The organism is Lysinibacillus sp. NPDC092081 (assembly GCF_044755845.1).
Classification (GTDB): domain Bacteria; phylum Bacillota; class Bacilli; order Bacillales_A; family Planococcaceae; genus Lysinibacillus.
This window is the reverse complement of sequence record NZ_JBIVRU010000021.1, coordinates 1-57671: the sequence shown is the minus strand read 5'-3', so window position 1 is coordinate 57671 and position 57671 is coordinate 1. Positions and strand designations below refer to the sequence as shown.

Annotated in this window: 54 protein-coding genes and 1 riboswitch (1 of these 55 running past the window's edge); of the genes, 45 read left to right on the top strand and 9 right to left on the bottom strand. The window is 37.5% G+C overall.

The features are described 5' to 3' along the window. The 3 genes from pcrA to ACIQLB_RS21140 all read left to right on the top strand — a co-directional run. Nucleotides 1-873 carry the 3' end of a DNA helicase PcrA gene (gene pcrA, locus ACIQLB_RS21150; protein WP_400730417.1) on the top strand. It extends 1380 nt beyond the left edge of the window, so the window shows 873 of its 2253 coding nt (coding positions 1381-2253); its start codon lies beyond the left edge, outside the window; its stop codon occupies nt 871-873. Nucleotides 874-887: 14 nt separating this feature from the next. Continuing rightward, nucleotides 888-2894, top strand: a complete 2007-nt coding sequence (gene ligA / locus ACIQLB_RS21145; RefSeq protein ID WP_400730415.1) for an NAD-dependent DNA ligase LigA — start codon at nt 888-890, stop codon at nt 2892-2894. Nucleotides 2895-3042: 148 nt separating this feature from the next. After that, nucleotides 3043-4176 (top strand): CamS family sex pheromone protein, encoded by a 1134-nt coding sequence (locus ACIQLB_RS21140; protein WP_400730413.1) that lies wholly within the window; start codon nt 3043-3045, stop codon nt 4174-4176. A gap of 72 nt (nt 4177-4248) precedes the next feature. On the opposite strand, the gene ACIQLB_RS21135 is transcribed toward ACIQLB_RS21140, so the two are convergent. Further along, nucleotides 4249-4458 (bottom strand): hypothetical protein, encoded by a 210-nt coding sequence (locus tag ACIQLB_RS21135; RefSeq protein ID WP_400730411.1) that lies wholly within the window; start codon nt 4456-4458, stop codon nt 4249-4251. A 214-nt stretch (nt 4459-4672) separates the two neighbouring features. Here ACIQLB_RS21135 and gatC point away from each other — a divergent pair, with 214 nt between their 5' ends. The 15 genes from gatC (at nt 4673) to ACIQLB_RS21060 (ending at nt 20848) form a co-directional block, all read left to right on the top strand. Continuing rightward, on the top strand, nt 4673-4960 hold the full coding sequence (gatC, locus tag ACIQLB_RS21130) for an Asp-tRNA(Asn)/Glu-tRNA(Gln) amidotransferase subunit GatC (RefSeq protein ID WP_010857153.1): 288 nt from the start codon (nt 4673-4675) through the stop codon (nt 4958-4960). 24 nt (nt 4961-4984) lie between these two features. Further along, nucleotides 4985-6448, top strand: a complete 1464-nt coding sequence (gene gatA / locus ACIQLB_RS21125) for an Asp-tRNA(Asn)/Glu-tRNA(Gln) amidotransferase subunit GatA (RefSeq protein WP_400730409.1) — start codon at nt 4985-4987, stop codon at nt 6446-6448. A 1-nt stretch (nt 6449) separates the two neighbouring features. After that, a complete protein-coding gene (gatB, locus tag ACIQLB_RS21120) occupies nt 6450-7877 on the top strand; it encodes an Asp-tRNA(Asn)/Glu-tRNA(Gln) amidotransferase subunit GatB (RefSeq protein ID WP_400730408.1) in 1428 nt (475 codons plus the stop codon). Between the two features lie 252 nt (nt 7878-8129). After that, nucleotides 8130-8690, top strand: coding sequence for a thioredoxin family protein (locus ACIQLB_RS21115; protein WP_400730406.1), 561 nt, complete (start codon nt 8130-8132; stop codon nt 8688-8690). Between the two features lie 130 nt (nt 8691-8820). Then, complete coding sequence (locus tag ACIQLB_RS21110) at nt 8821-9735, top strand: diacylglycerol kinase (RefSeq protein ID WP_400730404.1); 915 nt, start codon at nt 8821-8823, stop codon at nt 9733-9735. Between the two features lie 392 nt (nt 9736-10127). Next, nucleotides 10128-11474: a cytochrome ubiquinol oxidase subunit I gene (locus ACIQLB_RS21105; RefSeq protein WP_400730402.1), complete on the top strand. Its 1347-nt coding sequence runs from the start codon at nt 10128-10130 to the stop codon at nt 11472-11474. Further along, a complete protein-coding gene (locus ACIQLB_RS21100; protein WP_400730400.1) occupies nt 11471-12496 on the top strand; it encodes a cytochrome d ubiquinol oxidase subunit II in 1026 nt (341 codons plus the stop codon). Before ACIQLB_RS21105 ends, ACIQLB_RS21100 begins: the two co-directional genes overlap by 4 nt. A gap of 13 nt (nt 12497-12509) precedes the next feature. Further along, entirely contained in the window at nt 12510-12632 is a 123-nt protein-coding gene (cydS, locus tag ACIQLB_RS21095) for a cytochrome bd oxidase small subunit CydS family protein (protein WP_400730398.1), read from the top strand. 215 nt (nt 12633-12847) lie between these two features. Continuing rightward, nucleotides 12848-14221 (top strand): 23S rRNA (uracil(1939)-C(5))-methyltransferase RlmD, encoded by a 1374-nt coding sequence (gene rlmD / locus ACIQLB_RS21090; RefSeq protein WP_400730396.1) that lies wholly within the window; start codon nt 12848-12850, stop codon nt 14219-14221. Beyond that, nucleotides 14221-14409 (top strand): hypothetical protein, encoded by a 189-nt coding sequence (locus ACIQLB_RS21085; protein WP_132363450.1) that lies wholly within the window; start codon nt 14221-14223, stop codon nt 14407-14409. Before rlmD ends, ACIQLB_RS21085 begins: the two co-directional genes overlap by 1 nt. A gap of 492 nt (nt 14410-14901) precedes the next feature. Continuing rightward, entirely contained in the window at nt 14902-15891 is a 990-nt protein-coding gene (locus tag ACIQLB_RS21080; protein ID WP_400730394.1) for a tRNA dihydrouridine synthase, read from the top strand. 189 nt (nt 15892-16080) lie between these two features. Further along, entirely contained in the window at nt 16081-16698 is a 618-nt protein-coding gene (locus ACIQLB_RS21075; RefSeq protein ID WP_400730454.1) for a TetR/AcrR family transcriptional regulator, read from the top strand. Between the two features lie 12 nt (nt 16699-16710). Then, entirely contained in the window at nt 16711-17628 is a 918-nt protein-coding gene (locus ACIQLB_RS21070; protein WP_400730392.1) for an ABC transporter ATP-binding protein, read from the top strand. Beyond that, nucleotides 17628-19229 carry an ABC transporter permease gene (locus ACIQLB_RS21065; RefSeq protein WP_400730390.1) on the top strand — a complete coding sequence of 534 codons (1602 nt, stop codon included), beginning with the start codon at nt 17628-17630 and terminating at the stop codon, nt 19227-19229. The genes ACIQLB_RS21070 and ACIQLB_RS21065 overlap by 1 nt, the downstream gene beginning before the upstream one ends. 404 nt (nt 19230-19633) lie before the next feature. Next, entirely contained in the window at nt 19634-20848 is a 1215-nt protein-coding gene (locus tag ACIQLB_RS21060) for an MFS transporter (protein ID WP_400730388.1), read from the top strand. Nucleotides 20849-21001: 153 nt separating this feature from the next. Here ACIQLB_RS21060 and ACIQLB_RS21055 read toward each other — a convergent pair whose 3' ends face one another. Continuing rightward, the gene (locus ACIQLB_RS21055) at nt 21002-21199 is read right to left on the bottom strand and encodes an alpha/beta-type small acid-soluble spore protein (RefSeq protein ID WP_370046452.1); all 198 of its coding nucleotides are present in this window, start codon (nt 21197-21199) and stop codon (nt 21002-21004) included. A 207-nt stretch (nt 21200-21406) separates the two neighbouring features. Here ACIQLB_RS21055 and ACIQLB_RS21050 point away from each other — a divergent pair, with 207 nt between their 5' ends. From ACIQLB_RS21050 to ACIQLB_RS21020, 7 genes are all read left to right on the top strand, one after another. Beyond that, nucleotides 21407-21901, top strand: a complete 495-nt coding sequence (locus ACIQLB_RS21050) for a YehS family protein (protein WP_400730386.1) — start codon at nt 21407-21409, stop codon at nt 21899-21901. A 331-nt stretch (nt 21902-22232) separates the two neighbouring features. Next, nucleotides 22233-22430, top strand: coding sequence for a hypothetical protein (locus ACIQLB_RS21045; RefSeq protein ID WP_053483025.1), 198 nt, complete (start codon nt 22233-22235; stop codon nt 22428-22430). A gap of 228 nt (nt 22431-22658) precedes the next feature. Then, nucleotides 22659-22744: riboswitch (cyclic di-GMP riboswitch) on the top strand. Nucleotides 22745-22852: 108 nt separating this feature from the next. Further along, entirely contained in the window at nt 22853-24595 is a 1743-nt protein-coding gene (locus tag ACIQLB_RS21040) for a methyl-accepting chemotaxis protein (protein WP_400730384.1), read from the top strand. Next, nucleotides 24592-25347, top strand: coding sequence for an SDR family NAD(P)-dependent oxidoreductase (locus ACIQLB_RS21035; protein WP_400730381.1), 756 nt, complete (start codon nt 24592-24594; stop codon nt 25345-25347). The genes ACIQLB_RS21040 and ACIQLB_RS21035 overlap by 4 nt, the downstream gene beginning before the upstream one ends. 24 nt (nt 25348-25371) lie before the next feature. Beyond that, the gene (locus tag ACIQLB_RS21030) at nt 25372-26868 is read left to right on the top strand and encodes a sodium:solute symporter family protein (protein WP_400730379.1); all 1497 of its coding nucleotides are present in this window, start codon (nt 25372-25374) and stop codon (nt 26866-26868) included. Nucleotides 26869-27109: 241 nt separating this feature from the next. Next, on the top strand, nt 27110-28855 hold the full coding sequence (locus tag ACIQLB_RS21025) for a methyl-accepting chemotaxis protein (RefSeq protein ID WP_400730376.1): 1746 nt from the start codon (nt 27110-27112) through the stop codon (nt 28853-28855). An 86-nt stretch (nt 28856-28941) separates the two neighbouring features. Then, nucleotides 28942-29628, top strand: coding sequence for a hypothetical protein (locus tag ACIQLB_RS21020; RefSeq protein WP_400730373.1), 687 nt, complete (start codon nt 28942-28944; stop codon nt 29626-29628). Nucleotides 29629-29827: 199 nt separating this feature from the next. Here ACIQLB_RS21020 and ACIQLB_RS21015 read toward each other — a convergent pair whose 3' ends face one another. Both ACIQLB_RS21015 and ACIQLB_RS21010 read right to left on the bottom strand, forming a co-directional pair. Beyond that, on the bottom strand, nt 29828-31522 hold the full coding sequence (locus ACIQLB_RS21015) for a methyl-accepting chemotaxis protein (RefSeq protein ID WP_400730370.1): 1695 nt from the start codon (nt 31520-31522) through the stop codon (nt 29828-29830). Nucleotides 31523-31845: 323 nt separating this feature from the next. Next, on the bottom strand, nt 31846-32841 hold the full coding sequence (locus ACIQLB_RS21010; protein ID WP_400730369.1) for a M23 family metallopeptidase: 996 nt from the start codon (nt 32839-32841) through the stop codon (nt 31846-31848). A 623-nt stretch (nt 32842-33464) separates the two neighbouring features. Between ACIQLB_RS21010 and ACIQLB_RS21005 the strand changes: the two genes are divergently transcribed. From ACIQLB_RS21005 to ACIQLB_RS20995, 3 genes are all read left to right on the top strand, one after another. After that, a complete protein-coding gene (locus ACIQLB_RS21005) occupies nt 33465-35360 on the top strand; it encodes a PrkA family serine protein kinase (protein WP_400730452.1) in 1896 nt (631 codons plus the stop codon). 213 nt (nt 35361-35573) lie between these two features. Beyond that, entirely contained in the window at nt 35574-36731 is a 1158-nt protein-coding gene (yhbH, locus tag ACIQLB_RS21000; RefSeq protein WP_400730367.1) for a sporulation protein YhbH, read from the top strand. A gap of 28 nt (nt 36732-36759) precedes the next feature. Beyond that, nucleotides 36760-38160 carry a SpoVR family protein gene (locus ACIQLB_RS20995; RefSeq protein WP_400730364.1) on the top strand — a complete coding sequence of 467 codons (1401 nt, stop codon included), beginning with the start codon at nt 36760-36762 and terminating at the stop codon, nt 38158-38160. Between the two features lie 157 nt (nt 38161-38317). Here the strand turns inward: ACIQLB_RS20995 and ACIQLB_RS20990 are convergent, their stop codons facing one another. Next, on the bottom strand, nt 38318-38677 hold the full coding sequence (locus ACIQLB_RS20990) for a hypothetical protein (protein WP_400730361.1): 360 nt from the start codon (nt 38675-38677) through the stop codon (nt 38318-38320). Nucleotides 38678-38864: 187 nt separating this feature from the next. Here ACIQLB_RS20990 and ACIQLB_RS20985 point away from each other — a divergent pair, with 187 nt between their 5' ends. Then, on the top strand, nt 38865-39743 hold the full coding sequence (locus ACIQLB_RS20985) for a radical SAM/SPASM domain-containing protein (RefSeq protein WP_400730450.1): 879 nt from the start codon (nt 38865-38867) through the stop codon (nt 39741-39743). A 322-nt stretch (nt 39744-40065) separates the two neighbouring features. Then, nucleotides 40066-40854, top strand: a complete 789-nt coding sequence (locus tag ACIQLB_RS20980; RefSeq protein ID WP_400730448.1) for a DUF7225 domain-containing protein — start codon at nt 40066-40068, stop codon at nt 40852-40854. Between the two features lie 24 nt (nt 40855-40878). Here ACIQLB_RS20980 and ACIQLB_RS20975 read toward each other — a convergent pair whose 3' ends face one another. Then, nucleotides 40879-41268 carry a helix-turn-helix domain-containing protein gene (locus ACIQLB_RS20975; protein ID WP_400730359.1) on the bottom strand — a complete coding sequence of 130 codons (390 nt, stop codon included), beginning with the start codon at nt 41266-41268 and terminating at the stop codon, nt 40879-40881. Nucleotides 41269-41481: 213 nt separating this feature from the next. On the opposite strand from ACIQLB_RS20975, the gene ACIQLB_RS20970 reads away from it, so the two are divergent. Continuing rightward, nucleotides 41482-42117 (top strand): restriction endonuclease subunit S, encoded by a 636-nt coding sequence (locus ACIQLB_RS20970; protein ID WP_400730356.1) that lies wholly within the window; start codon nt 41482-41484, stop codon nt 42115-42117. A 217-nt stretch (nt 42118-42334) separates the two neighbouring features. On the opposite strand, the gene ACIQLB_RS20965 is transcribed toward ACIQLB_RS20970, so the two are convergent. Further along, nucleotides 42335-44008 carry a ribonuclease J gene (locus ACIQLB_RS20965; protein ID WP_400730354.1) on the bottom strand — a complete coding sequence of 558 codons (1674 nt, stop codon included), beginning with the start codon at nt 44006-44008 and terminating at the stop codon, nt 42335-42337. A gap of 172 nt (nt 44009-44180) precedes the next feature. Between ACIQLB_RS20965 and ACIQLB_RS20960 the strand changes: the two genes are divergently transcribed. Beyond that, nucleotides 44181-44945, top strand: coding sequence for a DUF2935 domain-containing protein (locus ACIQLB_RS20960; RefSeq protein ID WP_400730351.1), 765 nt, complete (start codon nt 44181-44183; stop codon nt 44943-44945). A gap of 284 nt (nt 44946-45229) precedes the next feature. Here the strand turns inward: ACIQLB_RS20960 and ACIQLB_RS20955 are convergent, their stop codons facing one another. Then, a complete protein-coding gene (locus ACIQLB_RS20955) occupies nt 45230-45724 on the bottom strand; it encodes a L,D-transpeptidase family protein (protein ID WP_400730348.1) in 495 nt (164 codons plus the stop codon). A 119-nt stretch (nt 45725-45843) separates the two neighbouring features. Here ACIQLB_RS20955 and ACIQLB_RS20950 point away from each other — a divergent pair, with 119 nt between their 5' ends. From ACIQLB_RS20950 to ACIQLB_RS20925, 6 genes are all read left to right on the top strand, one after another. Continuing rightward, nucleotides 45844-46050: a hypothetical protein gene (locus ACIQLB_RS20950; protein ID WP_400730345.1), complete on the top strand. Its 207-nt coding sequence runs from the start codon at nt 45844-45846 to the stop codon at nt 46048-46050. A 251-nt stretch (nt 46051-46301) separates the two neighbouring features. Further along, nucleotides 46302-46535: a hypothetical protein gene (locus ACIQLB_RS20945; protein ID WP_400730343.1), complete on the top strand. Its 234-nt coding sequence runs from the start codon at nt 46302-46304 to the stop codon at nt 46533-46535. A gap of 41 nt (nt 46536-46576) precedes the next feature. Then, nucleotides 46577-46789, top strand: coding sequence for a hypothetical protein (locus tag ACIQLB_RS20940; RefSeq protein ID WP_400730340.1), 213 nt, complete (start codon nt 46577-46579; stop codon nt 46787-46789). A 15-nt stretch (nt 46790-46804) separates the two neighbouring features. Continuing rightward, entirely contained in the window at nt 46805-47002 is a 198-nt protein-coding gene (locus ACIQLB_RS20935) for a gamma-type small acid-soluble spore protein (protein WP_400730337.1), read from the top strand. A gap of 133 nt (nt 47003-47135) precedes the next feature. Beyond that, nucleotides 47136-47306 carry a cysteine-rich CWC family protein gene (locus ACIQLB_RS20930; RefSeq protein ID WP_400730334.1) on the top strand — a complete coding sequence of 57 codons (171 nt, stop codon included), beginning with the start codon at nt 47136-47138 and terminating at the stop codon, nt 47304-47306. A gap of 117 nt (nt 47307-47423) precedes the next feature. Continuing rightward, complete coding sequence (locus ACIQLB_RS20925; RefSeq protein ID WP_400730331.1) at nt 47424-48005, top strand: DUF305 domain-containing protein; 582 nt, start codon at nt 47424-47426, stop codon at nt 48003-48005. A gap of 99 nt (nt 48006-48104) precedes the next feature. Here ACIQLB_RS20925 and ACIQLB_RS20920 read toward each other — a convergent pair whose 3' ends face one another. Next, nucleotides 48105-48701 (bottom strand): metallophosphoesterase family protein, encoded by a 597-nt coding sequence (locus ACIQLB_RS20920; protein WP_400730328.1) that lies wholly within the window; start codon nt 48699-48701, stop codon nt 48105-48107. Nucleotides 48702-48986: 285 nt separating this feature from the next. Here ACIQLB_RS20920 and ACIQLB_RS20915 point away from each other — a divergent pair, with 285 nt between their 5' ends. The 7 genes from ACIQLB_RS20915 (at nt 48987) to ACIQLB_RS20885 (ending at nt 57518) form a co-directional block, all read left to right on the top strand. Then, nucleotides 48987-50483 (top strand): class I adenylate-forming enzyme family protein, encoded by a 1497-nt coding sequence (locus tag ACIQLB_RS20915; RefSeq protein ID WP_400730326.1) that lies wholly within the window; start codon nt 48987-48989, stop codon nt 50481-50483. A 216-nt stretch (nt 50484-50699) separates the two neighbouring features. Then, nucleotides 50700-51686, top strand: coding sequence for a C39 family peptidase (locus tag ACIQLB_RS20910; protein ID WP_400730323.1), 987 nt, complete (start codon nt 50700-50702; stop codon nt 51684-51686). 120 nt (nt 51687-51806) lie between these two features. After that, nucleotides 51807-53036 carry a carboxylate--amine ligase gene (locus tag ACIQLB_RS20905; protein WP_400730321.1) on the top strand — a complete coding sequence of 410 codons (1230 nt, stop codon included), beginning with the start codon at nt 51807-51809 and terminating at the stop codon, nt 53034-53036. Beyond that, nucleotides 53036-53737 (top strand): cysteate racemase, encoded by a 702-nt coding sequence (gene cuyB / locus ACIQLB_RS20900; protein ID WP_400730318.1) that lies wholly within the window; start codon nt 53036-53038, stop codon nt 53735-53737. The genes ACIQLB_RS20905 and cuyB overlap by 1 nt, the downstream gene beginning before the upstream one ends. Before the next feature lie 461 nt (nt 53738-54198). Further along, entirely contained in the window at nt 54199-55347 is a 1149-nt protein-coding gene (locus ACIQLB_RS20895; RefSeq protein WP_400730315.1) for a DEAD/DEAH box helicase, read from the top strand. A 1-nt stretch (nt 55348) separates the two neighbouring features. Continuing rightward, nucleotides 55349-56578 (top strand): aminopeptidase, encoded by a 1230-nt coding sequence (locus ACIQLB_RS20890; RefSeq protein ID WP_400730312.1) that lies wholly within the window; start codon nt 55349-55351, stop codon nt 56576-56578. A gap of 25 nt (nt 56579-56603) precedes the next feature. Further along, nucleotides 56604-57518 carry an SGNH/GDSL hydrolase family protein gene (locus ACIQLB_RS20885; RefSeq protein ID WP_400730310.1) on the top strand — a complete coding sequence of 305 codons (915 nt, stop codon included), beginning with the start codon at nt 56604-56606 and terminating at the stop codon, nt 57516-57518. Nucleotides 57519-57671 lie beyond the last annotated feature (153 nt).

The window sequence follows — 57671 nt, the reverse complement described above, 5'->3', positions numbered from 1 at the left end:
GCTAATTCAGCTGAGCAATTTTATGCAATGATTAAAGGCTTTACAGAGATGCAAGAGTATTTATCGGTGACAGAAATTGTAGAGCAGGTCATTGACAAATCTGGTTATCGTGCAATGCTTCAAAACGAAAAGACGATTGAAGCGGAAAGCCGATTAGAAAACATTGAAGAGTTTTTATCAGTAACAAAGGCTTTTGAAGAGCGCAGTGATGATAAGAGCTTAATTGCCTTTTTAACAGATTTAGCTCTAATTGCAGATATTGATGCACTTGATAAAGATGATACATCAAAGGGCAACATTATTTTAATGACGATGCATGCCGCAAAGGGCTTAGAATTCCCTGTCGTCTTTATCATTGGAATGGAGGAAAATATCTTCCCGCATTCTCGTTCACTTGATGATATGGATGAAATGGAAGAAGAAAGACGATTGATGTATGTCGGCGTGACGCGTGCAGAGGAACGTTTATATTTAACTAGTGCACAAAGTCGCACGATTTTTGGTCGTTTTAGTTATAACAATGTGTCACGTTTCTTAGGTGAAATTTCAGAGGATATTACAGAATCGATATCCAAAGGTGGTACGAAACCTGAGGTTCCGTTTGCCTCTAGTAATCGTTCAGCAGGCGGCTATCAAAAACGTTCACTTGGAGCGGTTCAGAAAACACAGCCTGCAACAGCTCGTTTACAAACAACTGGTGGAGACCAATTTGGCTGGAAGGCTGGAGACAAAGCGATCCATAAAAAATGGGGAACAGGTATGGTTGTTAGTGTAAAAGGTGAGGGTGATAGTACAGAGCTAGATATTGCCTTTCCACAACCTGTTGGTATTAAGCGATTACTAGCACAATTTGCACCTATTGAAAAAGGGTAAGCGGGGGAACTTAAATGAACGAAATTGAACAGCGCGTTGTGGAGTTAAATAAATTATTACACGAATACGGTCATGCCTATTACGTGTTGGATAAACCTGTCGTAGCAGATAGTGTTTATGACCAATTATTACATGAGCTTATTGCATTAGAGGGAACGAATCCGTCACTTATTTACCCAGATTCACCTACGCAGCGTGTTGGCGGAGCAGTGGTAGAAGGCTTTAAGAAGGTGACTCATGATTACCCGATGCTAAGTCTATCAAACGCTTTTAATGAAGAAGACTTACGTGAATTTGACCGTAAAGTGCGCCAAGCAATCGGTGATAACTTTTCCTATGTTTGCGAATTGAAAATTGATGGTCTTGCCATTTCATTAAAATACGAAAATGGCGTTTTTGTACAAGGAGCAACGCGAGGAGACGGTGTTGTAGGGGAAGATATTACAGCAAATTTAAAAACGATTCGAGCAATTCCTCTTCGATTGAAGGAACCACTTACAATTGAAGTACGTGGTGAGGCGTATATGCCTAAAAAATCATTTGAAAAATTAAATACCCTACGTGCTGAAAATGGAGAGGAATTATTCGCTAATCCACGAAATGCAGCTGCCGGTTCTTTACGCCAGTTAGATCCTAAAATAGCAGCGAGTCGTCAACTATCAACCTTTATTTATGCAATTGGGGGAGATGGTGAGGCATATGGTATTGACGGCCACGCAGAGATGCTCGATTATTTAGAAGGACTAGGCTTCCCATCAAATAAAGAGCGTCAACGCTGTTCAATGATTGAAGATGTACTAGCTTTTATCGAAAAATGGACTGAAAACCGTCCGAATTTAGCCTACGAAATTGACGGTATTGTTATTAAGGTGGATCGCTATGCACAGCAGGATGAACTTGGTTATACGGCAAAGAGTCCACGTTGGGCAATTGCTTATAAATTCCCTGCTGAGGAAGTAGTGACAACATTACTTGATATTGATTTAACGGTTGGGCGTACAGGTGTTGTTACACCAACTGCTATTTTATCGCCTGTTCAAGTGGCAGGTACGACGGTTCAACGTGCATCATTACACAATGAGGATTTAATTCGAGATAAAGATATCCGACTAGGAGATACAGTCATTATCCGAAAAGCCGGAGACATTATTCCTCAAGTTGTAGGTGTAATACTGGAGCAGCGCCCTGAAGACTCAGTGCCATATGTGATGCCTGAAAATTGTCCTGTTTGTGAGAGCGAACTTATTCGTATTGAAGGAGAAGTGGCATTACGCTGTGTAAATCCTGCATGCTTTGCACAAATTGCGGAGAGCATTAAATATTTTGTATCGCGTAATGCTATGAATATTGACGGTCTCGGTGATAAGGTCGTTGAGCAATTATTACGTGCAGATTTAATCCGTGATATCTCTGATTTGTATCACTTAACTGTAGAACAGCTTGTCGAGCTTGAGCGTATGGGCGAAAAATCAGCGACGAATTTAATCAATGCTATTCAGGCTTCCAAAGAAAACTCGATGGAGCGCTTACTAATTGGATTAGGTATACGACATGTTGGTGAAAAGGCAGCAAAAATCGTTTCAGAGGAGTTTGGAACGATGGAAGCGGTGATGGCAGCAACAGAGGAGCAACTAGTGGCGATTCATGAAATCGGCGATAAAATGGCTTCATCGCTTGTCGAGTATTTTTCGAATGAGGATGCACGTGCAGTCATTGGGCGCCTTGCTGAAGTAGGCGTCAATATGACGTATAAAGGTAAAAAAGTAGAGGTAACTGTAGGGGATAATCCTTTTGCAGGTAAAACAATCGTATTAACTGGTAAACTTGAGCAATTGACACGTAACGAAGCAAAGGCGAAAATAGAAGAGTTAGGTGGTATTGTTACAGGCAGTGTCAGCAAAAAAACTGACCTTGTCATAGCGGGAGCAGATGCTGGTTCTAAACTAACAAAAGCCGAGCAGTTAGGTATTGAAGTTTGGAATGAAGACAGCCTGGTCGAACAACTTAACCTCGTCCAATAATGGAAAATAGTGAAGATAAGTATGATGAATTGTCCTAGCCACTTGGTGGAACGTAGAGGCATTTTATAAATGTCTCTACGTTCCACAGCTAGGGTATGAACAATTCGTCGAGCAGAAATTTGATTTTCAGTAAAGGAGTACAAAAATAATGAAGTCATTTCGACTCATTCCAGCAATTGTCGCTGCTGCAATGCTAGTCGGCTGTGTGCCTTCTGATAAGAAGGGAACAGAGCTTACACAGGATACGCAACAGGAAAAAGCGGAAACAACGATTATTCCAAGCATACAGATTGATGATTCATACTATAGAACGCTTACACCTTATAAACCAAGTGCTAGCAGAGGATTAGTAGTTTCGAATATCTTTACGAAATATGATATGAAGGAAGTAGAAACAGGTTTAATGCGTCTTTCTCAAAATGAGTTTGACACAGAAAACTACTTCTTCCAAGAGGGGCAATATTTAGCGGAAAGCACAGTGATAGATTGGCTTGCACGTAGTTCACAAACGAAGGAGGGGTTAAATCCTCCAACGACGGACTCAATGTCGGCAGAAGAACGTGCAACAAAGGCTCCAATCTATTTATCACATATTGTTGAGCAAAATTATTTAACAAAAACTAGTGATAACAAAGTGAAATTAGGCGGTATATCGATAGGACTTGCCTTAAACTCTATTTATTACTATCAAAAAGAAAAGTATGGGGATTACTTTGAGCAACCAATTCCGGAGGCAAAACTTGTTGAGCAAGGAAAGAAGATGGCCGCTGAAATTGTGTCTCGCCTAAGAACTCGTGATGAATTGAAAGATATACCGATTGTAGTAGGCTTGTTTAAACAAAAAGCGCGCAATGATATTATTCCAGGAACGTATTTTAGCTATGGCGTAGCAAAAGCAGGACAAAACGACGTAGCTGATTGGAAAGCTAATGATGAAGAATATGTAATGTTCCCAACGAGTGAAACACAGGATGTATACCGAGATGTTAGCAATAACTTTAAGCATTTTAAACAAGATGTAGATAAATACTTTTCTAACTATACTAGTGTAATAGGAACAGGCTTCTATCAAAATAAAAAAATTCAAAAGCTAACAATTGAAGTACCAATCCAATTCTTCGGCAAGCTCGAAATTATAGGCTTTACTCAATATTTAACAGGTGTTCTTATCAATCAATTTGATAACATCAATGTTGAAGTAAATATTACTTCAATTAACGGTCCTGAGGCGTTAATTGTAAAAAATGCCAACGAAAAGGAACCATACGTCCATATCTATTAATTTATAGTCAGCCTCGTGCTGACTATATTTTTTTTGAAGAAAAAAGAGATTTGAAAATATTCGTTGGAAGAATTAATTAAAATGATGGATAGACTCTTTAGAGTGACGGTTAGAAAAAGGGCGACGGATAGCCCCGTCGAAGTGACGGATAGAAGAGCAAAAGCGACGGAAAGATTCCCCTGAGCGACGGATAAAGTCTTCGAATCGACGGAAAGAGCGATCGAAACGACGGATAGCCTCACCGACTCGATAGATAGAAGAAAGCACAGCAACACAAACCATGCCCTACTCCCGAAAAGCGAAGTCTATAAGAAGGACTCTTAAGACAGTCCCTAAAGACGACACTTCGTTATAGTAGTGAAAGTTTCTTTATTTTTGGTGAAAGTTGTGATTTTTAATATGAAAAATGTTATGATTATTTGCATGGTTAACTTTATTCAACCCTATTGTTATCGACAAAAACAATGAATAGAATGAGTATTCGGAGGTGTGAAAAATGGCAAAATTAACAAAAGAAGAAGTTAAGCACGTTGCAAATTTAGCACGTCTTGCAATTACGGAAGAGGAAGCAGAGAAATTTGCTGAACAGCTTGGTAAAATTACGGACTTCGCAGAGCAATTAAACGAGTTAGATACAACGAATGTTGAACCAACAACTCATGTTTTACCACTAGTAAACGTAATGCGTGAAGATGTGGCAACAAAAGGCTTAGACCGTGAAGTAATGATGTTAAACGTAAAAGAACAAGAAGATGGTCAAGTAAAAGTACCAGCTATCATGTAATACTAAAACATAGGAGGATTCCTCATGACGTTATTTGAACGTTCAGCAAAGGAGCTACAAGCTGACATTAAAGCGGGTAACCTAACAATCGCTGATTTAACAAAAGAAGCATACGAACGTGTGGCGAAGCTTGACGGCGATGTACAAGCTTTCCTTGCTTCAAACGAAGAAAAAGCAACTGCACAAGCAGTAGAAATGGACAAAGTGCCATTTGAAGAGCGTGGACCACTTTTCGGTCTTCCTATCGGTGTTAAAGACAACATCGTTACAGAAGGTTTAGAAACAACTTGTGCTTCTAAAATTCTAGAAGGCTTTATGCCAATTTACGATGCAACAGTAGTTAAAAAGCTACGTGAAGCTGGTATGGTCACTATCGGTAAATTAAACATGGACGAGTTTGCAATGGGTTCTTCAAATGAAAACTCATACTATAAAACAACAAAAAATCCATGGAACTTAAACCATGTACCGGGTGGATCTTCAGGTGCGTCTGCAGCAGCAGTTGCAGCAGGTGAAGTTCCATTTTCACTTGGTTCTGATACAGGTGGTTCAATCCGTCAACCAGCTGCTTATTGCGGTGTTGTAGGAATGAAGCCTACATATGGTCGTGTATCTCGCTTTGGTCTAGTTGCTTTTGCATCTTCTTTAGATCAAATCGGTCCAATTACTCGTAATGTAGAAGACAATGCTCTTTTACTTGAAGCAATTGCAGGATTAGATGCAAACGATTCAACTTCTGCAGACGTAGAAGTACCAAACTACGCAGCAGCCCTTACAGGTGACGTAAAAGGCTTACGTATCGCTGTACCAAAAGAATTCCTTGGTGAAGGTGTTGGCGAAGCGGCACGTCAATCAGTGCTTGATGCATTAGAAGTATTAAAAGGCTTAGGTGCTACAGTAGAAGAAGTATCGCTTCCTCATTCGAAATATGCACTTGCAGCATACTATATTCTTTCTTCTTCAGAAGCGTCTTCTAACCTTTCTCGTTTTGACGGTATCCGTTATGGTTTCCGCGCAGAAAATGTTAATAATTTGATGGACCTTTATAAAGAAACACGTGCACAAGGCTTTGGCGATGAAGTAAAACGTCGTATCATGCTTGGTACTTACTCACTAAGCGCAGGTACGTATGATGCTTACTACAAAAAAGCTCAACAAGCACGTACACTTATCAAAGCAGACTATGACAAAGTATTTGAAGACTTTGACGTAATCATTGGACCAACTTCTCCAACACCAGCATTTAAAATTGGTGAAAACGTCGATGATCCAATGACGATGTATGCAAATGATATTTTAACGATTCCTATGAACTTAGCTGGTGTGCCAGCCATCTCAATCCCATGTGGTATTGAAAATGGTCTACCACTAGGCTTACAAATTATCGGTAAATACTTCGATGAAGCAACAATTTACCGTGTAGCTCATGCTTTCGAACAAGCAACGGAGTTCCATAAACAAGTTCCTCAAATTTGGGAGGGAAAATAACATGAACTTTGAAACAGTCATTGGTTTAGAAGTACACGTTGAGTTAAAAACAAACTCAAAAATCTTCTCACCAGCACCAGCTCACTTCGGTGCTGAACCAAATACAAATACAACAGTTATCGACCTAGGCTATCCTGGTGTTCTACCTGTACTTAATAAAAATGTTGTAGATTTCGCAATGCGTGCAGCACTTGCACTAAACATGGAAATCGAACAAGAAACAAAATTTGACCGTAAAAACTACTTTTATCCAGATAATCCGAAAGCTTATCAAATTTCTCAATTTGATAAGCCAATCGGTAAAAACGGCTGGGTTGATATCGAAGTAGATGGTTACACAAAACGTATCGGTATTACACGTCTTCATATGGAAGAAGATGCAGGGAAACTTTCTCACGCTGGTGACCACTCTTTAGTTGACTTTAACCGTCAAGGTACACCACTTGTAGAAATCGTTTCTGAGCCAGATATTCGCACACCAAACGAAGCGTATGCGTATCTTGAAAAAGTAAAATCAATCATCCAATATGCAGATGTTTCAGACTGTAAAATGGAAGAGGGATCTTTACGTTGTGATGCTAACATCTCAATCCGCCCATACGGTCAAGAAGAATTCGGTACGAAAACAGAGCTTAAAAACCTTAATTCTTTCAACTACGTTCGCCGTGGTTTAGAGCACGAGGAATTACGCCAAGCTGATGTTCTTCTTTCAGGTGGGGTAATTGATCAAGAAACTCGTCGTTTCGATGAAAAAACAGGTAAAACAATTCTTATGCGTGTGAAAGAAGGAACAGACGATTATCGCTACTTCCCAGAGCCAGACTTAGTCCGTCTATCAATCGATGATGAATGGTTAGAGCGAGTGAAATCAGAAATTCCAGAGCTTCCAGATGCTCGTAAAAAACGCTATGTTGAGGAATTAGGCTTAACTTCATATGATGCAGGAGTTCTTGTTATTTCAAAAGAAATCTCAGACTTCTTCGAGGCTATGGTAGTTAAAGGTGCTGATGCAAAGCTTTCAGCAAACTGGCTTATGGGTGATGTTTCTGCATACCTAAATGCAGAACAAAAAGACCTTAAAGATACTGCATTAACGCCAGAAAACCTTGCAGAAATGGTGAAATTAATCACTGACGGTACAATTTCTTCTAAAATCGGTAAAAAAGTATTTGCTGAATTAGTAGAAAAAGGCGGTTCTGCAGCAGAAATCGTTAAAGCAAAAGGTTTAGTTCAAATTTCTGATGAAGGTGCATTACTTGCTATCGTTACAGAAGTTCTAGACAACAATGCACAATCAATCGAAGACTTCAAAAACGGTAAGGATCGCGCTATCGGCTTCTTAGTTGGCCAAATTATGAAAGCCACTAAAGGTCAAGCGAACCCACCAATGGTCAATAAATTATTACAACAAGAAATTGCAAAACGTTAATTGCAATTGCAATAGAAGGCCAAGAGAGCAAATTCGTTTTCTTGGCTTTTTATTTTAAAAATGAATACATACAAAAGACTCTTTGGGGTATCTATACAAGATAAATACCTTGAATAGCAAAAGGGTGTCTTACTACTATATTTGCTGTAAATAATACTAAAAAATACCAAATTAACACTTTATAGTTGTCTTCAAAGAGTATTCATAGCAAAATATAGAATAGAACATAATAAAAATTTAGGAGGTCAATCAATGAAAACTGAACAACAATATTTCAATGATGCGATTTCGATTCAACAATATATGGATAATATGACGACATTAAAAGAGGAAAGCTTCCGTATTTATGATGGCTTCGAAGTGCCACTAAACGATGGCTTTATCGAACTACTGAAGGACAAGCAACCAAAAATTTTAACAATTACTGAGGATTGGTGCGGGGACGCAATGTTAAATAATCCAGTTATTCGCCGAGTTGCAGAGGCAGCAGGATTAGATATGCGCGCAGTACTACGGGATGCTGATACAGATTTAATCGATCGCTATTTAACAAACGGTGGCCGTGCAATTCCGGTTTATATTTTATTAGATGATGCTGGTCAGGTTGTTGGAAAATGGGGTCCACGTGCACCAGAATTACAGGAACTAGTAGTGAGTAAACGAGCTACTTTACCTGATAAAGAAGATCCTACATTTGAAGATGCACAAAAAGCACTATATGCTGAAATTCGTGAAGAAAATATTACGAACAGATCATATTGGACATTTGTTTATGAGGATTTTAAAAAGCAAGTAACAGCTGCATTGCAATAATTGTAAATCATAAGGCCGCATGTCAGAGCTTGAGGACAAGCCTTTTTGTTGATTATTGGAAGCTTAATGCAACATTTAAATGAATAATTCGTTGAAAGAAATAGAATCTTATGAAGCAGGAAGGTATGTTATGAAACGAGCAAGAATCATTTATAATCCTACATCTGGGCGTGAAGCGTTTAAAAAGCATTTACCAGAAGTACTGGCAAAATTAGAGGTAACAGGCTATGAGACATCTTGTCACGCAACGACCTGTGAAGGCGATGCAACCATTGCAGCAAAAGATGCAGTTGAACGTGGCTTTGATATAATCATTGCAGTTGGTGGAGATGGCACATTAAATGAAGTTGTTTCAGGTGTGAGTTCATTTGAGAATCGCCCGAAAGTAGGTTTAATTCCGATGGGCACAACGAATGACTTTGCCCGTGCCGTGCATATTCCCCGAAATATTGAAGCTGCCGTTGACATCATTATTAAAGGTGAAACGTTGCCGGTAGATGTTGGTTTATTAAATGGGGAACGCTATTTCATCAATATTGCCGCTGGCGGACGTATTACAGAGTTAACTTATGAAGTGCCAAGTAAAATGAAAACAATGCTAGGACAGCTAGCTTATTACGTAAAAGCAGTAGAAATGATCCCATCGATCAAAGCTTCCCATATGCGTATCGAATATGATGGGGAAGTGTTTGATGGGGATGCCATGATGTTTTTATGCGGCTTAACAAATTCAGTGGGTGGTTTTGAAAAGCTTGCACCTGACGCAAGTATTAATGATGGCTACTTTACTTTATTAGTATTGAAAAAAGTAAGCCTGCCTGAATTTATTCAGCTTGCCGCAATGGCATTAAGAGGCGAGCATTTGAATGATGATCGTGTGATTTATAAAAAGGCAAGTGTCGTAAAAGTATCTACTGAAGATGAAATACATTTAAACTTAGATGGTGAGTATGGTGGAGATGCACCTGCTACATTTGAAAACTTAAAGCGCCATATTGAGATTTTTGTTCCACTAGCAGATATTCGTGAAGAAGACCGCATGTAATGAATTTAAAACAGGGCTCTACTCAATTTAGGAGGGAGCCTTGTTTAATTTAGGCGAAAGTTTATTCATGGTTTAAATTGGTAAAAAATCCGTATATAGATATTAAAATTTCTAATAATTGGTATTGTGAATGAATTAAGAAAAATGTTTGGCAAATGTGCGTATATTACTTGAACAAAATTTGAAACCTTTATAATAGGCCGAAATTTCGGTCCGTTATAAAGGTTTTTTTCGTTGGAATAGTGGAAAATGGGGGTATGGATAAGGGAAAGGAAGTGTTGCCTTTGTATAAGTCACAGGAAAGAAAGCTCATTTGGCTAAGCTTTGGTGTTGCAATTATCATGCTACTTTCCATACTTGGAAGAATATTTGGAGGTTAGGGGGGCAATGAAATGGTGAATGAATCAGCAGTCTTTTGGAGTAGAGCATTAACGGAGCTAACCTTATCGTTCCATATTATTTATGCAACGATTGGTGTGGGTGTCCCATTAATGATTATGATTGCACAATGGACTGGGTATAAAAAGAATGATGAGCACTATATTTTAATGGCAAGACGTTGGGCACGAGGTTTTGTTATTACGGTTGCAGTCGGCGTTGTAACAGGGACAGCTATTGGCTTACAGTTGTCTTTACTATGGCCGAATTTTATGCAACTTGCCGGCCAAACAATTGCATTACCACTTTTTATGGAAACGTTTGCATTTTTCTTCGAAGCCATCTTTCTAGGCATCTACCTATATACTTGGGATCGCTTCGATAGTCAGAAAAAGCATATGCTACTGTTAATTCCAGTAGCTATCGGTGCATCGATGTCAGCTGTGTTTATAACAATTGTCAATGCGTTTATGAATGCGCCACAAGGATTTGACATTGTGGACGGACAGCTTGTGAATATTCAACCTTTTTTAGCCATGTTTAATCCAGCAATGCCGACAAAGGTTGCGCATGTTCTCGTTACAGCCTATATGACGTCCGCATTTGTGTTAGCATCCATTGCAGGATACCGTCTGCTTAGAGGTTCTAAGCATGTATATCATAAAAAATCTTTATTACTACTTATGAAGATAGGCCTGATTTTCTCCATTGCATCAGCGATTATTGGAGACTTTTCAGGAAAATATTTAGCAGAATATCAGCCAGAAAAACTAGCTGCAGCTGAGTGGCATTTTGAAACGGGGGATAAAGCTTCCCTTATACTATTAGGTGTATTAAATGGTGAAGAAGTAAAATATGCTATTAAAGTACCTTATGCTTTGAGCGTTTTAGCACATAATAATCCAAATGCAGAGGTAATTGGCTTAGATCAATTTGCTAAAGAAGATCGACCACCACTGTATATTCATTACCTCTTTGATCTCATGGTGTTTATTGGCATGTTTATGGCATTCGTTTCACTGCTTTATGTAACCGGGAAAGCACGTGATTGGCAGTTTATTCATAGACGTTGGTTTAGATGGATTGTTGTTGCAGGTGGACCACTTTCCATTATTGCGATTGAAGCAGGATGGTGGCTTGCTGAAGTTGGACGACAGCCTTGGATTTTATATGGATTAATGCGAACACCAGAAGGGGCCACAACGAGTGACCATGTCGATTTAATGATGCTATTGTTTACAGGTGTGTATGCCGTATTAGCAGTAGGAAGTATGGTGGTTTTAATTCGTATGTTCAAAAAGAATCCAATTGAGCGAGAAATAGAAGATCGCCATGCTGATAAAGGCGGTGACATCTTATGACATTAGAGATTTTAGGTATTTCAGTTTTATGGATCTTCCTATTTGGCTATGTCATTGTAGCTTCAATCGATTTTGGCGCAGGCTTTTTTAATGCCTACAGCCTACTCATCGGAAAAAATCACATTTTAACGAATATTATTAAGCGTTATTTATCACCTGTTTGGGAAGTAACCAATGTCTTTTTAGTATTCTTCTTTGTAGGGATTGTTGGATTTTTCCCACAAACAGCTTTCTATTATGGAACGATATTACTTGTTCCGGTTAGTATTTCGCTAGTGCTTCTTGCAATACGAGGCTCCTACTATGCGTTTGAATCATATGGCGCACGAGGACATATCGGTTACACACTTACCTATGGAGTAGCAGGCTTACTCATTCCAGCCTCACTCTCTGTTGTATTCGCGATTGCTGCTGGTGGCTATGTTGATATTGTTGATGGGCAACCTGTCTTGAACTATTGGACATTGTATACGAGCCCATTTGCTTGGAGTATTGTCGTGTTGAGCATTGCAGCCGTACTTTATATTTCAGCCGTGTTTTTAACTTGGTATGCTCATAAAGCAAAGGATAGAGAAGCCACGAATTTAATGAGAAGATACGCACTTGCTTGGGCGATACCATTGATGGTCAGTGCGCTCGGCATTATGTACGAAATGAAATTTATCAACATTGAAAGTTACAATCATATGGTTAATTTATGGTGGATGTTCGCCATGTCAGCTGTGTTATTTATTATTACGATAGTGTTAATATGGATGCGAAAAAATTATGGTCTTGCGGTTGGATTGTTGATTGCCCAATTTGCAGTGGCGTTCTTCGCATATGGAATTGCGCAATATCCATATTTACTGTATCCGTATTTAACAATTTACGATAGCTTTACAAGTACACAAATGGCGATTGCGCTCGTCATTGCGTTTATTTTAGGATTATGTCTGCTTATTCCATCACTGTTCTTGTTGTTGAAATTATTCCTCTTCAACAAAAAATACGTGACCGGAAAAGAAGACAATCACGCATAGGAGGGATAAAACTATGGCAAGTTTTTTAATGTTTTATGCGCCATTTATAGTCGTCATCCTCGGGGTAGTTGCTGCTTTCTGGTGGGCACCTAGAGATTACCACACCGTGAGGAAAGAGGGAAAGAGTCGCGAATAGCGGCTCTTTTTTCTACTCGTATAAAGGGGAAGATGTATCCGCTCGGGTGCTCGGGTAGACAGGGCAGATCACATCACATTTTTGGCTTACCCGAGCAGTTTGGGAACAGAGCTGATCACATTCTCGGCCTACACGAGCAGTTAATATTAGGCCTTGTTCTTTTTTCATCCGCCACAACATGCTACAATAAAGAGATTGAAATGGAGGATGTACGAATGTCAGCACCCGTGAAAAAGAATGACCGACTAACAGTTTATATAGAAGATTTAACACATGATGGCAATGGCGTCGCAAAGGTCGATGGCTATCCATTATTTATCCAAGGTGCACTTCCTAGTGAAACGGCGGAAGTACATGTTGTGAAAACGTTAAAAAACTACGGCTTTGCGAAGGTCGTAGAAATTCTCGAGCCATCACCAGATCGTGTAGATGCACCTTGTGAATATTTTAAACAATGTGGCGGCTGCCAATTACAGCACCTGTCTTATGAAGGACAGTTAAAATGGAAAGAAAACATGGTGCGTAATGTCATGCAGCGCATTGGTAAAATTGATGCGCCTGTTCTACCGGTGAAGGGCATGGAAGAGCCTTGGCATTACCGTAATAAAGCGCAAATACCTTTCTCCTCAAATGAAGCAGGACAAGCAATTGCTGGTTTCTACAAAACGAAGTCTCATAGCATTGTGGATATGGAGCGATGCTTAATTCAGACTGGGGAAGCGGACGCTATTCTTACCGGCTTGAAAAAGGAATTAGCGGCAATCGGTATTCGACCATACAACGAGCTATCACATGAGGGAATGCTCCGCCACGTAGTTATTCGTAAGGCACGAGCAACTGGTGAAGCTATGGTGGTTCTCGTAACGAAAAAGAAAAAATTCCCGCAAAAAGAAGCTGCTGTTGCGACAATCCAGAAGCTTGTCCCGAATGTCACATCCATTATGCAAAACGTTAACAGCGACAAAACAAACGTTATTTTTGGTGATGAAACTGTGAACTTGTGGGGCAAGGACGTTATTATTGATACAATTGGCGATGTTCGCTTTGAAATTTCAGCCCGTTCATTTTATCAAGTAAACCCTGAGCAAACGGAAGTTTTATACAAACAAGCATTAGACTACGCTAACTTAGAAGGTGATGAACGAGTAATTGATGCTTACTGTGGTATCGGCACAATTTCATTATTCCTTGCACAACAAGCAAAGGCTGTTATGGGTGTTGAAATTGTCCCACAAGCAATTAAAGATGCAAAACGTAATGCTGAATTAAATGGTTTCACTAATACGTATTTTGAGGCAGGCCCAGCAGAGGAAGTTATTCCACGTTGGTATAAGGAAGGCAAAGAAGCGGATGTGTTAGTAGTTGACCCACCACGCAAAGGATGCGATGAGGAGCTTCTAAAAACAATTTTAGAGCAACGTCCAAAGCGTGTTGTGTATGTGTCCTGTAATCCAGCTACACTAGCGCGTGACCTTCGAATTTTGGAGGATGGGGGCTATCAAACACAGGAGATTCAACCTGTGGATATGTTCCCGCATTCGACACATGTGGAGGTTGTTACGGAACTAACTCTAAAGGAGCGATCATAATGGACGCAGCAAAAAAATGGCTCTCTATCCCGAAAGATATCAGAGAAATGCTCGTGAAAAACGTATTTTGTGGCAATTGTGGTGTAACGACAATTGTGAAATACACGATACAGGAGGGAGAATATGCCCCTGTATTGAAGGGGAAATGCAAGACTTGTGGTAGGGATGTTGCTCGGGTGATTGATTAGTAAATGATAGAACTCTGAAAGGATGGAGTGAATATTCCATCCTTTTTGTGTAAGCACGGAAGGGTTTTGGTTGAATCTTATACTTGAATAGAAGAGGTTACTTTTGATATATGTGATGAAAATTATACACATCATAATTGGTATCAGAACATTATAATAGGCAGTTCAAGAACGTGGGTTTGATATCAAAGGGTTTATAATTCGATTGCTTTATGATAAATTAACCGTTATCTTGAATTGCTTTTTTATGTTTTTGGAATAAAGTGTCCACTATTCGGGGTTCAGTTCAAAAATCTATGCCATCTGCTTTTTGTTTATAAACATACCATTCAGGACCGATTTTCGTTAAAATAAACATTGTTGATTTTTACAAATTATAAATGTCAAATGTATTTGTGTTTGATAATCAGTTATTGAGCATGATATAAGTGTAAAAAAAGTGAAACATTTGGCTTTATATTGTATGATCGAGAGTTTAAAGTTGTATCCATAGTGAGAGGATTTGAGTTTGAAATGATAGATAATTTTTGGCGTAACTTACCGCGACCATTTTTTGTACTTGCACCAATGGAAGATGTGACGGATGTTGTTTTTCGTCACGTAGTAAGTGAAGCCGGTCGACCGGACGTATTTTTCACAGAGTTTACAAACTCAGATAGCTATTGTCATCCAGAGGGCATGAAAAGTGTGCGTGGTCGTTTGATTTTTACAGAAGATGAACAGCCAATGGTGGCACATATTTGGGGGGATAATCCCGAATATTTCCGTCAAATGAGTATTGGCATGGCAGAGCTAGGTTTTAAAGGCATCGATATTAATATGGGTTGTCCTGTCCCGAATGTGGCATCGAGAGGGAAAGGTAGTGGCCTTATCCTGCGACCAGACGTTGCGGCAGAGCTTATTCAAGCAGCAAAAGCAGGAGGACTACCTGTCAGCGTGAAAACACGACTTGGCTTTAAAGAGGTAAGTGAGTGGGAGAAGTGGCTAACGTATATTTTAAAACAGGATATTGCGAACCTTTCTATTCATTTACGTACAAGAAAGGAAATGAGCCAAGTAGATGCACATTGGGAGCTAATTCCGGAAATCAAGAAATTACGTGACCGTATCGCACCAAATACGCTACTAACAATCAATGGAGACATTCCTGATCGTCAAACAGGGCTACAGCTTGCTGAACAATATGGCATTGATGGCGTTATGATCGGGCGAGGTATTTTTAAAAATCCTTTTGCTTTTGAAAAAGAGCCAAAAGAGCATAGCAGTAAAGAGTACCTTGATCTTTTAAGACTGCAGCTTGATCTTCAAGATCAATATGCGGAAGCATTACCACGGTCAATCACAGGGCTTCACCGCTTTTTCAAAATTTATGTTAAAGGATTCCGTGGAGCTGGTGAATTAAGAAATCAATTGATGAACACGAAATCAACAGATGAAGTGCGTGCATTGCTTGATAACTTTGAATCAAACAATGTTGATTGAGATGGACAGTAGATAGTAAAGAGGGGCAAAGAACCCCTCTTTTTTTTTGCCTAATTCAGTTTTGTAAAAGACAGTATGAAGTGACGGGAAGAAAATCATGTCCTTTTTTCCTTTTTATTTTCATTTGACCATAATGGTCATTTTTGTTAAATTGTATATGACCACCTTGGTCATTGAAGAAAGGAGACAATTATCATTAATTCTTTATTTAACAGTCTAAAATCAGAAAAACAAGAACGTATTATTAATGCCGCCATAAAAGAATTTGTGCAAAGTGGTTTTGACAAAGCTTCAACAAATGAAATTGTAAAAGAGGCAAGAATCTCAAAAGGTTCATTATTTAATTATTTTAAAAGTAAAAAAGATCTTTATTTATATTTAATTGAATACTCTATTCAAGTCATTGAGAAAATTTATGAGCATATAGATTTGAATGAAACAGATATATTTATAAAAATTGAGAAATTAGGATTAAAAAAATTGCATATACAAAGAAAATTCCCCCAGGTATTTGATTTTCTTTTTTCTTCAGTCCATGAGGAATCTGATGAAGTGAAGGAGGATATTAAACAAAAAGTTAATTCTATTTTCGAAGAGGGAGTTACAAAAATATATGACAATATAGACTACTCTAAATTTCGTGAGGACATCGATATTCAAAAAGCGATTGATATTCTTAATTGGACAATGTTCGGATTTGGGGAAAAAGTAATTAATCAATTAAACAGCTTTGAAGAAGTTAGGGAGGAGTATCTCGAAGAATGGGAAAAATATTCCAAAATCCTGAAATATAGTTTTTACAAATAAGGGGGATGGATCATGAGCGTGTTGGAAGTTAGAAATTTAACGAAGAAGTTTGGGAAGGTTACAGCTTTAGATGGCGTTAATTTTGAGGTGCGGAGTGGGGAAGTTTTTGGATTCATTGGTCCTAATGGTGCTGGCAAATCAACGACGATACGGGTATTACTTGGTATTTTAAAGGCAACAGATGGAGAAGTTGAATTATTTGGTAAAGATGCTTGGCATGAAGCAGTGGAAATCCATAAGAGGTTGGCTTATGTACCAGGTGATGTCAATTTATGGCCTAATTTAACAGGTGGAGAGGTAATTGATTTATTTGTTAAATTACGGGGAACCAATAATAAAAGCAAACGAGAAGAATTAATAAAAAAATTTGATTTAGATCCAACAAAGAAATGCCGAACGTATTCTAAGGGAAACCGACAAAAGGTTGCATTAATTGCGGCATTTTCATCAGATGCAGATTTGTATATTTTAGATGAACCAACCTCGGGCCTTGATCCGCTGATGGAACAAGTTTTTCAGGAGTGTGTTATGGAGGTTAAAAATAAAGGGAAAAGTGTGCTTCTTTCAAGTCATATCCTTTCTGAAGTAGAAAAATTGTGTGATAGAGTGGGAATTATTCGACAAGGAAAAATAATAGAAACCGGATCGTTAAATGAACTTCGCCACTTAACAAGAACACATATCCTTGTTGAGACAAAGAAACCTATTTCATCATTAAGTAAGTTACAAGGAATACATGATATAAAAGAAACTAATCAAGGTTTGACCTTTCAAGTTGATACGGAAGAACTGGACAGTGCCATCAGACATATTAGTCAATTTGGAATTGTAAAATTGGAAAGTGCACCACCTACTCTGGAAGATTTATTTATGCGTCACTATGAAAGCAAAAATAATGCAGAAGGGAAAGAAACAGGAGGTGTCCATTAATGAATCAAAATAGATTTGCGAATACAGGTCAACTATCTCGATTAATTTTCCGTCTAGATAGAACAAGAGTTTCATTATGGATAGTTGGAATAACGTTGCTCACATTAATCGTACCTCCTGCTTTTGAAAGTTTATATAAAACGCAACAGGATAGAGATACCGTTACTGAAACAATGGCTAATCCCGCAATAACGGCAATGGTAGGAACTGGTGATCTAAAAAATTATACGATTGGTGCAATGACAGCGCATCAAATGCTCATTATAACTGCGGTAATTGTTGGTTTAATGGCTATTTTACTTGTCACACGACATACAAGAGCAGATGAAGAAGATGGTCTCATTGAAATGATTCGCTCTTTACCAACAGGGCGCCTTTCTTACCTAAATGCATCATTTATTGTAGCAAGTGGTGCATTTATTGTTTTAGCATTATTTATAGGCTTTGGATTATATGTACTGGGGATTGAAAGTATGGATTTAGAAGGATCCTTACTTTATGGTGCTGCGTTAGGCGGAACGGGGTTTATTTTTGTAGGAGTGACAGCGATTTTTGCTCAACTTTCAGAAAGCTCCCGAGGTACGATTGGATGGTCGGTTGCAGTACTACTACTTGCTTATCTTTCTCGAGCTATCACTGATATAAGTAATGCAGAATTATCATGGCTTTCTCCATTAGGATGGGTATCAAAAGCAGAAGTATATTCATCTAATAATTGGGGGCCAATATTATTAATGCTGGTTTTTTCTATCCTATTATTTATAATTGCAATTTACCTAAATAGTATTCGCGATTTAGAACAAGGATTCATAGCATCCAAACCAGGGAAAAGTAATGCATCTCGCCTTTTACAAAGCCCAATTGGTCTAGCATTTCGATTACAGCGAACAGGCTTTATTGCATGGGCAATTGGCTTATTTATACTTGGTGCTTCTTATGGATCTATATTTGGTGATTTGGAATCTTTTTTAAAAGGAAATGAATTGTATCAACAATTGTTGCAGCAAGCAGAAGGCGCTTCCTTAGTTGAACAATTTATTCCGACATTAATGATGATTATTTCCCTAATAGCAACAATCCCCCCTGTTTTGGCTATGAATAGACTTCGTGGCGAAGAAAAAAAGGGGCGTCTAGAGCATTTATTAGGTAGGGCTGTATCGAGGACTAAGCTAATTGGATCATACTTAATCCTAGCAATTGTGAATAGTTTTGTGATGATTTCCCTTAGCGCAATTGGTCTATGGGCAGCTGGTACAGCAGTTGTAGAACATGGTCTCAAATTCAGCATGGTTTACAGCTCAGCTCTTGTATTTTACCCGGCAATACTTGTCATGATTGGTATCACTGCAGTACTTAATGGATTTTCACCAAGGCTTACCCATTTGATTTGGTTTTATTTAATGTATTCATTTATTGTCCTATATTTAGGAAACTTGATTCAATTTCCTAATTGGTTAGGAAAGCTATCTCCATTTGGTCATGTTCCGCATGTACCTATAGAGGAAGCAACTTTTATGCCATTATTCCTATTAAGTGCAATTGGGGTAGGATTAATGATTATCAGCTTTATTGGTTTTCGGAAGCGTGATATTAAAAATTAGCATCAAAACACAATTCGATGTTCATCCCAAACCACTTTACTGTCTAACTTTTAGGGGTGATCTCAATTTACCTTCGATGGTTTTTATCTCTTTTCTTAAAAATAGATTGCTTTTTCAATAATAATCTTATAAAATGTAGAACGATATAAATGAACGAAATAAATTTCCTTTAATACGGTCCAGAGAGGCTGAAAAGGGCTACATGATATTTTTAAGCTAACAATATCTTTGTTTTCGCATGCCCTTTTGTCCTCTGTGACAGAAGGGCTTTTATTTTGCCAATTATACCTCTTTTAAAGGGAGTCCTGTGAGGCTTCAAAAGAGAATGGAAAAAGAATTGTGTAATCCATTCCCTCAAATAGGCTAAAAGAGATTTTTAACAATGAAACTGGAGGATTGTATGAATGGATTATCGTAAGAAAACAGTGGTAGCGTCAGTAGCTGGTTTAACGTTGGAAGGAATGGACATTATGTTTATTTCCTTTGCGATGACAATGATTATTTCAGAATTTAACATTGATTTTGCAACGGGTGGATTGATTTCTTCCGTAACGAATATTGGTATGCTGTTGGGCGGTATTATTTTCGGGGTTTTAGCTGATAAGTATGGGCGGGTAAAAGTATTTACTTATACCGTCTTGTTGTTTGCGCTTGGTACAGCTTTAACTGGATTAGCAACAAATATTGAACAAATTTATATTTATAGATTTATCGCTGGTCTTGGTGCAGGGGGCGAATACGGCATTGGTATGGCTCTTGTTGCCGAGGCTTGGCCGAAGAATAAGCAAGGAAGAGCCTCTTCATATGTTAGTGTAGGTGCTCAATACGGAGTTATTTTAGCAGCGTTACTAAGTGCTGTTATTCTTCCGACTTTAGGTTGGAGGGCATTATTCTTTGTTGGGGTGTTACCTGTCATTTTCGCATTCATTGTGCGAAAGAATCTTGAGGAATCACCAGAGTGGTTGGCTTCTCAGAAAAATAAAAAAATCAACAAACAACATGAAAAAGGTAAGTTGGCGCAACTATTTGAAACGCCTCGAACTTCGATGACGACAATCTCGTTAATCGTTATGGCAACTGTTCAAATTGCTGGTTACAATGGCTTAATGATTTGGTTGCCATCTATGTTGCAAAAATCTCAAGGTCTATCCGTTTCAAGCTCGGCACTTTGGACAATTAGCACAGCAGTTGGCATGATTATCGGGATGCTAACATTTGGACGATTTATGGATCGATTTGGAGCAAAGCGTGCTTTTGGTTTCTTTTTACTTGCTTCAGCATGTGCTGTGTTTTTATACTCCTATGCCACAGGAAGTGTCGCAATTTTATTAGGTGGTGCGATTGTCGGCTTCTTCTCAAACGGCATGTTTGCAGGATATGGAGCTTTAATTAGTAGCTTCTATCCTGTGCAAATTCGAAGTACAGCTACAAATACGATTTTTAATTTCGGTAGAGCAATTGGAGGATTTTCACCGATCTTTGTAGGTTATATTCTTCAAAGTTATGATATGACGGTCGTAATGATCTATTTAGCAGCCTTATATTGCATTTCCTTTATCGTGATGCTGACTTTTAAAAAAGGGACAAGCGAGGCTTTACAACCAGTTGAAATTAAATAAATCAATTATGCCTCGGCATAATTGCGTCCGGAATCGGCTTTGTGCTGGTACAAAGAACTCCTTTCCGATTCCGTGACACCCGCTGAAAGAAGTTAAAAATTGAAAGAACGAATTCCAATTTAAAAAAGGGATTCGTTCTTTTTAAATTTATTATTATAATAAACCTTTTGAACGTTTTTCAGCCATTTCTACGAGGCGTTTTGTAATTTCTCCTCCGACTGAACCGTTTGCACGAGAAGAGGCTTCTGGCCCTAATTGTACATTAAATTCTTGTGCGATTTCATATTTCAATTGATTAACAGCTTCATTTACACCAGGAACTAGAAGCTTATTTGAACTACGATTAGCCATTTATCTCACCTCCTTGTGATTAGAATGGTCGAGAGTTAGCTAATCATACATGTTAAAAAATAAAATGCACATTCTAAATACTATAGTAAAGTAACTTTTGGAAAGCTAACTAAAATTGTGAATGTCTCTGCTATAATAGAGTAATGCTTCATTTTCGAGGATAGGATTGTTAGAAGCGCTTTTACAGTTAAAATGGAGGTTTTTTAAATGACGAACAATGATATTTTAATTCGTTTAAGATATGCATTAGATATCAAAAATAAAGATATGGTTAAAATTTTTAACTTAGGTGGCATGGACTTTACGAAGGAAGAAGTATTGAACATGCTTATTAAAGTTAATGATGAGGAAGAAGCACCAGAAGAATACATCAAATGTAATAATAAAATGGTAGAGGCATTTTTAAATGGATTTATTACATTTAAACGAGGTCCTCAAAAGCCTAAGCCTGGTCAGCCGGAAGGACCACTACCTGTTTCAGGAAAAGAGAGTCCTAATAATATGCTATTAAAGAAAGTGAAGATTGCGTTAGGCTTAACGAGTGAGGAGATGCTCGATATTTTATATGATGGAGGCGTAAGCGTTTCGAAAGGCGAATTAGGTGCCATTTTAAGAAATCCAAGTCATCGTAACTATAAAGAATGTGGCGATCGCTTTGTGAGAAATTTTTTAAGAGGGCTGACAGATAAATATAGAGAATAAAATGGATCTATACTAAAATCTGTTCTTGATTAACAAGAAGCGTGGGTGTCTGAGGCATCGCTCTTGAAAACGTTCTCTCTGAGTAGTCAAGTGTAAAATTGAGTGAAGAGCCAATAAAATAATGACAAACAAAGCAGCTACGATTTTGTAGCTGCTTTGTTTATGGGGTGTTTTATGAAAAAACTATGTCGTGATAAAAATTTTCTACAAAAAGCGCTTTTTTCTTAGTCGAATGTAGTTGACAATTTGTGACCGAATTGTGTACACTGAAATTGACATAAAGTTGTCACAAAGAGGGAAAATAAATGTTCACGAACAGAGGGGTGCTATTATGTTTAGTTTAAACATTTTATTAGTTGCTATCGCATGTGTTACTATTCCACTTGTTGTTGCTTCAGTGATGTTAGACATTTTTTATGCAGAAAAGAAACAAGTTCGTTTTTCATTACGCCGTACATCTATGTGGTATTCCTGTATGTTTGCTTTATCATTTATACCGTCAGTCTTATACATGACATTAACTAAATAACTATCTTTAATATGAATAATCATTTAGGGGTAATTGATTATTTAAAATTATAGTAACAGCTACAATATTGCGTTGTAGCTGTTTTTAATTGTTTTGAAGAGAATTGTGGATAAGCCGAGAAAAATATGTAATAGTATTTATTTCATACTAATAGTAAAATAGTAAAAATTATGTGTATTTTAATCTGGTAATATTGACTGCTTTTACCCATTGTGTTAATTTGAGGAGGAAAAAGATGGGCAAATCTACTGAAAGGTAGAGACGCAAAGCTACAGGTCTAAGGTAATAAATACTATGATGGCTGAGCTGCAAAGGAGTACTAGTTAAGTACATATATTGCTAGTCATATTCTTTGATGCCTATTTCTTTTGAAATAGGTTATTTTTTTTGCCAAAAATACGATAAAGGAGGAAGTAATAATCATGAAGTTGTTGAAAAATGTTTCATTAAAAAACAAACTTTTACTAACGGTTTCTATTATTGTTTTACTTCTAATTGCTATTATTACTACGCAAAGTATTAGAGAATTAAACAATCGAATGTCTGTTGATTTAGAACAAGAATTGAAAAGTGTTGGTTTATTGACAGCTATGAATCTTGATAGTGATGACATTAAAGATTTATTGACTGAAAAGGGAGAAACTAATGCTAAATTCAAGAAAATTCAAAAACAACTCGATAAGATTCAAGAAGAACAAGGAATTATGAGTTGGAGCTATATTTGGGATGTGAAGGATGCGGGTGGCGTTAACCCGATAGGCTATACTTCTAATTTGAACGACGTATATGAAGCGGGTGAAATCTTTACTGATTTAGCAGATGAACATGTAAAAACAGCTAAATTGGCAATTAAAAATAAAAGCACTGAGGTAACTGATATTTTCCAAGATCCTTATGGTTCATGGCGAACTGTATTTAGCCCTATTAAAGATGACAATGGTAAGCTCATTGCATTATTAGGTATTGATTATTCTGCTGACTACATAAATACCATCATTAAAACAAGTATCGTAAAACAAATTGTTATTGCTGTTATTGGAATTTTAATTTTATTAGTTTTACTTTACATAATTATTGATCGTTTATTAAAACCACTTAAGAAAGTAGTAAATGCTGCAAATCAAGTAGCGAATGGGGAATTAATAAATGTAGATTTAGAAATAACGAAGGACGAAATCGGAAATTTATCTGAATCTATTAATACGATGGTTTCAAATTTACAACATATCATTTTAAATATTAGACATACATCTGATAACGTTTCTTCTGCTGCTAATCAGCTGACTGTTAATGCAACAGAGACATATAACAGCTCAACAAATATTGCTCAAGACATGGGGGAAATTACACAAAACGCTGAGGCTTCAATGGTTATGACTGAGGAAACAGCTGCTGCTATGGAGGAAACAGCGACAGGCATTCAGCAAATTGCTGACTCTGCTAATACGGCTGCTGAATCATCTATCTCTTCTTCTCAAGCTTCAGAACGTGGAAATCATGTTGTTCAGCAAGTCATTGCACAAATGGAGTTGATTAATGATTCTGTTGAACAAATAGGGACAACAATAAACGGATTACATATCAATACGAAAAAAATTAGCGATATCGTAAGCCTTATTACAGCAATAGCAGATCAAACGAACCTACTAGCATTGAATGCCGCAATCGAAGCTGCTAGAGCAGGAGAGCATGGAAAAGGCTTCGCAGTTGTTGCTGACGAGGTTAGACGATTAGCGGAGCAATCATCACAATCTGCAACGGAAATATACAATTTAATTAGTACAATCCAAGCTGATTCAAACGCTTCCATCACTGTTATGGAAAAAGGTAAAGAAGATGTAAAGGCTGGTATGGAGTTTACAAACGAAGTAGGGGAAATCTTTAAAGAAATTCTCGCTTCATCAGAGGAAGTTGCAAGTCAGATTCGCGAAATTTCTGCTGCGTCTCAACAAATTTCTGCTTCATCGGAGGAAGTAGCAGCATCTGTCAATAATATTAAACAATCTGCGGAACAGTCATCTGAATTCTCGTCGAATGTGTCAAACGCAACGCAAGAGCAATTGACGACCATGCAAGAGGTGAAAGAGGCATCTTCTTCATTAGGAAAAACAGCAGAAGAATTGCAGGTACTTGTAGCAAAATTCAAATTGGAGAATGATCAATGATAGAAATTAATTTTAAAGGAAAAAATGTACTAATTACAGGTTCAAGTAAAGGAATTGGCAAAGCCATTGCTTTAGGCTTTGCCGAGCAAGGAGCCAATGTATTCATCAATTATATTGGTGATGACAACGAGGCAGAAGAGGTTCGTGCACAAGCAGAAAAGTTTGGTGTACAGGCTATGAAATTTAATGCAGATGTATCGGATTCTCAGCAAGTTCAAGCTATGTATCAATATATGGACAAACATTTAGGTGATATTGATATTCTAGTCAATAACGCCGGATTCGCACAGGCTTCAAGCATTACGGATTTAACAGATGAGCAGTGGGATAAAATGATTAAAGTTCATCTATACGGTTGCTTCTATAATTGTCGAGAAGCAGCAAAAAGAATGAAAGAACGAAACAAAGGGAAAATTATTAATATTTCTTCTGATATTGGTAGTTTAGGTTGTGAGGAATTTACGCATTATTCTGCTGCGAAGGGTGGCATTAATGCATTTACGAAGGCTTTGGCACGAGAGTTAGCGCCTACAATATTAGTCAACGCAGTAGCTCCTAGTGGAACATTTACAGACATCCTAAAGGAATTTGGTGAAAATTATGTAGAGGAAGAGTCTGCTAAATATCCGTTAAAACGATTAGCTCAACCAGAAGAAATCGCAAAGAGTGTATTATTTTTAGCTTCAGAAAATGCGGATTTCTATACGGGTCAAGTATTAACGCCTAATGGTGGAGTCGTGATGAACGGATAATGTGGAAAACTAAGGAGCAATACTATGTTAAATATAATCATCTTTAGCTTATACTTAATTTTTATTTATTTCATTGGATATAAAGGATACAAACGAGTTAATACTGCGGAGGATTTAATTGTTGCTGGTTGGAGTATGCCTTTATCTGTTGTAACAGGAAGTCTAGTGGCGGCCTTATTAGCTGCCCCATTCTTCTTTGCGGCAGTAGGCTCAGGTTACACAAGTGGCGGCTTTGAGGGCTCAGCGACAATGGGCGGTTTAGGGACTTGTATGATTCTTGGAGCCCTTATTTGGACGAAGCCATTACGTAGATTAAAAGGCTGGACATTAGCAGACTACTATGGATTACGATATGGCAGTAAAAAACTAGGTGCTTATACAGGCATCGTAATGGCGATTGCCTTCGGCGTCTTTAATGCAGCTGCGTTAACAGTTGGTGGCACGTATATTATTCAGCAACTGTTGCAAATTGATTTCGTTCCGGCAGCATTACTTTTTGTATCATTAACTGCCCTATATTCTGTAATTGGTGGCTTATGGGCTGTAGCCTATACGGAAATTGTTCAGGGGGCACTGGCAGTAGCGGGTATATTAGGGATTACAATTTTTATCTTATTCTATTATCCTGATGTAACATTTAACCCAGAGTGGTGGAATATTAGTGAACTCTTCAATAAGGCTGGAGCAGAGTTTTGGACACTTTATCTTGTGTTAGCACTTGGTGATATTCCAGCGGTGGATTTAGGACAAAGGGTGGCAGCGGCGAAAAGTCCAAAAGTAGCACAGCGCAGTATGATTATAGCTGGGGCAATTATTATCGCAATCAGCTGGATTCCGGGTATGTTAGGAGAAGCGTTCAAAACGATTTATCCTAATAGTACAAATCCAGAGACGTTAATGCTTGCTTTTGCTCAAGGATATTTTCCTCCATTATTAGCAGCCATCTTTTTAACAGCAATGGCAGCGATGGGGATGTCTACTGTAGCCGCGTGTTATGTTGCGACTTCAGGAATTATCACAAAAAACATTTATTTAGACTTTATTAATCGAAACCCAGATCCAAAAAAATTATTAAGATTTTCAAGACTTATTATTATTTTAAGCGCTTTGCTAGGCTTAGTTTTAGCGGTCAGCTTCCAGAAAGTAATTGATTTAGCATATTTGGCATGGGATATTGTCTTCGTGACGATTTTCTGGCCAATCGTTTTAGGACCGTTTTGGAAGCGAGTAAGTACACCTGCCGTGTGGACAAGTATATCTGTCGGGCTAGTCTATTACATTATTACATCTTTAACTTATGTACCGAGTCTTCATATCCAATCAGAAGGATTTTTAGGCTTATTAAATGAACTGTGGCAGGCACCTGTTTTCTCAGGCGTTGTGATTACAGGTATTACAATTGTTATTGTAAGTTTGCTTATTCCACCTTCGCAACATGTTCTTGAGATGCATAAAATTGAAAAAGATAAGACTTTAGACAATGTTGGTAGTAAAGAGGAATTAATGGAACATTCAAATTGATAATTATTTATAAAAAAAAATTGGAAACACGAGAGCATTGATATTCAATGTCCTCGTGTTTTTTTATGCAGAAAACAACACTTAAAAATGACAATTTTAGCTTGTTTTAGGAAAAAAAATAAAGTACTTTGGTAATAGAGACATTTTACCAGGAGAATGTTGTAAAATTTGTTGTTACAAACAATTCTATAGTAAATATTAACGTGGAAATGAAATTTTAAAAATTATAAGGAGTTTATCGATGAGAAGTAGCTTAAAAATTAAAATGTTAATGGTATTTTCAATTTTACTCGTTATTTCGTGTTTTCTGATTAGCTTTTTTATTTATCGTTCTTCATTGGAGCTAGTGAAAGAAACAGTTGGTCAGCAAAATGTAAATATGATTGATCAGGCAATCTCAAAGATAGACGTTAAAGGCTATCAAAGGTTAGAAATTGGTGCAAAAAAAGATGACTATTATTATGAATTACAAAAAGAATTGAGCTCTGTTAAAGAGCTTCATAAGGTATCTAGTTTGTATACAATGACTCGAGTAAAAAATGGTGATGGATATGACTACTACTATATGATAGATAGTGTACCGAATGATGATTCAACGATTGGCAATAAAGAAGAATCACCAGAATCTTATCCTAAAATGAAGCAAGTATTTGAAACAGGGAACATACAATTTCAGCTATCAAATGATTCACAATACGGAGCGGTGCTTGCCATCTATGCACCGATAAAAAATGATGCTGGCGAAGTTATAGGATTAATAGGGGCAGATTTAGATGCCGCGGAAGTTTATGTGGACATGAATGCTAATCAAATGAAAATTATCTTGATTACGCTAATTGTATTAATAGTAGGGCTCTGCATTGTTTATTTCTTCACAGATTATTTAACGAAGCCAATTAGAAAATTAACATCACAAGTAAAACAAGTTGGTAATGGCGATTTAACCGTAAAAATAGAAACAGATCGAAAAGATGAAATTGGAGTTTTGACAAATACATTCCAACAAATGGTGCTTGATTTGCAAAATATTATTATTGGAATCAATTCTGGCTCTAAGCAGTTAATCGATACGATTAACGGAGTGGCAAAAAGTAGTGAAAAGGCAACTGAAGCAATTAGTCACATTTCTGCTTCTATTCAGGAAGTGTCGGCTGGGGCTCATGCACAGTATAAAAGCTCAGAGGAAAGCTCAGCTACATTAGAGCAAATGTCGGAGGGCATTCAACAAATTGCCGAGGCTTCTTCAAATGTATCTCAATTATCATCTATTAGCTTACAAAACGTAGAGCTTGGAAATGGAAACATTGAAAAAGTGATTCATCAAATGAATATTATTAATGATTCCGTTCAATTATCCGCAAATGCAATTAAAAAACTAGAAAGTCAATCAAATGAAGTATCACTTATTATCAATATGATTCGTGATATCGCTTCACAAACTAATCTACTTGCCTTAAATGCTGCAATTGAAGCGGCTAGAGCTGGCGAATCTGGAAAGGGCTTTGCCGTAGTAGCTGAAGAAGTAAGAAAGCTTGCGGAGCAATCAGAAAAATCGGCGAATAGCATATCAAATTTGATTTCTAAAATAAGTGAGGATACGAGCTTAACTGTGCAAACGATGAATGTTGTAACAGAAAATGTAGAAGACGGTTTACAAGCTGTTGAAGAAGCTGGAAAATCATTTGGAAGTATTCTCCAATCTATTCAGGGTGTAGTATCTCATACAAAACAAGTTTCTGTAACCTCAGAAGAAATGTCTGCATTTTCTCAGGAGATTACAGCAGGTGTTATGGAAACAACGATGCTTGCTAATAAGGCTGCAAAGGCAACAGAAAGTGTTGTAGACCGTACGATGGAACAAGAAAGCTACAATCAAGATATCCTCCATTCTATTTTGAAATTGAATAAAATGGCAGAAGAACTTGAAAAATCCGTTTCAAAGTTTGATGTAGATGTTAGAAACACAGATAATTCCCATAGAAATTAAGAATGAAAAGATAATCGTTGGAATAAAATTTCTATTAACATGGATGAAATAATCCTATCGATTATCTTTTTGAGGGTGGGATATAGATGAAAACCTTTTTTCTTATATTTCTAGGAGTGATCTATTTATTACTAGCAAAGTCAGTCGAAACGGCTATATTTAGTAACGTATATTTTTTAATTGGTTTAGGACTATTAATAACAGGAATTATTCGATATGTTAAAGAACGATATATCTATATCAATACATTAAATGAAATGAAAGAGGCAAGTGAGGAGGAGTTTATGGCTATCCCTCATACACATTGTATCGTCTCAAATGATTGTTTAAGTGCTTTACTATTAAATGAACCTACAAATACACTGTTCCTCGTAAGTAGAGAAGATTTAGAAGAAGATTTGATAAAAAAAGAAATTCCATTCAATAAAATATATGAAGTTGCTATAGTAGAGGACGAAATGTATATGGCAAGGACTAGCAATAACTTCATAAGTGGTTCATTACTGAATGAAGAACTGGATATAGAAGAAGAGGAATTAGATGAAGAAGACCCTGAGTATAACACTGTATCTCAATTGACGTTAAAAATTGTAGCTGATAACTTATCTGACCCTATTCTAGAATATGCTTTTATGGATAACAGTGAGCCTATATCAAGAGAAGAGGATGAGTATCAAGAAGCGCTTGAGTTATGTGAGGAATGGTTTCAAAAGATCAGTGTTATTATCAAACGTTATGAGCTTGAAAGGGTACCAATTAGACATTGGCAATAAACTAATATGTAGTAAAGAAAGCTATCTCGAACGTAATGTCGAGATAGCTTTTTTAACTTCTAGGAATAATCTAGAGTGATGATCAGGTATCGTCTAAAAGTGATCGGGTGAGCCAGAAAAGTGCGCAGGGTACCAAAGGAATATCTTCTAGAAACCTACGTTCACGTTCTCTAACTTACAGAGTATTAAGAATCCGTACCTAAATTTTAAATTGCTGTAATTGGATATTTAGCTCTTCAGCCATACTAGCGAGCTGATTTGCACTCCTTGAAATTTCCTCCATAGTAGCGGCTGTTTCCTCTACAGTTGCCGTTGTTTGTTCTACGCCAGCCGCAGACTCTTGAGAAATAGAAGCCATTTCATCAACGGAGGCATTGATAGACTCGGAATTTTGAGCAACTGTATTTAGATTGCTTGAAATGGTATTTATGTTAATAATCATGTCCTCAACTGCTTCCGATATTTGTTCAAATGTTTCATTTGTTTGATTAAGTTGTGTTGTTCCTCTTTTTACTTCCTCATAGCCGGATTGTAGAGCAGTTGTTACATTGCCAGTTTCACCTTGAATGCGGTTGACGATTGTTGAAATATCAGTAGCAGAGAATTGCACTTGTTCTGCAAGCTTACGAACTTCATCGGCTACAACTGCAAAACCTTTACCGTGCTCTCCTGCACGAGCCGCTTCGATGGCAGCGTTTAAGGCAAGTAAATTTGTTTGATTTGAAATATCATCAATGACAGAAACAAGCTTGGAAATTTCAGCAGACTGCACATTTAAGCCTTCAACTTTTTTCACTGAATCTAAAACAATCCTATTAATAGCTGCCATTTGTTGTGTTGATTGTATCATTAAGCCTTTACCTGTAGTTGTTAGTTCTTGTACATGACTTGAATGCTTTTTTAATTCAATGCCTCCCTGTGTTGTTTCATGAATACTACGCTGGAAAGAAGCCATAGTTTCGGCTAAATCTCCTGCTGTAGATGCTTGCGTTTCTGTGCCGGAGGCTAGCTCCTGCATAGTCACGGTAATTTGTTCTGTACCTGATTGGATTTCATTAGAAGATTGGGCCAGCTCTTCGCTACTAGCTGCTACTGTTTCAGAAACAGCATGAATTGAGCTTATCGTTTGCTTTAATTTTTCATTCAGATCATTTGCAGAAAGCATTAATTGACCAATCTCATCACGATGATTTATTGGAAGTAGTTCATGTTGCAGATTACCATCCGCTAATTCGCTCATGCGCTTTGAGACAATCGTAATTGGCTTAGAAATATTGCCAGCAGTGACAATGGCGATTAGGATACCTGCAATTGTCAATACAATGCTAACAATCAGCCCAACTGTTTTATTGCTTAAACTTGTTGATACTACATCATCTCCTATCTTAGTAATGGCATCTGAGCGTTTATCGGCTAATTCTTCATAACCAATACGAACTTCGGTTACAAGATTGTTGATAGCTGTTAAATTTTTTAAGGCTAATTGTTTATCACCTTTTTTATAAACGTCGAATACTTCGGTGTTAACGCGATTGCTCCATGTACGTGCCATTTCTACTAGCGCCTCACGCTCAGGCGTATTTTCGTATTTCTCAACGATACTATTGTTTTCCTCAGCAATTTTACGATATTCATTAAATGTTTCTATGTATTTTTCTTCACCAGATACAACATAACTTAAAGCTGCAGAGAGACGAACACTCATAGACATTGCTAAATTTTTACTTGCAGTTAAGACGATTAAATCTTCTTTCACTAAACCCTCTGCTTGTTTTTCCATTTTATTATTAGAAATGTAAGTATAGGTTGTAAAACAAACAACTAATACTAACAAAAGAAGAAATGCACTTAATATTCGAGCTTTAAGTGTTTTAAACTGAAAAATACCTTTCATCTTTCCCCACCCTTTGCTAATTTTCAATGGTCTTTAAACTATAAATTGTTATAGTACAAATTTATTTTAAACTAAATCTTTATATAAATAAGCCCTTTTAATGGAAAAGTGAAAAATAGTTTTTTAGTACAATAACATTTTGATGTTAATGAAGTAGGTAGTTAAAAATATGTGTCTTTAGTGCAATTATGGAGTTTTTTTATTAGCTTTATGTATTTTTTTCTACTTAATGAAAAAAGCACTTGCTGCAAAAGTGCACCAAGCGCTCCGAAATGTATCTTCATTCAGCACCTCTCACCTTGGAAGGTAGCGAGATGTATTGATTATTGTTTCGCTTTTTTAGCAATTCGTTCCCATTGTAGTAATGATGGATATGGATCAAATGCCCATTCTGTACGTCCATTGAACTTATATATACCGTAGTGAAGATGAGGCGGGAATTTTCCGGACGTCCCTTCTTTACCGTAGCCAGAGCTACCAACATAGCCGAGAACAGTTCCAGGTTCGACAAGGTCTCCCACTTTAATCTTTTTATTATAACTACCAAGATGGGCATAATAATGATATGAATTATGATTATCTCGAATTCCTATGCGCCAACCACCAAATTGGTTCCAGCCCTTTATTTCCACTACTCCATAAGAGGTAGAAACCACTGGAGTACCATAGCTAGCGAAAATATCTGTTCCTTCATGAATACGGCGTCCGCCCCAGCCCCTATTGGCACCCCATGTACTCCGATAGCTGTAATCGTAATTAGTAGGGATTGGGAATGTGTGGGCATCGAGTTCAGTTGTTTTGAAATGACTATACATTTTGGAAATGGTGAAGATTTGATTTACGGCCTGTTCACTTCCGTAATATTCCCATAAAGCTAATTTAAAGTCCTCATCAGTTGTTCCAAATTTACTTAAAAAAGTAGCCATGGAGAATATGATATCGACATCATCCTTAGGACTAGCAACTCCATCACTATTGCCATCTAGCCCCATTCCGCCAAAGTAACTAATTGTGTCTGGGCGAGTATCATCTCTTACAGGATTTAAAGCACCTGACCAATATTCATCAGAAAATTGAATGGCAATGATACTATCTCGTTTCGGAATATCTTTACGAACTGATTGCAAATTGCGTTCATATTGGTCAATGGCTGCTAAGAAATACCATGGAATGAGTAATTCGTCAAATTGTACGTAATAAGCCATACGTTGCTGAACAATTTCTTCTTGGGTGGGTTCTTCTTTTGCTAAAGCAACAGCGGGGAGAGTAAAGCTTAATAAAAACATCCATGATAAAAGGAATATAAAATGGCGATTCAATAATGGACCTCCTTTCTAATGTTAGAATAACCGAATTTTTTATCTTCATTCAGCACTTTTTGTGGGAAAACGAAGCGGTAGAAATGAGCAATTTTGTGAAAAAAATCATCAGATATAACAATAACTGTTTCGACTTATCTTCAAAAATCGGAATTTTTTTAAAGTAAGTTGATTGGAGTGGAGGATGGGCGACTCCTCGGGGATTAGCAATAAAGGAACGAAGGCTAAAACCATCACATCCTGTGATAACGCCTTCGTGACCAACATCGTGTTGGCCCGAGACCCTGCAGCGAAACGAAGCGGCTAGGGGAACGAAGGCTAAATACATCACGTCCTGTGATAACGCCTTCGTGACCAACATCCTGTTGCCCCGACGCCCCCAGGAAGCTCTGCTCTGTGCGAAAGCGTAGCGACAGCAACAAAGCGCCCAGCCGGAACGGAAATCAACCCCTTGTTTTGCCGAAGAGCCATAATTATTTTTTTAGCGTTTAAATTCCTGTTATTCAGCAGGAAAAAAATTATAGGCAATAAGAAGAAACTTCGACAAAGAAAAAGTATTGGGTATCATAATGCCATTTACTTCATACTATGTTATAAATCAAGCCCTGAATGGAGGGAAGGCTATCAACATTTTAGATAAAGTGAAAAGCTATCGCGAAGAAGAAAATCGGCTGAAGTGGGAAGGTACATTTGCAGATTACTTAAACATCATCAAGGAAAGACCTGAAGTTGCTCAAACAGCCCATTCACGCGTCTACAATATGATCAAAAGTAGTGGTGTAGAGGAACGCGATGGGCAAAAAATGTATGAATTTTTTGGGCATGAAATTTTTGGGCTTGAAACAGCAATTGAAAGACTGGTGGAGGAATATTTCCATCCGGCAGCACGAAGATTGGATGTTAGAAAACGTATTTTGTTATTAATGGGACCAGTAAGTGGTGGTAAATCAACAATAGTGACCTTGTTGAAACGCGGACTTGAGCAATTTTCGCGAACAGATGAAGGCGCAGTTTTCGCAATTAAGGGATGTCCAATGCATGAGGATCCTCTACATTTAATTCCACATCATTTGCGTAATGATTTTTACGAGGAGTATGGTATACGAATTGAAGGAAGTTTATCGCCTTTAAATACGATGCGTCTTGAAAAGGAGTACGATGGACGTATTGAAAATGTGATGATCGAACGTATTTCTTTTTCTGAAGACAAACGTGTGGGCATAGGAACATTTACGCCATCAGATCCAAAATCACAGGATATTGCTGATTTAACAGGTAGTATTGATTTCTCAACAATCGGAGAATTTGGTTCAGAATCTGACCCTCGTGCATATCGTTTTGACGGTGAGCTAAATAAGGCAAACAGGGGTATGATGGAATTCCAAGAAATGTTAAAGCTTGATGAAAAATTCTTATGGAATCTTTTGTCCTTAACGCAGGAAGGTAATTTTAAAGCGGGTCGATTTGCATTAATTAGTGCAGATGAGTTAATTGTTGCACATACTAACGAAACGGAGTATCGTTCATTTATTTCAAATAAAAAGAATGAGGCGTTACATTCGCGTATTATTGTCATGCCGATTCCGTATAACTTAAAAGTTAGTCAGGAAGAATTGATTTACGAAAAAATGATAAAAGAAAGCGATATGGCACATGTTCATATTGCGCCGCATGCTTTAAAGGCCGCAGCAATCTTTTCGGTTCTAACTAGATTGGAAGTACCGAAAAAACAAGGTGTGGATCTTATAAAAAAAATGCGACTGTACGACGGAGAAAATGTGGAGGGATTTAATTCCGTTGACTTAGAGGAGCTGAAAAAAGAGTTTCCGAATGAAGGCATGAACGGTATTGATCCACGGTATATTATTAATCGTATTTCTTCTGCTATTATTCGAAAAGAGATACCATCTATTAATGCGTTAGATGTTCTGCGTTCATTAAAGGATGGGCTTGACCAACATGCTTCAATTTCTCAGGAAGATCGAGAAAAATATATGAACTATATTGCAGTTGCTCGAAGAGAATATGATGAAATTGCCAAGAATGAAGTGCAAAAAGCTTTCGTTTATTCGTATGAAGAGTCTGCAAAAACATTAATGAATAATTATCTTGATAATGTAGAAGCGTTTTGTAATAAAAATAAAATTTTCGATCCGTTGACTGGTGAAGAAATGAATCCAGATGAAAAATTAATGCGCTCTATTGAGGAGCAAATTGGCATTTCGGAAAATGCGAAAAAAGCATTCCGTGAGGAAATATTAATTCGTATTTCTGCTTATGCTCGAAAAGGTAAGCGTTTTGACTATAATTCTCATGAAAGATTACGAGAAGCCATCCAGAAGAAACTATTTGCTGATCTTAAGGATGTCGTAAAAATTACAACATCCTCAAAAATGCCGGATGAATCACAGTTGAAGAAGATTAATGAGGTTGTGGCAAGACTTGTTGATGAGCATGGCTATAATACAACATCTGCTAATGAATTATTGCAGTATGTAGGTAGTCTGTTAAATCGTTAGTGGCGTTGACCTATTCAGTGGAAACTATAAGACTATTGATAGGAGTGAATAGGAGTGTCCCATTTTAGGGCACTCCTTTTATCTTCATTCACTTATTTTTTACCGTAAGTAAAGTGACCACGAAGTGTAATTGATTTCTCTAAAAAAGTTCAAGAAAGCGAATCACTAGCATAGTATAGAAAAAGCGAATTTGATAGATGGGTGAGGATAAAAATGACTGAAAACGAAAATAAACGCTTTGCCATTTCTCAGGAAAATTGGTCCCTCCATCGTAAAGGGCACCAGGACCAGCAACGGCATATGGAAAAAGTAAAAGATGCTATTAAGAATAATTTACCCGATTTAGTTAGTGAAGAAAGCATTGTCATGTCCAATGGTCGTGAGGTTATTAAAATTCCTATACGTTCACTTGATGAATATAAAATTCGATATAACTATGATAACTCCAAGCATGTTGGGCAAGGGCAAGGGGACAGTAATGTAGGTGATGTGGTTGCGCGTGATGCCAGCAGAGGAAATCAGGCTAATGGTAAAGGAAAAGAAGCTGGTGACAAGCCAGGCCAGGATTATTATGAAGCTGAAGTAAGCATAGAAGAGGTTCAAAATGTGTTATTTAACGAGCTTGAGCTACCAAACCTACAGCAGAAAGAAAAAGCGGATATTAAAACGGAAAAAATTGAGTTTAACGATATTCGGAAAAAAGGTTTAATGGGAAATGTCGATAAAAAGCGCACAATCCTCAATGCGATAAAGCGTAATGCTATGCAAGGAAAACCAGAAATTACACCGATTCATAATGATGATCTGCGTTTTAAAACGTGGGATGAAGTGGAAAAACCTGAATCGAAGGCAGTGGTCCTTGCCATGATGGATACAAGTGGCTCGATGGGCTCCTTCGAAAAATACTGCGCAAGGAGCTTCTTCTTTTGGATGACAAAATTTTTGCGCTCCAAGTATGAAACAGTGGAAATTGAGTTTATTGCACACCATACCGAGGCAAAAGTAGTGACAGAAGAGGAGTTTTTCACGAAGGGAGAAAGCGGTGGAACGATTTGTTCATCTGCCTATATAAAGGCATTGGAACTAATTCGGGAAAAGTATAATCCTTCTCGATATAATATTTATCCAGTACATTTTTCAGATGGTGAAAATATATCAATGGATAATGAAAAGTGCTTAAAGCTAGTGGGAGAGTTAATGGATGTATCAAGCATGTTTGGATACGGTGAAGTCAATCAGCATAACCGTTTTTCAACACTTATGTACACATACAAAAAAATAGATGACCCTAAATTTAGATATCATATTTTGAGAAAAAAAGGCGATGTGTACGATGCCTTAAAGAGCTTTTTCAAAAAAAGTGAATCTTAAATCATGTTCAAAGGAGGGGACTAAAAAAGTGGAGAAGAAAGAGCTTGAACGAGCGATTGATGAAATTACAGAAATTGCCTCAAGCTTTGGCTTAGATTTCTTTCCAATGCGCTATGAAATTTGTCCGGCAGATATTATTTATACATTTGGCGCATACGGTATGCCTACTCGATTTTCGCATTGGAGCTTCGGTAAACAGTTCCATAAAATGAAGCTTCAATATGATTTAGGGCTAAGTCAAATCTACGAGCTAGTGATTAACTCAAACCCATGCTATGCATTTTTACTTGATACAAATACGTTAACACAAAATAAATTAATTGTTGCGCATGTATTGGCGCACTGCGATTTCTTTAAAAATAATGTACGCTTCTCCAATACTAGAAGAGACATGGTGGAGAGCATGACTGCAACAGCTGAACGGATAGCTGGTTATGAAAGGGAATATGGAAAGGATGAGGTCGAACAGTTTTTAGATGCGGTTTTAGCGATTCAGGAGCATATCGATCCATCCCTTTTACGACCAAAGTTGGCTTGGAATACGGGAGATGAAGAAGAGGAAATTACTCAAGCAAAATCACAGTATGATGATCTATGGCGTTTAGATGATAAGGAAAAAGAATATAAATCGGTAAGGCGAAAAATAAAGCACTTCCCGCCAAAGCCAGAAAAAGATATATTGCTATTTTTAGAGGAGCATAGTCGAGAGCTCGAGGACTGGCAGCGAGATATATTAACGATGATGCGTGAGGAAATGCTTTATTTTTGGCCGCAATTAGAGACAAAAATTATGAATGAGGGCTGGGCTTCCTTTTGGCATCAACGTATAATGCGGGAGCTTAAGCTAACAACAGCGGAAACGATTGAATTTGCGAAGTTAAATGCAGGTGTTGTGCAGCCTTCAAAGACATCCATTAATCCTTATTACCTTGGTGTGAAAATATTTGAGGACATTGAAGAGCGCTATAATCATCCAACGGAAGAGATGAGAAAGCTAGATGTACAACCGAACTCTGGGCGGGAGAAAATATTTGAGGTTAGAGAGATAGAGTCGGATATATCCTTTATCCGCAATTATTTAACGAAGGATTTAGCAAAGCGAGAGGATCTTTATTTGTTCCAGAAAAAGGGCAATGAATACCGTGTTACAGATAAGGATCATGAAATGGTACGAGATCAGCTCATCTCGATGCGTGTAAACGGGGGATTCCCATATATCGTCGTTAAAAATGGGGATTATCTTCGCAACGGAGAGCTCTATTTAGTGCATGGCTATGAGGGAATGGAGCTCGATCCACGCTATTTAGAAAACGTTTTGCCATATATTTATCAGCTATGGGGTCGTCCTGTTCATTTAGAAACATATGTGGATGGAAAACCAATGCTTTATTCATATGATGGTACAAAAAATTATAAACGCAATGTGTGAGGCGTGATTCCTTGGTGGATAACAAAACAAAAAACTTCTATCTGTTGGTATGAAATATTTTTACAGATAGAAGTTTTTTGCTGTTTCAATAAAGGCTCATCGCTATAATGTGGGGTTGATTTCCGTTTCGACTGGGCGGGATGAATCTAAATAAACTTTATTCATTTTCATTTTCATCTTCACTACTTTCACTATGATTTGAAGATGAATGGATATCGCTGTCGATGACTAAACTGTCTCTCACTTTTATGCCTTGCTGTCCGCCAGCTTCATCATTATTGTCTCCAGCAATACCGCTTCTACCATTTCCGTCGGCGAATTGGGAGTTTACATTTCTAGTACTGCCGTTTATTGCATTTTGACCGCCTTGGTTGGCATTAGTACCTACATCCTTATTTATTTGTCCCCCACCTTCAGCCCTTTGTTCAAAGTGGATTTCTTTATTGCCAATATTAATAGTAAGGTTGATGGTAATATGATTTTTAGATGGATCCTTTGAATGTTCATTTTCAGGCATAATTTTCACCTCCTTTATTTTAGCATTACTATTAAGTTATTAATCTTTCTCTAGCTTACTTGTTCATGTAGCCCTAAGATGTATAAATAATACGAGGGGAAGGAGACTGAAAAACTGTTCCTTATCGTAAAATTTGTTAAAATGAATAGGATTTGAATATATGAAGAACTGGAACGGTGAATCAACGTTGAGAACATTTAAAAAGGTTTATATAGAAATAACGAGTGTCTGTAATTTAGCTTGTAGCTTTTGTCCTCCAACTGCTCGTGCAAAGGGACTTATTAAAGTGGAACAATTTAATAAAATATTGGATGAAATACGTCCTCATACGAAATATATTTATTTGCATGTAAAAGGGGAGCCACTATTACACCCACGTATTGATCAGCTGCTTGACGCAGCGCATGAGAAAGGTTTTAAAGTCAATATTACAACGAACGGTACACTGATTAAAAAGAATCATGAAAAGATACTAGGGAAACCAGCCTTACGCCAAATCAATTTTTCTTTGCATAGTTTCGACGGTCATGAGGGATCGGAAAATCGTGAGAAATATTTAGGAGATATTTTGGATTTTGTGCGTGCTTCGAAAGAATATAATACAATTATTTCATATCGTTTATGGAATTTACAAAGGGATCATGTAACGGATATTGCGGCACGAAGAAATCGTGAAACGCTCGAAATTCTAGAAAATGAATATAATCTTGATTTTCGCATCGAAGAAAAAGTGCAACCTGGTAAAGGTGTAAAGATCGCTAATAATATTTATTTAAATCAAGATCATGAATTTAAGTGGCCAAGCTTACTGGAGCCTGAGGATGAAGGAAAAGGCTTTTGTCATGCACTACGAAGCCAAGCCGCTATTTTAGTGGATGGTACAGTAGTGCCGTGCTGTCTTGATGGTGAGGGCGTTATTAATTTGGGGAATGTGAACGAGAAATCCTTCACAGACATTGTTCAAGGTGAACGTGCAAATAATATTGTCGACGGATTTTCACGTAGAGAAGCAGTCGAAGAGCTATGTAGAAAATGCGGCTATCGTCAAAAGTTTGGAATGGAATAAAGTGAAGACTAATAATCCGTGGGGTTTTTTTATCTCCACGGATTATTAGTTTTCACCAATCGGGCATTTACGGGCAGTTAATCGCCCACCTAACTTCCTTTACTTTCGCAGAATTTTGAGGTGGGAGTCTTGTACCTGACACTTCGCTTTCGGTACATAAATTACTGCCCGTTTATGCGGGATAGACAGATCCATTTGGTTTTAGACTAAATGGACTTTTTTGTGGACATGGACAAAATATGGGATACCTACTTGATAAAATAAAGCTAGAACGAGTGGCTTTTATGATAAAGCTAAAAGGGAGGTATAAGTAATTATGACTATGACTATCTATGAGCAAATAAAAGAAGTACTGGCGGATAAACAGAATCAAATGGTGACACCTGCAGAAGTGAAAGAAGAGCTACAAAGGAAATTTAATACCAATCCAGGAAGTGTCATTTTATCGGACTATTGTTACAATCGCTATAATAAAGGGATACCTTTCCAAAAACATTTATTTCAATACATTACGAAAAGCACTTACAAATACATAGGGGAAAATTTCGCATATACGGGACTTGTATTTCATAAGCCACAAAAACAGAGTGGTGAGCAAATCGTAGGAGAATGGCGAAACGGTATAAAAGTACTTTATGAAGAACCTATTAATACAACGGAGTCATTAAATATTGTTAGTACTAATCAAATCGTTAAGTTATACGAGGATTATAATGAGATATTAAAGTACGAAATGAGCCTACTTGGCTGCAAACCTACAGAATTACGCCATTTAATTGGCCGAATTGGAGAGTTTTTATGTGCAATCGTTACAAAAGGAAGTCTTTCTAGACAGACGAATCAGCATGGATTTGATGTCATCAGTAACGGAAAAAGAATTAGTGTGAAAACGACAGCACAAAGTACAGGTTTTATTACATTAAATCAAAATACATTTAACGAATTTGATGAAGTCTTCGTTGTACAATATAGTAATGATGATTTTAATATTATTTACTTCGGGCCAAAGGAGCCAATTCAACATATTGCTAGAAAATATGAAAATAAATACGAGGTGGATATTAGTCGCATTAAAGCAGTGTATCAAGAGTTTTCAAAAAATAATTTGTAGCTAGCCGTCAAAACAGCTCCAACGTCATTTACTATTGGAGCTGTTTTTCTTTGATTGTGAATCAATAGTATCTAAAAAATCCTTCGTAATGCGTACTACGTATTTTACCTCGTCTAAATTGCGCTCCCTTAATACTGATCGATGTATGTCAAGCACAAGGTTCTTTTCTTCAATATCAGTAACACCCGATAATTTTTGAAAATTAAAAAGCTCCTCAGGGGCAATATCTAATGCTTTCATCAGCGTTTCTAAAGTGCTTAATGTGATATTAGATTGCCCGTGTTCAATGTTTGAGATTCGTCCTTTACTAAAACCTAGTTTCCCCGTTTTTTCTGCTACTTCTTCCTGACTAAGCCCTTTGGATACCCGAATAATACGGAGTTGTTCGCCTACTAGCTTTAAAAAGTCTGACATATGATTCACCTCTAAGTAAAAAGCTAGTGAAAAACATTAAAAATGCCTATACCATTATAGTAGTATAATAGAGATAATGTTACAATAAAATGGTACAATGATTGGTAGAAAGTTTTTATTGAGAGAAAAGACTTATGCAAAATAGTGTGGATGATTCTTCAGTAGCTTGTTTTAGGGTATAACTAATTAAGTTAAGGATTGGAGGATTCAGGCATGGTAAAGCGTTATCGATTAGATGAGGTTGCTATAATAAAAGAGGGGAAAATAGTACCGAGGAAAAAGTATTTTACGAACGTCGGAGTACCCCTAATTACAGCAGGAAATTTAAAAAAGTTAATGCTAGATGGTGATATTGAACAATTACCAAAAGTTAATATTACATTTAAAAAACATTTTAAATATGCACCAGTACCAGCTAAAACCATCATTCTTACTAAAGCTAATTTGAAGGAAACAAATAAATATATATATCAATGCGAAACTGAAATATGGATTGCAAATGATATCGTCGCTATTATTCCAAATGAAACAATTATTTTAAGTGATTATTTATTACACTTTCTCAGATGGTATCAAATTAATACAGAATGGCATCATTTGTACCAAATACCCATAGATATTCCGATGTTAGCTATCCAACACAATATGGTACGAATTTTAAATACGATTCAGCTTTTATTAAAAAATAAAGAGTCTTTAATGACAGCAATAGAAGTGTTACCACAGCATTTTGACAATTTTTCAATGCAAATAGAGAATCACTCAAAAAATTTACATCATGGGTTTAATCAGGCTCAGTATATTTACAATATCATGCTACATAAAATTTTTAAGGGTGAGCTTAAATAAAATGAAACGGTTCTTCATCCGCACTGGAATCGGATAAAATGAATTTAGTCGGTGTAAAGGCAAAAACCCCTTACACCGACTTTTATCAATTATGCCTCGGCATAATTGCGTCTGGAATCGGCTTTGTGCTTGCACAAAGAACTCCTTTCCGATTCCGTGACATCCGCCGGAGGCTTTAACTTCTTTCAGCGGATGTTGGGACATCTGCTGAAAGAAGTTAAATTTCGATAATTATAGGTAAAATCATTGGTTTTCTTTTTGTTTGTGAAAATAGATATTGACCGACAGCTCTTTTAACTTCTCTTCTTAAGACATGTATTTGCTGCTTACGTTCTTCCTGAAGCTCATTTACTGTTTCTTTGACGAGACTATTTACTTTAGTTAAAAGCTCCTCAAAGTTTTTGGCATAAACATAACCTCGCGAAATTGTATCTGGTTCTGAAATAAAGGCACCATCTACCTTATTAAGCGTTATAACGATAACAAGCATACCGTCTTCTGAAAGCTGTTTGCGATCTCGTAAGACAACTCCTTCGACTTCACCGATACCAATACCGTCGACATACGTATCACCTGAAGGGATTTTCCGTGTTTGCCTAGCCATTGCATTTTCAATATCAACAACATCCCCGTTTTTCATAATAAACGTATGCCCTTTTTTGACACCAACGGACTCTGCTAGCAAACGATGCTGATGTAACATACGGAATTCACCATGAATCGGAATGAAAAACTTAGGCTTCATTAGTGTAAGCATTAGTTTTAAATCTTCCTGATAGCCATGACCTGAAACGTGCATCCCTGTATGACTAGCGGAACCATAGATAACCTTTGCACTTAGCTGGAACAAATTATCAACGATCCGTGAAACACCCTTCTCATTCCCTGGAATAGGTGATGAAGCTAAAATAACTGTATCATCAGGTAAAATTTTTACTTCGCGATGATTTCCACTTGCTAAGCGAGAGAGTGCAGCTAATGGCTCACCCTGACTACCCGTACATAGTACAACAACTTCTTCAGGCGGAAGATATTTCACCTCACGTGCATCAATTAACAAATCCTCTGGAACGTTTAAATAGCCTCGCTCAAGCGCAACATCTACAACATTCACCATACTCCGCCCAAGTAATGCAAGCTTTCTATTTGTACTAATCGTTGCATCTACAATTTGCTGTATACGATTAACATTAGAAGCGAAAGTAGAGATAACGATTTTACGTTCGGCATGTAAAAATGCATCTTCAATATGATTACCGACAAGCTTCTCTGAAGGAGTTAACCCAGGTCGTTCGGCGTTCGTACTTTCAGAGATAAGTACTAGTACGCCTTCTGATCCTATCGCAGACATCTTATGAATGTCTGCAAACTGATTATTGACAGGCGTTAAATCAAATTTAAAATCTCCAGTGTGTACTACATTTCCTTCAGGTGTATTCATAACGATTCCTAAGCAATCAGGTATACTATGGTTTGTTCTAAAGAAACTAACATCAACTTGTCCGAAATTTAATGATGAATCGGAATGAATTTCTATTAATTCTGTCTCTCTTAAAAGCTTATGTTCTTTCAGCTTTAGCTCGATTAACCCAAGAGTAAAACGTGTCGCATAAATAGGGACATTTAATTTCTTTAACAGATAAGGGATACCGCCGATATGATCCTCGTGACCATGTGTCACAATTAATGCTTTGATTTTCTCTTTATTTTCCAGTAGGTACGTAATATCAGGAATTATTAAATCGATACCTAGTAAGCTTTCGTCTGGAAACTTAGCGCCGCAGTCGATAATTAAAATATCATTCCCATACTGTACTACATACATATTTTTGCCAATCTCATTAATGCCACCTAAGGCGAAAATCGATAATGTATTGTCTTTTGTGGACAAGTATATCCCCTCCTAATTTTTCAGTATGTTCCTTTAATGAAAATTCAGCATTAGTAGTATAGCTTTAAGCGTTTCATCCTATACGAAAAGACAATTTTAGATTAAGCATTAATATTAGATTTTCAAGAAGAATAGAATAGAGGAACGTATAGCATAAAGGGGATGTGACTGGTTGTCGAATTACTTACAGCATGCGATGTTTGAACATAAATTTTGGCTAAGGATACTGAAAGATCATTCTCAATTTATTCATGATTCCTTGTATCCATCGGAAACAGAGGATATAAAAAGAGCGAGTTCATTTATTCTTCAATTTTCTCAGCTGCTTGCCTATGTTAATTCGATAGATGCCAATAATGCGGTTTCCTTCTCACTTTCAGTCGATGAAGCTGTAGAACAACTAAAGCAATTTAAATTTTATTTGCTTAGAAAGCAATTAACGGGAAATATTAATATCCATCTACCACCTACCTTTATTAATCACATGGTGAATGAACTAGAGGAATATCAAAATGTACTTAGCTATCTGAAGAAGGGGGAAGTCCCGCCAATCTTTCATGAGCTACATCATCACTTACTCTGGCTGTTAGATGCATCAGGACATGCAGGTATCATTCATGACGATTTGGATGGTGTAGAAAGAAGATTGAGGCAAAAAAGTACTACCTTTGCCCAACATTTTGAAGAATTTTATTTAAAAGCAGTAGAGCTTACAGGATATTTGCGTTCAAATATAGACTCATTCCCCGCATTAAATCGCTTTAATCATGATGTGGATATAGAAATGGGATTATTCAAAACTTTTTTACGGGAGTTAGAGGAGATGGAGTTAAGTGCAGAAGTATTAGGAACATTTACAGCTCTAATGGCGGATCATATGCTAAGAGAGGAGCAATACTATTTAGCGAAGCTTGAACAATCTAGAGGTGAGAGTTAATTTGCACTAAAGTGGTATCTTCAGCAAAGCGAGGGGTTGATTTCCGTTCCGGCTGGGCGCTTTCCTGGGGGCGTCGGGGCAACAGGATGTTGGTCACGAAGGCGTTATCACAGGACGTGATGATTTTAGCCTTCGTTTCTTTATTGCTGATCCCCGAGGAGTCGCCCAGCCTCCACTCCAATCAATCACATCACATAGCATGTATCTTTTGGTACTTCACTTTAGATGTTCTGTCATAAATTCATTTTTCAACAGGCTATCTTAAGAGATAGCCTTGTTGATTTTTAAAGATGAATAAAAACTTCAGTACCAATTGGGACAATGCTTGCAAGCTCTTCGACATCCTTATTATGCATACGAATACAGCCACGTGAAACGGCATGACCGATAGAGGTAGGATCATTAGTTCCATGAATACCATAGTGCTCTTTAGATAAACTCATCCACATTGTTCCAAAAGGACCACCGGGATTTGGAGCCTTATTAATGATTATAAAATCGCCAGTAGGTGTACCATGTAGCATCCTTCCAACCGCAATTGGGTATTGCTTTTGAAGAATATTATCCTTATATAACCGCAACCATCGATTTTCAGTAGAAATATCTATTCTATAAGGGATAGTATTTGGATTAGGAAATCCAGGTATAACAATTTGTTGTCCTAAATAAAGTACATTCGGATCTAACCCAGGGTTAGCAGCCATTATGGACGATAACGGTGTACGATAATTTCTAGCTATTTGGGCCAATGTTTCGCCTGCTTTAACTGTATGAATCAAATTTTTCACCTCCAATAAAATAAGGTTCATCACCATAAGTTAGGGATGACATTTGTTAAAACGTATGTCGTTTTGGACGACCTCAGTCGGAACGGAAATCAACCTCACGCTATGGTGATGTGCAAAAAAATTACATTAATACAGGTTATGCCGTAGATATAGAAAATACCTTTAACTTCTTTCAGCAATTGTCTTTTGTGGCGAAAGCGAAGCGACAGGTACAAATGTTTTATGTAACGAAAGTGAAACGGCAGTTACAGAAGTCTCCCGCCTCTATAGTTGGTGAGATGAATGCAGGTTTAAGTTGCTTTTCAGAGGGTGTTTAAACACCAGCTGAAATAAAGGAACTCAGTCTAAGAACGCCACGTCCTGTGGCAACGACTGAGTGACCAACATCGTGTTGGCCTAAAGCCTCCGGCGGATGTCACAGAATCGGAAAGGAGTTCTTTGTGCTAGCACAAAGCCGTTCCGGACGCAATTATGCCGAGGCATAATTGATTTTCATGAGGATAGCAACTGCAGCTAGTTGGATATGATAAGCAGTAACAAACCATATCCAGTAATCGAGGAGTTATTTATGAAAGAATTTAAAATTACTTATTTTTTTGATGAAATGCATTATGTAAGGAGATTTATCCATATCGAATCACAGGAAAAAGCTGAGGCATTAGTTCGAAGCGAACGAGATCAATATATATCTTTCACTGATAGTAGAGGGATTTATCACGAGCTGCATACAAGACAAATTCGGATCATTCAAATATCTGAATATCATCGTATCGATAAAAATGTGAAAACGAAAGGCTCATGATTTATCCAACATTGCACATAGTATTGGTAAAGGAGTGAGCAATGATGGACATAGAAAACATACCACATGAGAAAAAAGTATTTATGAACTTAGCAAGCAAGAACAAACCAGACATGGTTGAATCAGATACAATTAGTATTTTCGATTTACACGAAGATATGCAAACGGTTGATGCAATACCGATTAAGGAGCTCAATAAAAAGGTAGAACGAGAAGGCGATGAATTGATTGAATTGCAGCCTGATGAATTATAGAAGGTAGGGATTTATATGACTGATCATAATGAAGCTCAGTTTACTTCTGCTGGAACAGATATTAATGAAGTAAAAAGAAAAAATGCAGAAGGTGGTTTGTCTTACAATGAAGTGAAAAAGCTGCTAGCCCAAAGAGGCGGGGGCGGTACAGAAATATATAGTGATACAGATGTTGAAGAAGTAAAGCAAGAGATTCATGGGAAAAAGCAATAAGCTATTTGGAGAGGAGTGTGAAATTAAATACTCCTCTTTTTTTATTCCGTAAAATCGCGGTTGGAATAAAAAAATCACTGATTAAAATTTCACTTTATTTTACAATGTAAAGTACGTGTAAGGAGGTGTACGAATGGAGGAAAAACGTTGTCCGTTATGTGGACAAGAAAATCATTGTGGGGTAGTAAATGGGCAAAAGGATTGCTGGTGTATGACAAAAAGTTTTCCTAAAGAAATTCTTGAAGAAGTACCTCAAAATCAATGTATTTGTCAAAAGTGCTTGGATACATACAAAAAAGATTAAACATTTCGGCTTTGAAAATACTTCAATGCTGTTAGGAAACAATAGAAATCAGTTGGTACAATTGTCTACCGCACAACAACCTATCGGGCATATATTACTCTGAAAGGAGTGTGTCTAATGACTAAATCAGTTGTACTCAGTAATGTAACAAAGGCTTATTTAGAGGAAAACCAAAGGATCCTCGATAAAATGATGCAGGGCATGACCTATGTGACAATTACATGTAGTATTTCAGAAAATTTTATTAAGCAAATATTACCGCATCAAGTAGCTGCTATTAAATTGTCGGAAAATGTTTTGCGATACACCACGAATATACTTGTACAAAATCTCGCATTAGAAATAATACAAACAAGTACGGAGACTGTTGAATGCCTCGAAGCGATACAAAATAGATGCTGTATCGTACAAAATTCGGAATGTGAATTGTACGAATATATGTGTGCGTATAAAGAAATTACCGGGGCTATGTTCCAAGCAATGAGCTTACCACCAGTTTCCAATAATATTAATATAAACTTTCTTCGAACAATGATTGTTCATCATCAGGCAGGCGTTCGACTAGCGCAAAACGTTTTAAGGTTCTGTATTTGCCAAGAATTAATACCAATCCTTCGAAATATGATTCAAACTATGTGCGATCGTATTTGTGAAATGGAAAAATTATTAGATGCTTTAAAGGATTGCGAAAATTGCTAGTTTAAAAAACGCTAGAGTCGAAGTCGGCTTTAGCGTTTTTTTGACTACGATGTATATCAGCGAAATGCCATAGTGAGGTTTGCCCTTGATGAAAAATAATCAAACATTCTCAACAGCAGGGGCGCACATAAATGTTACTGTTCGTTTATTACTATCGTAAAGACACCACTCACGGTGATCAATAACTGATCCAACATTGATACCGTACTGCTTTTCTTGTAGTGCGATTGGTTGGCCAAAGCGAATGCGAATAGGTAATTTTTTATTGTGATGATAAAGACCTGATTCATGACTATGTCCGAAGAAAAGAAGTGATTTCTTGAATGCCGGAAATGTAGGCTGCCACGTCACACTCCATTGAAATTGATGTCCATGTATAAGTGTTGCACCATCAATCTCCATTGTTTCAGGTAGCTCTGTAAAACGTTCGATGCCGGTGACACGTGTAATACGCTCTTCCTGATTGCCACGAATTGAGGGGAATGTTAGTAAATTTTCAAAATCATTTTCAACTATCGCAGCTTTTTGTAGCGGTATACCCGACAATATTTGTGCCTTTTTCTTGCTTACAGTACATTCATATAAATCACCTAATCCCAATACTTTTGAATCTTTTGCAGTTTGCTGAATATGGGCTAGAACTGCCTTTGTATCTTCTATATTAGAATGTAAATCTCCTAAAAGTGCGTACAGCATTTTTTATCCGGCCTTTCCTAAAGAACATTATACAAACATCATACACCTAACAGAAATTGATAGAAAAGTAAAATGTATAAGTATATTTGGTTACTTATTGTTCATATTTTGGTTCATCGCCATAGCGTAAGCTGATTTCCGTTCCAACTTGCGCTCTGGGCCTCATACTTTTTTATGTATAGAAAAATTGCCAACCTTTTCATAGATTGATAAAATATAATTGTAATTTTCTGAATTTTATCAGGGTGTGAGGGTAATGAATATTAAAGATTTGGGGGTCTTATGATGACGATGTTAATGACAGATATTCTACAAAACTATGCTGTGCAGCAACCAAATGGGATTGCAACGGTATACGATGGGACAAAGCTAACTTATAGTGAATTTTATAAAAGTGCAGAAAAATTCGCAGCGTACTTACAAGAGCAAGGCTTTGAAAAAGATGATGTAATTGCATTATATACGCTCAATTCAGATTTATTTTTAATTGCTTATATCGGTGTTCAGTTAGCGGGCTATGTTGTCATGCCCATTAATACAAAACTAGCAGCTCCAGAAGTCGAATTTATTTTTAATCATTCAGAAGCTAAAGGACTTATTTATGATGAAAGGTTAGAGGATGTACTCGCAACTATTGCGTATCCATTTCAACATATTATAGGGCTCAAAGAAATGAAAGAAGTTATTAAAAACTATCCAGGTCAAAGAAAAGCTGTCAAATTGGAGCCTCATGATACTGCTGTTGTTATGTATACTTCTGGTACGACGGGTAAACCGAAAGGAGTAATGCTAACTCATCAAAATATTGTATCAACTGCGGATATATGGTCGTCATCAATGGATATGACCAATGAGGATAGAATGTTTATTTGTACGCCTTTATTTCATTGTGCAGGTCTTCATGTATTTGCGATGCCGATGTTTTATAAAGGCGGCACTATGGTTATAGAAGAGGCTTTTTCTTCGACAAACACATTAGAACAGTTTGTCGCTACAGCTTCAACAATTTTCTTTGGTGTTCCGTCAATGTATACAATTATTTTAAATACACCTAACTTTAAGGAACATACATTTAAATATTTACGTTTATTATGTTACGGAGCGGCACCGATGCCTTATGAGCTTGTTAAGCAAGTGAAGGAGGCATTCCCTAATGTGAAAGTACAAAACCTGTATGGACAAACTGAAAATTCTCCTGCCACCACTTCTCTTTTAGATGCCGATGCATTGACAAAGATTGGATCCGTAGGAAAACCATTAGCACAAACAGACGTCCGTGTTGTTGATAGCTTTGGTGAAGCTGTGCCAGCGGGTGAGGTAGGAGAAATTTGTGTCAAAGGACCACAAGTAATGAAAGGCTACTTACGTAATCCTGAAGAAACAGCTAGAACAATTAAAGATGGCTGGCTCTATTCAGGAGATTTAGGGCGTTTTGATGAAGAAGGCTATCTCTATATTGTTGATCGTAAAAAAGATATGATCATTCGAGGTGGCGAAAATATTTATCCTATCGAGGTTGAAGAGGTTTTATATCAACTGCCAGAAATTCTAGAAGCAGCTGTTGTAGGTTTACCACATGAAGTATATGGCGAAGTTCCGAAAGCATTTGTCGTATTGAAGGAAGGGAAGTCTTCCGATGAAGAGGCGATATTGGTTTATTGTCGGACTCAACTTGCAAAGTATAAGGTGCCACATGAAATCGAATTTTTAGCTGAATTGCCACGTAATGCTTCTGGTAAAGTTTTGAAGCATACATTACGTCCAAGAGTAAGCACGCCATAACGTGTAAAACGGTTTGATGAAACTCGAAAATAGCAAACATAGTAATACATTGATCGGGCGCACACGAGTTCCTCTATTTCACTGGATGTTTGGACAACCGCTGATAGAAGTTAAAATAGGAACGTCTATGAAATTAGCGTATAATAGAGTTTGCGATAAATAGAAATAATAGAATTGAAGTTATTGTCTTCAAACAAGATAGGAGCGGAATTTGTCTTGTGGACGAGGTATAAACGCCTTTTACTAATAGGTATTATGATAATCATGCTACTTTCGAGTTGCAATCCGTTTTCTCAGCAAGAAACGCAAAACAAAGGATTAACAGTATTAACGGTAGAGTTTAATAGTGGTGCACCCATACCTAACCTTTATATAACTGCTACAGATGTAGAGACAGGTGAGGTAGTGGAGGATGCGGTTGGCTCGGAAGAGGGCGAAGCAACATTTTCGAAACTTCTAGAGGGACGGAAATATGCTGTAGCTGCAACTACGCTTGAAAATAGTACGAAAAACGATGGTTATACGACAATCGAAAATTTTACATATGATGCGACAAAGCCATATTATCGATTGGAGACACATTTTTCAAGGGACGAGCAAGAGCTGGATGTACCAGTTGTTATGCAAAAACCTGAACTTCCACATGGCTGTGAAATAACATCATTAACGGCTGTATTAAATTATTATGGGCTAGATGTTACGAAGCTGGAAATGGCTGATAACTATTTACCGAAGCAAAAGATTAGTATTGTAGACGGACAACGATTTGGTCCAAATCCAGCACAGGCTTTTGCAGGTAATCCTCGTGAAAAAACAAGCGGTATGTATGTCTTTGCAGCTCCGATTGTCAAAGCAGCAGAGGCAGTAATAGCAGATAAACAGGCAGACTTACGAGTGACAAATAAAAGTGGTGCCTCGCAGGACGAAATTTTACAGCTTGTTCGGGAGGGAGTCCCTGTTGTGACGTGGGTTACATTGGATTTATCAACACCCAAAAAAAGTTCAGATAAGGGCTGGATCTATGAAGGTGAAACAATGCCACATGAAGCGTACATGAACTTGCATGCTGTTGTTTTAACTGGACATTTAGGCGATAAAGTAGTTGTTATGGACCCATTAAAAGGCTTTGTCACTTATAATGTGGATCAGTTTTTTAAAAGCTATAGAGAGTTAGATGAACAAGCTGTAGCCGTTCATAAATGATTCAAAGAAGAGTTATAAGGAGTACAAGGAAAGTATGTTACACTTGTAAAAAAGGCTCGTCACAGGGGATGACCCCACGTTATGAGAGAGCTTAATAAAAGCTAAAGTGAGTTGAGTAGAATGGCCATTGAGCACGCTTTTTTACCGGTTTTATTAGGAGATGAAATGAATGCTTACGGCATGGCAAGAGCATTTTACGAGTCCTATGGCGTTAAACCACTTGCATTAAATCATACGAATATGGAGAAAATACAGCAGAGTGATTTATTAATATTTCGTGAAATTCCAAGACTCTATATTGAAGAACGTTTTGTCGTTGCGTTAAAGGCAATTGCAGAGGAATTTGCAGGTAAAAAATTGCTGTTATTAGCCTGCGATGAATTTTACGTAAAAAAAATTGTGCAACATAAAGAGGAGCTAGCAGAGTATTTTGTAATTCCTTATGTGGATGCAAACCTTGCTAACGAACTATTAACGCGTGAGAGCATGTATGAACTTTGTGCGAAGTTCGGCTTTCCTTATCCGGCAATGCATGTTTGCACTGTCAATGACTATGAGGAATTTGACATCCCTTTTGAATATCCAGTTGTCATTAAACCTTTGAATATGACAAAGTATGCTACATGTATTTTTCCTGGCAAGAAAAGAGTATATATAGCAAAAGATAACGACGAAAAGAACGCTATTTTCCATGCCATTTATAAGGAATCGGCGTACCGAAATGACTTAATGGTACAGCAATATATTCCTGGCGAAGATGCTCATATGTGCGTCGTAAATGCTTATGTTGGGCAAGATAGTAAGGTAAAGCTGCTTTCTGTAGGTAACCCAATTTTAGAGGAGCATTCTCCGGAGGGGATTGGTCGCTATGTAGCCATCATGACAGCATACAATAAAGACTTAATGGATCGCGTGAAATTGTTTCTTGAGGAAATACGATTCCAAGGCTTTGCCACGTTTGATATGAAGTATGATGAACGTGACGGTCAATATAAGCTATTAAGTATTGAATTACATAATGAACTTTCAAATTATTATGTGACAGCAAGTGGCTATAATTTAATGCAATATGTTGCGGATGATTTTATCCGCGGAAGTAAGCAACAGCTAACATATGTTCAGAACAAGCATCTTTGGACAATTGTGCCAAATGGTGTCCTCTTTAAATATGTACAAAATGAACAGCTTGTGATTGAAGCGAAAAGTCTTATTCGCCAAGGAATGGCTACGGATTCCATCTTTAATTATAAGGATATGAATGCGAAGCGTTGGTTAAATATAACGCTAGATAATTTAAGCTTTTATCGCCAATATAAGAAATATTTTAACAACAAAGGTCTGTCAAACTAATGAAAAAACAAACTTTAGGTATAATTGGTGGCGTTGGTCCACTTGCAACGATGTTTATAGGTGAAATGATTGTAAGACGTACGAAGGCAACGAAGGATCAGGAGCATCTACATACAATCATTGATAATGATACAAATATCCCTGATCGTACTGCCTTTATTTTAGATAGTACAAAGGAAAATCCTGTACCAGTGATAGTAGCAGATGCAAAAAAGCTTGCTTCTGTTGGGGCAAATGTGATTGCTATTCCATGTAATACGGCACATACCTTTTATGATGAGATTGTTGAAGGTTCTCCAGTTCCTGTATTACATATGATAAGGGAAACGGCAAAGCGCGCCTCTGATTTAGGGGCAGAGCGTGTAGGTATTTTAGCGACAACGGGTACATTAACCTCACATATGTATCAAGATGCGTTAGAGGAATTTGATATAACACCAGTTGTACCAGACGATGTGATGAAAGAAAAAGTCATGTCTATTATTTACGATTATGTAAAGGCTGGAAAAGATGTCTCTCAGGAGGACTGGCAGCCGATAGAAGAAGCAATGCTTGCACTTAATTGTGATCGTATCGTATTAGGATGTACTGAATTATCAATCGTCAATCGAGATTTAAAATTAAGTGACAAATATATCGACTCATTAATCGTTTTAGCAGAACGTGCTATATTAGCATGTGGCTATGAAATAGTAGATTAACAATTGAATTAACTTCTTTCAGCAGGTGTCCAAACACCTGCTGAAAGAAGTTAAAGCCTCCGGCGGATGTCACGGAATCGGGAAGGAGTTCTTAAAGGATGTTAGCCTAAGAACATCGCATCCATGCGATAACGGCTAACTGACCTGCATCATGCAGGCCTAAGCACAAAGCCGATTCCGGACGCAATTATGCCGAGGCATAATTGATCTAAATAAAAATCTGTTCGCTTTTCGCAGGTAAGTTGTAAACCTTCAAAGAAACTCAAGTGTCTATGAGGCTTGAAGGCTGACAAATCCCGTGCGTAAGTCGCGCAGATTTTTTTATTCGCATACTCAAAATTTGATAGGTGAAACTAAGAAAGCCTCATTATAACGATTATATAATGGTTTACGTACTTATGAAGTAGGAAAATGATTAGTGTGTTAAACTAGTGTCAAGCAGATAGAAGGTGGGAAATTACATGTCAGTAATAAATTTATTAAATGAAGATTTACAAGCAAAATGGAAATTTGAAGAGCCGATGAAAATTCAAGACGAAATGATTCCAGCAATGCTTGAGGGCAAAGATATTGTAGCCGAATCACCGACAGGGTCGGGGAAGACTTTAGCGTATGTACTTCCTTTACTAAATAAAGTAAACGGTTCAAAAAAACAAACACAAGGACTTATCGTAGCCCCGTCACAGGAACTAGCAATGCAAATTGTAGAGGTTATCCGTGAATGGACAGCAGGTTCTGATATTACGGTTCAACAACTAATTGGTGGCGCAAACTCTGCACGTCAAATCGAAAAGTTAAAGAAAAAACCGACGATTGTTGTAGGAACACCAGGCCGATTAAACGAATTAGCACGCGCTGGAAAATTAAAGCTAAAAGAAATTGAAACAGTTATTTTAGATGAGTGCGATCAGTTACTAAGTCGTGAATATCGTGTTGTCGTAAAATCCTTTATCGAAAATTCAGCATTTGGGCGACAAGTAGTTGTTGTTTCAGCAACAATTACGGAAGAAATTGAATTAGTGGCTAGTCGTATGATGTTCGAGCCAGTACGCTTCAAGATTAAACCTGAAGATATGTTAAAGGTTGGTAAAGTTGTACACTCCTTCGTGAAAGTGGAGGAGCGAGATAAAACTGATTTCCTACGCCGACTATCACATACAGAAGGGTTACGTGCACTTGCTTTCGTCAATAATATCGATCAATTGCTGATGAAGGAAACGAAATTACAATATCGTTCGGCACCGATTGTGACATTACATTCTGACATGAAGAAGGAAGAACGTAAAAAGGCGTTAGATGCATTCCGTAAAGGTGATGCGCGTATTTTAATTGCTACAGATATTGCAGCACGTGGTTTAGATATTGAAGGTTTAACACATGTTATTCATGTCGATGTCCCAAGAACAATTGAGCAGTATTTGCATCGTTCTGGTCGTACAGGTCGTGCTGGAGCAGATGGTGAAGTATTAACGCTATTATCTTATCGTGATGAAAAAACGTATAAAAAATGGACAAGAGAAATCTCTGCGAAACCTGTACAGAAAGTATGGCATGAAGGCAAGCTAGTGGAGGGTAATTCAAAAACAATCGGACAAAAGCGAGGTAAATAATATGACGTTTGAAGAAAAATTACAAGCATATGCAGAACTTGCGGTAAAAGTCGGTGTCAATATTCAACCTGGGCAATACTTATTAGTTAATACATCAGTGGATGCACTGGATTTTGCCCGTTTAGTCGTGAAAGAGGCTTATAAGGCTGGAGCAGGACGTGTTCATGTTAATTTTTCAGATGATGAAATGGATCGTGCTTACTTTGAGCATGCCTCAGATGAAGAATTTAATCGTTTCCCAGAATGGGTAGTTAAAATGCGTGATGAGGTGATCGAACGTAAAGGAGCACTATTATGGATTGATGCTGCAGACCCCGATAAATTAGCAGGTATTTCAGCAGATCGTCTAGCTACCCATCAAAAAGTATCAGGAGCTGCTCTGAAAAATTATCGCAACGCCGTAATGAAAGATTTAATAGCTTGGTCGATCGTTGCCGTCCCTTCACCAAAGTGGGCATCGAAGGTATTCCCGAACTTAGCAGCTGAGGGACAAGTACCAGCATTATGGGAAGCCATTTTTAAAACTGTTCGTATCGGTGAAGGCGATGCTGTTGAAAACTGGCATGAACACGTAGTAAATTTAGAATCTCGTGCGGCCCTACTGAACAATAAAAAATATGCGAAGCTTCACTATACAGCGTCAGGTACTGATTTAACAATTGCCTTAGCGCCACAGCATAAATGGCTTACTGGAGGTAGTAAAACGCCAGATGATACTATCTTTATTGCTAATATGCCGACAGAAGAGGTTTATACGTTGCCGATGAAACAAGGTGTAAATGGCTATGTAAGCAATACAAAACCATTAGTTTATCAAGGGAATATTATCGATGGCTTTAAACTGACATTTGAAGAAGGAAAAATTGTTAAGGCTGAAGCACAGGTAGGCCATGATTTATTACAGGAGCTTATTAATGTAGATGAAGGCTCTTGCTATTTAGGTGAGGTAGCACTTGTACCACATGAATCACCAATTTCAGCATCTGAGATTTTATATTTTAATACATTGTTTGATGAAAATGCATCGAACCATTTAGCGATTGGTGAAGCTTATCCAACTTGCTTAGAGGGTGGAAGAGATTTAGAAAACGGACAGCTTGAAGCGTTAGGTGCAAATATTTCAGTAACTCATGAGGACTTTATGATTGGCAGCGGTGAGATGGACATTGACGGTATTTTACCAGATGGAACTGTAGAGCCAATTTTCCGCAAAGGTAGCTGGGCATTTTAAGCTCTTGAAGAAAGGAGTAGGGCAGATGAAACGATTACTAAATATAATTGGTACAGCAATATTCACGATGGTATTGGGTGTTTCATCTGCATTTGCTCAGATTGAAAACTATCTGTCAGTTGGAGATTCCTTGGCGGCTGGTCAAACGCCTTATCAACAGATTGATACAGGCTACAGTGATTTAATCGCCATGAAATTAGGAATGACTAGGCAATTGAGTTTCTATACGAAGGAGCTCGCTTTCCCAGGCTATACAACAGCTGATGTCTTGAAACGAGTACAATCTGAGGAAGCAAGTGACTTACTAGCTAATGCCACACTTATTACTGTTTCGGCAGGTGCCAATGATTTACTGCGTCTAGTGCAGGTCAATCCAACTGCTGGTACATTAGCCTTTTCACAGCTAAAAACGGATTATGCATTAAATATTGCCAGAAAAAATATGGCGGAGATTTTAGAAGAATTGAAAGTGCGGGCATCTAAAGCAAAGGTCTATGTAATGGGCTATTATTTTGCTTATCCAAATGTTCATGCTACGCAAAAAGAAGGCACGAATGCACAACTTGTAAAGCTAAATACGATTTTACAGCAACAGGCAGAGCATGCTGGTGCAACTTATGTAGACGTATATGATGCTTTTGAGTTAAACGCTACAAACCTTTTACCCAATATCTCTGATGTACATCCAAATTTTGAAGGCTATCGCCAAATGGCAAATGCATTTTTACATGAATATAGTGGAAGTAAAGTTCTAGCCATTTCTTCGTACGAATTGCCAAAGCCTAACCCTACTTCATTTGAGCAGATTTTAAATCAACTAGCGAAGGCAGAGCAGAAACAAGAAGAAAAAGAAAAGCCAAGCCCTACTGCGCGTGCCATTCAAGGTTTTACAGGGTACGCGGCTTTTATGGAAAAGGTAAGAGCTAAAGAATTGTTTTAATAATAATTATTTGTAACAGGGCATCGACAGTGATGCTCTTTTTTATGTTAAATATATCGGTTCTATAATATTTCTTGGGGTATTCATACAATTTCGCGCATAAAAAAAGCACAGATTCACTGATTTATATATACTTGAATTGTCGAGAAACAA

Bases quoted from the DNA above. Each gene is read 5' to 3' on its own strand.
- ligA (WP_400730415.1), top strand. From the start codon at position 888: ATGAACGAAATTGAACAGCGCGTTGTGGAGTTAAATAAATTATTACAC.
- ACIQLB_RS21140 (WP_400730413.1), top strand. From the start codon at position 3,043: ATGAAGTCATTTCGACTCATTCCAGCAATTGTCGCTGCTGCAATGCTA.
- ACIQLB_RS21135 (WP_400730411.1), bottom strand. From the start codon at position 4,458: ATGGTTTGTGTTGCTGTGCTTTCTTCTATCTATCGAGTCGGTGAGGCT.
- gatC (WP_010857153.1), top strand. From the start codon at position 4,673: ATGGCAAAATTAACAAAAGAAGAAGTTAAGCACGTTGCAAATTTAGCA.
- gatA (WP_400730409.1), top strand. From the start codon at position 4,985: ATGACGTTATTTGAACGTTCAGCAAAGGAGCTACAAGCTGACATTAAA.
- gatB (WP_400730408.1), top strand. From the start codon at position 6,450: ATGAACTTTGAAACAGTCATTGGTTTAGAAGTACACGTTGAGTTAAAA.
- ACIQLB_RS21115 (WP_400730406.1), top strand. From the start codon at position 8,130: ATGAAAACTGAACAACAATATTTCAATGATGCGATTTCGATTCAACAA.
- ACIQLB_RS21110 (WP_400730404.1), top strand. From the start codon at position 8,821: ATGAAACGAGCAAGAATCATTTATAATCCTACATCTGGGCGTGAAGCG.
- ACIQLB_RS21105 (WP_400730402.1), top strand. From the start codon at position 10,128: ATGGTGAATGAATCAGCAGTCTTTTGGAGTAGAGCATTAACGGAGCTA.
- ACIQLB_RS21100 (WP_400730400.1), top strand. From the start codon at position 11,471: ATGACATTAGAGATTTTAGGTATTTCAGTTTTATGGATCTTCCTATTT.
- cydS (WP_400730398.1), top strand. From the start codon at position 12,510: ATGGCAAGTTTTTTAATGTTTTATGCGCCATTTATAGTCGTCATCCTC.
- rlmD (WP_400730396.1), top strand. From the start codon at position 12,848: ATGTCAGCACCCGTGAAAAAGAATGACCGACTAACAGTTTATATAGAA.
- ACIQLB_RS21085 (WP_132363450.1), top strand. From the start codon at position 14,221: ATGGACGCAGCAAAAAAATGGCTCTCTATCCCGAAAGATATCAGAGAA.
- ACIQLB_RS21070 (WP_400730392.1), top strand. From the start codon at position 16,711: ATGAGCGTGTTGGAAGTTAGAAATTTAACGAAGAAGTTTGGGAAGGTT.
- ACIQLB_RS21065 (WP_400730390.1), top strand. From the start codon at position 17,628: ATGAATCAAAATAGATTTGCGAATACAGGTCAACTATCTCGATTAATT.
- ACIQLB_RS21060 (WP_400730388.1), top strand. From the start codon at position 19,634: ATGGATTATCGTAAGAAAACAGTGGTAGCGTCAGTAGCTGGTTTAACG.
- ACIQLB_RS21055 (WP_370046452.1), bottom strand. From the start codon at position 21,199: ATGGCTAATCGTAGTTCAAATAAGCTTCTAGTTCCTGGTGTAAATGAA.
- ACIQLB_RS21050 (WP_400730386.1), top strand. From the start codon at position 21,407: ATGACGAACAATGATATTTTAATTCGTTTAAGATATGCATTAGATATC.
- ACIQLB_RS21045 (WP_053483025.1), top strand. From the start codon at position 22,233: ATGTTTAGTTTAAACATTTTATTAGTTGCTATCGCATGTGTTACTATT.
- ACIQLB_RS21040 (WP_400730384.1), top strand. From the start codon at position 22,853: ATGAAGTTGTTGAAAAATGTTTCATTAAAAAACAAACTTTTACTAACG.
- ACIQLB_RS21035 (WP_400730381.1), top strand. From the start codon at position 24,592: ATGATAGAAATTAATTTTAAAGGAAAAAATGTACTAATTACAGGTTCA.
- ACIQLB_RS21030 (WP_400730379.1), top strand. From the start codon at position 25,372: ATGTTAAATATAATCATCTTTAGCTTATACTTAATTTTTATTTATTTC.
- ACIQLB_RS21025 (WP_400730376.1), top strand. From the start codon at position 27,110: ATGAGAAGTAGCTTAAAAATTAAAATGTTAATGGTATTTTCAATTTTA.
- ACIQLB_RS21020 (WP_400730373.1), top strand. From the start codon at position 28,942: ATGAAAACCTTTTTTCTTATATTTCTAGGAGTGATCTATTTATTACTA.
- ACIQLB_RS21015 (WP_400730370.1), bottom strand. From the start codon at position 31,522: ATGAAAGGTATTTTTCAGTTTAAAACACTTAAAGCTCGAATATTAAGT.
- yhbH (WP_400730367.1), top strand. From the start codon at position 35,574: ATGACTGAAAACGAAAATAAACGCTTTGCCATTTCTCAGGAAAATTGG.
- ACIQLB_RS20990 (WP_400730361.1), bottom strand. From the start codon at position 38,677: ATGCCTGAAAATGAACATTCAAAGGATCCATCTAAAAATCATATTACC.
- ACIQLB_RS20980 (WP_400730448.1), top strand. From the start codon at position 40,066: ATGACTATCTATGAGCAAATAAAAGAAGTACTGGCGGATAAACAGAAT.
- ACIQLB_RS20975 (WP_400730359.1), bottom strand. From the start codon at position 41,268: ATGTCAGACTTTTTAAAGCTAGTAGGCGAACAACTCCGTATTATTCGG.
- ACIQLB_RS20970 (WP_400730356.1), top strand. From the start codon at position 41,482: ATGGTAAAGCGTTATCGATTAGATGAGGTTGCTATAATAAAAGAGGGG.
- ACIQLB_RS20945 (WP_400730343.1), top strand. From the start codon at position 46,302: ATGAAAGAATTTAAAATTACTTATTTTTTTGATGAAATGCATTATGTA.
- ACIQLB_RS20940 (WP_400730340.1), top strand. From the start codon at position 46,577: ATGATGGACATAGAAAACATACCACATGAGAAAAAAGTATTTATGAAC.
- ACIQLB_RS20935 (WP_400730337.1), top strand. From the start codon at position 46,805: ATGACTGATCATAATGAAGCTCAGTTTACTTCTGCTGGAACAGATATT.
- ACIQLB_RS20930 (WP_400730334.1), top strand. From the start codon at position 47,136: ATGGAGGAAAAACGTTGTCCGTTATGTGGACAAGAAAATCATTGTGGG.
- ACIQLB_RS20925 (WP_400730331.1), top strand. From the start codon at position 47,424: ATGACTAAATCAGTTGTACTCAGTAATGTAACAAAGGCTTATTTAGAG.
- ACIQLB_RS20920 (WP_400730328.1), bottom strand. From the start codon at position 48,701: ATGCTGTACGCACTTTTAGGAGATTTACATTCTAATATAGAAGATACA.
- ACIQLB_RS20915 (WP_400730326.1), top strand. From the start codon at position 48,987: ATGACGATGTTAATGACAGATATTCTACAAAACTATGCTGTGCAGCAA.
- ACIQLB_RS20905 (WP_400730321.1), top strand. From the start codon at position 51,807: ATGGCCATTGAGCACGCTTTTTTACCGGTTTTATTAGGAGATGAAATG.
- cuyB (WP_400730318.1), top strand. From the start codon at position 53,036: ATGAAAAAACAAACTTTAGGTATAATTGGTGGCGTTGGTCCACTTGCA.
- ACIQLB_RS20895 (WP_400730315.1), top strand. From the start codon at position 54,199: ATGTCAGTAATAAATTTATTAAATGAAGATTTACAAGCAAAATGGAAA.
- ACIQLB_RS20890 (WP_400730312.1), top strand. From the start codon at position 55,349: ATGACGTTTGAAGAAAAATTACAAGCATATGCAGAACTTGCGGTAAAA.
- ACIQLB_RS20885 (WP_400730310.1), top strand. From the start codon at position 56,604: ATGAAACGATTACTAAATATAATTGGTACAGCAATATTCACGATGGTA.